Source organism: Paenibacillus sp. UNC217MF, from assembly GCF_000686865.1.
In the GTDB taxonomy this organism is placed as follows: Bacteria; Bacillota; Bacilli; order Paenibacillales; family Paenibacillaceae; genus Paenibacillus_B; species Paenibacillus_B suaedae.
Window position 1 is genome coordinate 173,014 of the sequence record NZ_JMLT01000010.1, and the last position, 57,671, is coordinate 230,684.

The following is a 57,671-nucleotide window of genomic DNA, read 5'->3' on the forward strand; positions in this document are numbered from 1 at the left end:
TGATGAGCTGAATTCATTCGTCGGCTGGGCGATTACTTGCTGTCATGGAGATGAAATGAAAGCACTTCGGGAGCAGTTATCCGTGATTCAGCATGAATTGTTCGATTGCGGAGCCGATACCGCTTATGCGGAGCAGAAGCAGGGGAAATTCATTTATAAAATTCGTCCAGAACAGGTGGAGCAGCTTGAGAAATGGATGGACGATCATGAGACAGCGAATGAGCCGATCACAAAGTTCATTTTGCCAGGAGGATCCGAGGCGGCAGCAGCCTTGCATATATGTCGAACTGTGTGTCGAAGAGCGGAGCGTCAGCTCGTTACGCTCTCGCATCAGGAGACCGTACATGTCGAAGTAATGAAATATGTGAATCGATTGTCAGACTATTTCTTTACAGTGGCGCGCCGGGCAAATGGTCTTGTTGGCGTTCAGGATCAGGAATATGTGAGAAGTGCTGACGTGTTCAGGAAGAAGGAGCAGCATGATTGAAGAAGAAGGGAAGCAAGAAGCGGACGACTTGTCTGGGGAGATTGCGGCTGAGCTGTCCTATGTAGTGCCTGAGAGTGAAGAAGGGATTCAACTTCGAACCGTTCTCCGTTCCAGATTGAATTTGTCGAGGCGTTTATTGAAGCGGCTGAAGACGTTGGAACAAGCGATTACGGTGAATGGCGGTACAGAATACAATGGCAGAATTCTTACGGTGCGCGACAAGCTTCGTGCGGGTGATCTGATCCGGGTGGAGATTGCAGAGGATCATGTGGATACAATCGAGCCAGAGCCAATCCCAATTCAGATTGTATACGAGGATGAGGATATTCTCGTGCTCAATAAGCAGGCAGGCATAGTGGTTCATCCAACCAAGGGATATCCGAATGGGACATTGGCTAATGGAGTTGTCCATCATTGGCGGATGCGTGGCGAGCGAACCCGCTTTCGACCAGCGAATCGACTCGACCAAGAGACCTCTGGGCTGCTTATTGTTGCGAAGCACGGCCACGCTCATCATCAATTATCGGATCAGATGCAGAAGAATGAGGTGTGGAAGCAGTATGAGGCATTTGTATTTGGGATTCCTCGTGAGGAGGAAGGGACGGTACATGCTCCAATCGATAGAGACAAGGAGCAGCCTCATCTTCGTGTCGTGACACCGGATGGATACGATTCCATCACGCATTATCGTGTGCTGGAGTCCTACCATGGACAAGCTGCAAGAGTAAGCTGCCGACTGGAGACGGGACGTACTCATCAAATCCGGGTGCATATGAAGCATATCGGAAGTCCGCTGCTGGGCGATAAGTTCTATGCTGATCCTGATCTGGTGAATACTCCGCTGCTTCAGGCTGCAGTGGAGCCATTAACGCGGCATGCACTTCATGCCTCTGAGCTGCGATTTACACACCCGATGAGTGGGGTTAAGCTTCACTTTAAGGCCGAGCTTCCTCAGGAACTAGTAGAACTGCGTGACCGGCTTGTTGACTGGAGCGAGTAATAATGAAATGATGTTATGAGAGGAGTTACATGACATATGAACGTTACTGTATATCAATATGCCAAATGCGGCACTTGCCGTAAAGCAGTGCAGTGGCTCAAGGGACAAGGCTATGATGTTGCACTGATCCCGATCGTAGAGGAGCCGCCAAGCAGCGAGGAATTGCGTGCACTAGTTGCCCAAAGCGGATTGGAGTTGAAGAAATTCTTCAATACGTCTGGCGAAGTATACAAGGCGATGCAGCTTAAGGACAAGCTGCCAACGATGAGCGAGCAGGAACAGTTGAATCTGTTGGCATCAAATGGCAAGCTGATCAAGCGTCCTATTGTTACAGATGGGTATCGAGCAACAGTCGGCTTCAAGGAAGAGATGTTTGCAGAAGCGTGGGGCACGGCCTCCAAGCATTAAGAAGGATTTGCAACAGTTGATCCTGACAAGCAGGACATAGGTACGATGCTGTTCAGATTAACAGGAACCGTGTTAATAGATCATGCAGGATGAGGAAGATGATGGTTGACATCACGTGAACGAACAAGTAAGATTCCTCATGGAAGTATTTAACTAGCGATGAAAGGGGAGGGTAATGGTGGAAGGCAGTCCGAGTCATTTGCGACAACTGATGTACACTCGTAGAGAGGATGTGTCCTATACAAGCGGCCCTCCCATGTCTTGCTGTGCCCTGAATCGTCTTGCATGCTGTATGCACGAGAAGAATCAGTAGGCTTATTTGACGTGTGAGGAATCGACTTGCTGGATGTAATCAAGCTCTCTCTTTGCGAGGGGGCTTTTTTTGTGTGTAGATGTTTTTTGTAGTAGATTGAATTTGAGTAAGTTGAATTTGGGTAAGAAGGTGATCGACATGATATTTTTGACATTGGAAATGATGATGAAGCTCGGTTTGGCGCTATTATTCGGTTTGCTGATTGGGCTTGACAGACAAATTAAGCAAAAACAGCTTGGTTTGAGACCGAGTATGGTCATATGTATTGCCAGCTGCCTGGTTACGATTGTGTCAATTGAGGCATTCGGGAAGTTCGGCGGCACTAACCATCCGAATATGGATCCAATGCGCTTGGCAGCTCAGATCATAAGCGGGGTCGGTTTTATTGGAGCGGGTGTTATCTTGCGAAGAAGCAATGAGGTTATTTCCGGTCTCACTTCTGCAGCGTTAATCTGGTCGGCGTCTGCTCTCGGTGTAGCGATTGGGGCTGGATTCTATTTGGAAGCAACTTGCGGTGCGGCGCTGCTGATTACGGCTGTCAATCTCATTCCGGGTTTAATTAAGATGATTGCCCCTGCCAAGTTGAACCGGCATGATGTGGCGTTGAAGATCGTCGTAGAATCGAACCACCGAATGACGGATCTCATAAAGAAGATTCAGCGCAAGGATCGAACGGATGCAGATGAGTTCCATATCCGCCACTTTAAACTCAAGGATCTGGATAAGGATCGCCAGCGAATTGACCTAGTGCTATCTGTGCCAAGTAATCAATACTTGACGGAAATCTATTATTCCATCAAGAAGATTGAGCATGTTGTGAGCGTAGAGATCGAGCAATTGTAAGTAGAGCGCAAGAAGATGGATTGCTGTCTTATCAAGAGGCGGATTTCTATCTTGATCATATGGAGAGGGAAGAGGCGGAGGACATTAAGCAATTGCTCGCTTACCCAGAAGGTACAGCAGGATCACTTATGACAACGGAGATCATCCGAATCCGTACGACAGATACAATTGCTGAGGTTCTTGATTGGATGCGCCGTTGCTTGACGAATGTGGAGACTATTTATTACAGTCGGTTAGTCGGGATCGTGACTTTTGATGATGTAATGTCTCATTTGTAGCATAAATAGAAAGAATGAGTATGGGTTCCTTGCTTGGCAGAATCCGTTATCTAGTGATTGTAGGAATTATGATATACTTGACGATAGGCATTGAAGCGAAAGGGGTAATCCATACCGATGGAAGTACAATTGAATGATAATAAGGAGCAGCGCTTACTGCTCGTTGATGGAATGGCGCTCTTATTTCGCGCCTATTTCGCTACTGCGTACGGCGGTTCTATTCGTCGAATGAAGGATGGAACACCAACGAATGCGGTGTATGGCTTTATGAGATATTTCTGGGATGCGGTAGAACGGTTCGAGCCGACTCATATTGCATGCTGCTGGGATCTCGGGAGCAAGACATTTCGCTCAGAACAGTTCACAGCGTACAAAGCAAATCGTCCCGATTGCCCAGAGGATCTGGTACCACAATTTCAACTCATTCGGGATGTAATGGATGGATTCGGCATCCCTAATATATCGGCTGAAGGATTCGAGGCAGATGACTGTATCGGAACCTTGTCGCGCTTATTCCGTGATGATATGCATGTCTTTGTCCTGACAGGCGACCACGATATGCTGCAGCTTGTTCATGAACGGACGACTGTGATCATCATGAAGAAGGGGCATGGCAATTATGCAGTCTATTCGCCATTGTCACTCATGGAGGAGCGTCAGCTGACTCCAGAGCAGGTGGTTGATGTGAAGGGGCTTATGGGAGATACTGCGGACAACTATCCAGGCGTGAAAGGGATAGGTGAGAAAACAGCACATAAGCTGATCCAGCAATATCAGAGCATTGAGGGAATATTGGAGAATTTGCCGGAGCTTGCGAAGGGTGTACGGACGAAGATTGAGTCCGACCTTGAGATGCTCCATTTGTCACGACAGCTTGCGCGCATCAACTGCGATGTGCCGGTAGAGTGCCAGATGGATGTCTGTGTATTTGCGCCAGAGCGCGAGTCCGTCAGTGCAATATTTGAGCGTCTAGAAATGAAAAGTATGATATCGTACGTCGGAATGTAACGAACATGGGCGGTAGAATGAAGGGGAGGAGCAGAAGCTCCTCCCTTTTTTGATCATAAGTGCTGTATGAAGGTTGGGTTCGTGAATCCAAGTCATCAGCTTAATCGGTGAAATGCGCCTCGCCTATGACCATGTACAGGAAGCCGCGAAGCTCTTCTCCCTCTTCCTCCGACAAGCGATAAAAGGATTCTAAATAGCCTTCTTCCTTGAGATCGTCCTGCCCGAGAATGGCGGTCAGCCCGCTCTGCAAGTCGGTAACGAGCTTCTTGCCGTAAAAACGGCCTGTAGATGTAATCGCCAAATCAAAGCGCCGATAGCTGTGCCCTACGAAGGTGACGAAGCGTGTTGTTGTCGTCTCTGTGCTGTCCGATAGAAAATCAAGATCATGATTGCTCATTGTTAGCCTCCCTTATCTGCTGCTCCAATAAGATGATATTATTATATAGTAGCGTCCAACATTTAGAAATAGAAATACAGGAATTGACACTGGAGAAGAGCATGCTATAATGGTAATAAATTCATAACTAGGACGAGGAAGCACCTCATTGCGATGCGTATATACGTACCGTGATGAGGTGCTTTCTTTTTTTGTCCGAAAGAAGTGAATAGAAGGTGCAGCAATCGGAGAGGTTGTATCATTATCAAGTCTATCGAATAGGGAGGGCGTAGTTGATGCAAATTGTATGGATGGCCAGGTTAGAGCGAATGGTGCTGGAGGATGGGGAGATGGTGTCTTCTCGTAAGCGGAAGAGGGGAGTAGATTCTTCTCATGATACCGCATATGGATTAGTTACGGCTGGAGTAGATGAGGGGAAGTGGATCCTACTCTGGGAACCAGATGGACAGCCTGCCGAAGTATGGTTCGAGGGGACGGTATGGGCTGAGATGCGGGCGGCTATGCGGCGTGGCATGGCGCGTTTGCTGCACGCTGGGTACCGTCTGACTATTGGGTTTGTGCCGGAGGCCGATATACACGAGCGCAGAATGAAGGAACGCAATGAATGGATTGCCTGCTATGCGGATTTATATGCCCGATCCGAGGTATATGAACAGCTTGCGAAGTGGCGTAGGGAGACGGCGAGCAAGCTGCGCCGGGCCCCTTATTGGATTGCGACGAATCGTATGCTGCGTATGGTCAGTGCCTTGCTTCCGCACACCTTGGAAGAGCTGAAGCAGCTTCCTGGATTCGGGGAAGCGAAGCTGGCATCCTATGGAGCCGACATCATTGCAATTGCGAAGGGGTTTGAGAGGACATCGACTTTCCCGCTGGATTGGATATCCTCCGTTGTATCCGAAGAGGAGTTCGCGAAGTGGGTCTATTCCGAATGGGAATCGAAGCAGAATCAAGAGCTCTCCAAGCTGACAGACCGCCGTGTATTGCTGGAAGGCTTGCAGCAGCAGTTATCGATTGCGCAATTGATAGAGCTTCTTCAGGTAGATCGGCGTGAACTCATTATGCGCATTGAGACGGTAGAACGTGAAGGCTATAATGTGTGCATGCTGGTTGAATCGGAGCTTCAATCTATGCCGGAAGAGCAGCGGGCAACGATAGAGCTGGCATTCGATGAACTGGGCGATGAATACTTGAAGCCAATCTATGTGAAGGCATTTGGAGAATCGGCATTGGACGAATCCTATGCCGAGGTACAAGCGAACTATGAGCAGATTCGATTGCTGCGGCTTCTGCATCGAAGCAGAGCGAGAAGCAGCAGCGTTGCACAAGCAGCAAGCTGACGAATGCCACATATTCGAAGGACGTATGCCCGAGCTCGTTAATGAATTTATTCTGCTGTTTAGGCTAGTTTAGGGGCGTCGTGCTATTTTGTTTGGAAAGCAGCGAAAAACAATTCGCAGTGGTTGGCTTCGTTTTTCGTCATCGGCGAACAAGGTGAGCAAATGGGGATAATCGGGAATACGGTAATGCAAAGAAAACAAAGCGGGGGTGTCCAAGGTCATTATCAAATGACTTTAGAACACCCCCCGCTGATTATTAAATCCAGTCTTTCTTGCGGAATAAGTAGAACATAAAGATACCAAGCGCAAGCATGAATCCGATCATATACAAGGAGCCGTACTCCCAGTCCATAATTGGAATATATCCGAAGTTCATGCCGTAGATCCCTGTTATTAAGGTTAGCGGCATGAATATAGTTGTAATCGCTGTGAACACTCTCATAATATCGTTTGCGCGATTCGCAATGCTAAGCTGATAAGACTCACGTAAGTTGCCCATGAGGTCGCGGAACGTTTCGAATGTCTCCGATACTTTGACGGCATTCTCGTAAATATCCTGGAAGTACTTCTGCAGGTCATCGCCGATCAGCCGCAATTCCTTACGATAGAGGACAAGCAGTACCTCTTTTTGAGGGCCAAGACCCTTCTTGAGCCACAGAATCTCACTTCGCAAGCTGATGATTTCATTGAGATGTTCTTTCTTCGTGCTCATAATGAGCTCTTCCTCAAGCTTGTCGATCTTCGCTTCAATTCGATCTCCTACTGTGAAGTAGTTGTCGACAACCAAGTCAATGAGCAGGTAGAGCATAAGGTCAGGCGTACTCGCTTGCTGCTCCCACAATACAGGCTTCACCATACGCAGCTCGTTAATCTTCTGCTTCGTTACGGTAATAATGAAATGTTTGCCGAGGAAAATGTTCAATGAGCGTAAAAAGATCTCTTCATCGTCAAAGCGAATGCTGTTGAACACGATAAAATAATGACCTTCATAAATTTCGATTTTGGGACGCTGCTCTTCTTCACTCATACAGTCCTCAACTGCCAAATCATGCATGTTGAATAATGGCTGCAGAACGACCAAATCCTCAATGTCAGCATCGATCCAGTAGAAGCCATTCTCTGGCGGTGTTAATGTGACATTGATATCTTCCTCAGTCGTGAAGACGCCCTCGTTGACCAGACGGATTTTCATTGCACTCACTCCTTGACGCTGTCGCCATTGCGACATGCGCATCGTCTAAATGTTACCAGACGACTCGAAACAAGGCTGGGCATGCGCAGTCCGTCGTTCGCGCACGTGATATAAGCCTAGGCACAATTAGTGAACTAGGTTCTCTGCAGAGGCACGAATCCCGACATTGGACTGCGAACTTGCCGCTGCCTGTCGAATCGTAATATTCGGTTGTACGTACGTACTACGGAACGACCTCGGGTCGCCATCCATCCGAACTCACCTCAGCTTGAATAATTGTACGTGACTTTATATATCATGCGTCCAGTGAAGGAACGATTGTTGCCTTCGATTCTAATAATTAAGTAAGGCTTCGACGCACCTTGTTAAGTATAACGCTCGTACTTCAACCTTTCAAGACAAAATCCATTGCCGGAATTCGTCAATAATGTATCGTATGCGAAGGGGGTGGAATCGTGATTTTTTGTTGTGTTCACCTCTTGACGAACAGCTTCTCTTTGCCGTACATTATTACCAAGGCCAAATCAAATGAATATTCATATAAGCAATCTTATCAAGAGTAGGTGGAGGGACAAGCCCGATGAAGCCCGGCAACCGGCGATGCGCAGTATGAAGCGCGACGCACGGTGCTAATTCTTGCAGGGACGATGGAAGTCGTTACTGACAGATGAGAGAGGCTCATGAGCATGTATAACATGACCTTTCTCGTAGTCGAGGAAGGTCTTTTTTGTATGTCTCTAGCCATTTGTGCCGTTTCAAGTCAGGCCTGTTTGCGGTTGCGGCCAATGTGATTTCATGTGCCGACACCATCCAATTACCATTTTCGAGGGGGAGAGCGTCAATGCCGATTAAAATTCCGGATCATTTGCCGGCCAAAGAAATTTTGACCCAGGAGAATATCTTCGTCATGGACGAAACGAGAGCCTATCATCAAGATATTCGTCCGCTGCGAATCATCATTCTCAACTTGATGCCGACGAAAGAGACTACGGAAACCCAACTCCTGCGTTTAGTGGGCAATACGCCGCTGCAAGTTGAGGTGACGCTCCTTCATCCAGCAAGCCATACATCAAAAAATACGTCCGCACAGCATCTATCTTCGTTCTACAAAACATTTGAAGATATTGAAGGAGAGCAGTTTGATGGCATGATCATTACGGGTGCTCCTGTCGAACAGATGAAGTTTGAAGATGTAGACTATTGGGATGAGTTGTGCCGCATTATGGAATGGTCTAAGGAGAATGTAACTTCCACGTTCCATATTTGCTGGGCATCACAAGCGGGACTCTATCATCACTATGGAATTGCGAAATATGCACTGGATCAGAAAATTTTCGGTGTATACGAGCATGTGCTAACTAAGGAAAATGTGAATCTGACACGCGGCTTCGACGAGATGTTTCTTGTACCGCAATCCCGTCATACGGAATTTCGGAGAGAGGATGTCGCGAAGATTGCCGAGTTAGAAATATTAGCGGAGTCGGAAGAAGCAGGAGTGTATTTGGTAGCGACACATGATGGGAAGCAAATTTTCGTGACCGGTCATTCGGAATACGATCCCTGTACACTGAAGTGGGAGTATGACCGCGATATTGCAAAGGGGATGGAGATGGACATTCCGATAAATTATTTCCCGAATAACGATCCTTCCCGCAAGCCTTACTCCACTTGGCGCGCGCATGCCAGCCTCCTCTTCTCAAATTGGCTGAACTACTACGTATATCAAGAAACACCTTACGAATTGGGCAAAGCCGTACCGCGCAAGGAAGGGGCTCATCAACTATGATCGAACGCAACGAAGAGAACTACCGCATCGAAAGTCGATTAGCTCAAATTGGATCGGTTCATGAACCAAAAACAGGAGCTATTAATTATCCGATTTACCAAGCAACTGCATTCAGGCATCCGAAGCTTGGACAGAGCACTGGGTTTGATTATATTCGGACGAAGAGCCCGACTCGTACTGTTCTAGAGGAAGCGGCGGCTGCTTTGGAATGTGGGGATGCCGGATTTGCCTGTAGTTCTGGGATGGCTGCATTACAGACATTGTTCGCGATGTTCAGTCAAGGCGATCATCTGATTGTTTCCCTCGATTTGTACGGTGGCACTTATCGTCTGCTGGAGCGGATTATGTCTCGTTTCGGCGTGACGGCCTCTTATGTAGATACGAATGATTTTGATGCGCTTGAGTCTGTAAGAACACCGCAGACGAAGGCTGTCTTTATAGAGACGCCTACGAACCCCTTGATGATGATAACGGATATCGAGAAGGTAGCGGCGTGGGCGAAGGCTCATGGAATTCTCACTATCGTTGATAATACGCTGCTAACGCCATTTTTCCAACGCCCGATTGAACTTGGGGCAGATATGGTAGTCCACAGCGCAACGAAGTACTTGGGCGGACATAATGATGTGCTTGCTGGTCTGATCGTAACGAAAGGGGAGCAGTTATCGGAAGAAATCGCCTTCCTGCATAATTCGATCGGAGCTGTCCTGAGCCCATCGGACTCCTATCAATTGATGCGAGGCATGAAGACACTTGCCCTTCGTATGGAGCGGCATCAGTACAACGCAACCCGCATTGCCGAATGGCTGCTAGAGCATCCCGCCATCGACAATGTGTATTATCCTGCACTCGAGCAGCATCCGGGATATGAGATTCAACAGCGCCAATCGTCGGGCAACACAGGCATCTTCTCCTTCCGCTTGAAGAATGCAGCTTATGTAGAGCCGATCCTGCGCCACTTGAAATTGATCGCCTTCGCGGAGAGCTTGGGTGGGGTAGAGTCGCTGATGACTTATCCGGCGGTTCAGACCCATGCGGATATTCCGCAGGAGATTCGGGATCAGATTGGTGTAGACGATCGCTTGCTAAGATTCTCGGTTGGAATTGAACATGTTGATGACCTAATCGCTGACTTGGAGCAAGCGATAGAAGCGGCTAGAGTAGAAGTGGAGGGATAACGGAGATGAGTGAGCAGAATTCGAATCAAGCATCAGACGGTCAGTTAGGCAAGCAATCACGTCGGTTTGCGACGAAGCTGATCCATTTTGGCGGTGAGATCGATGCCGGTACGGGAGCTTCCAGTGTCCCGATTTACCAAGCTACGACATTCCATCATGAGGACATTTACAATCCGCCTCAGTACGATTACTCTCGCTCTGGCAATCCAACACGTGAGGCATTGGAGCAATATATTGCTCTGCTCGAGGGCGGAACGAATGGATTTGCCTTCGCATCAGGGATGGCAGCGATCTCATCGACATTCTTGCTGTTATCGGCAGGAGATCATGTTATCGTAACGGAAGATGTGTATGGTGGAACGTACCGTCTCCTGACCTCCATCTTAAACCGGTTGAACATTGAGTCTACTTTAGTGGATATGACCGACATTGAGCAGGTGAAGACTGCGCTTCGTCCAAATACGAAGGCTGTCTATATGGAGACACCGTCCAACCCGACGCTCAAAATTACGGATATTGCAGAAGTGACCGCATGGGCCAAGGAAAAGGGTCTGCTCACCATGCTGGATAATACGTTCATGACCCCTTATCATCAGCGTCCAATTGAGCTTGGTGTTGATCTAGTCTTACATAGTGCCACCAAGTTCTTGGGCGGACACAGTGATGTGCTCGCAGGTCTGGCAGTTACAGCCAACGAGAGTCTTGGACGCCGTGTGAAGCAATTGCAGAATGGCCTTGGCGCTGTGCTTGGGGTTCAGGACAGCTGGCTGCTGATGAGAGGCATGAAGACATTGGAAGCTCGGATGAATCAGAGTGAGCAGAGCGCCCGCCGCCTTGCACTGTGGCTGAGTGAACGGTCAGACATTGCTGACGTCTATTACCCTGGTCTAGCCGATCATCCTGGCCGTGAGGTGCATGAGAAGCAATCACTGGGATACGGAGCAGTGGTATCATTCGATGTGGGTTCTGGCGAACGGGCGAAGCAAGTGCTGAACAACGTGACAATCCCGCTTGTGGCAGTCAGCCTTGGCGCTGTTGAGAGCATCTTGTCTTATCCTGCCATGATGTCTCACGCAGCAATGCCGCATGAAGTTCGTCTGCAGCGTGGAATTACGGATGGATTGCTCCGCTTCTCTGTTGGGCTTGAACATGTCGAGGATTTGATTGCGGATTTGGATCAGGCGTTATCCAAATAACCGATTCTATCCAGCACCCTTCTCTTGGAAGGGTGCTGTTTTTTATGGGCGATGTATGTTACGATTATTTAGTGAAGCTGCTTCTTGAGCGATACAATGCACAACTAGATGATGAAGCAGCATGTGCAATAATCCGTACAATTAAACCCCGCCGTGAGCGGGGTCTACTTCGCTTTATATACGAGAGTGTAAGGCAACATATGAGAGGGGAAGTGACTGTGACGATGTCACCGATAGACCGCATTTTGGACAAAGCGCTTCGTGGTGAACGATTGAATACAGACGATTGCGTGACCTTGTTCGAATCTGATCAGATCGAGAAAATGGGGGCAGCTGCCGACCAAATTATGAAGAAATGGCATCCAGATCCGATTGCTACATTTGTAATTGGGCGCAATGTCAATTATACAAATATTTGTGATACGTACTGCAGATTCTGTGCCTTCTACCGTGCTCCGGGTTCGAAGGAAGGTTACGTGCTTCCTGATGAAGTCATCTTCCAGAAGATTCAGGAAACGATCGATGTAGACGGAACTGAGATTCTGATGCAGGGCGGAACAAACCCAGAGCTTCCATTCAGCTATTATACGAATCTGCTTCGCGAAATTAAGAAACGGTTCCCAAGTATTACAATGCACTCCTTCTCTCCTGCGGAGATTATGAAGATGAAGGAAGTCTCGAATGGACTATCTCTAGAAGAGGTAATCCGTCAAATTCATGAAGCGGGTCTTGACTCGCTGCCGGGCGGCGGCGCTGAAATTTTGGACGACCGTACTCGCCGGAAGATCAGTCGCTTGAAGGGTTCATGGCGTGATTGGATGGACGTCATGCAAACTGCCCATAAGGTCGGCATGAATACAACGGGCACGATGGTTATCGGCTTCGGCGAGCTGCTGGAAGAGCGTGCACTTCACTTGGAGCGCATTCGTACAGCACAAGATGAATGCATGCAGAACGGCCATCCTTCCAAGGGCTTCCTTGCGTTCATTCCATGGACATTCCAACCGGACAACACGAACATGAAGGCAGAGCGCGTATCGCCTGAAGAGTATTTGAAGACACTCGCGATCAGCCGCTTGTTCCTAGATAATATTCCGAACTTCCAAGCTTCATGGGTAACGATGGGGCCGGAAATTGGCAAGAAGACGCTAAGCTTCGGCTGCAATGACTTCGGCAGCACGATGATTGAGGAGAATGTCGTATCGGCTGCTGGTGCTACACATAAAGTAAACATCGGGAGCACGCTGCAGCTTATCCGCGAAGCGGGCAAGATTCCTGCGCAGCGTGATACGAAATATAATATTTTGCGTGTGTTCGACGATGAACATGCAACGGTTGCCAAAGATTTTGTTATGCAGAATTAGGCGTCAATTGAAAATGAAGCAGTACACCTGCTGGACTTTCCGTGAGGATAGCCAGCAGGTGTTTTTTTATTTTTGGCAATAATGCCAGAAGGAATGCGAGCGTCCTCTGTTTTCCAGATTCGTCTTCGTATATCTCCATTCATGACCCCATATACTTAAGAAGGAACAGAAAGGAGTGGGCTCATGGAGTTGTTCACGATCTCGTTGCCGCTGCGATCCGAATGTGACGCAGTAACGCTGACTGATTTGCTGCAGCAGGAGCTGAGCGATTTACATAAACAGCCGAATGGCGTTGAATTCCAGCAATGGTCTGAAGGGCAGACGGCTTGGATTACATGCCGGGGCATCTTGCCAGGTTTTCAACTGTCTACACAAGGACAAGATGTATGGAATAGAGCGGCCAAGGCAGTTGCTGAATTTATTCTGTCCCAAAAAGAAAGGCTGCTTCTTGCTTCCTTAATTGCAAAGGATTCGAAATACAGTGAAGAGGAACGCCGTAAAATTGAGGAATACTGCCAGCAGCTGCTCAACGGTGGAGATGAAACCGGTTCTAGTGAGTCCAGACGCAGACGCAAAGGGAAGCTTACACGTGCACTGCGGCGATATTTAGAAGATCATACAGCCCTTAATGTTGAAGGGTTCATTCAGTTCCGCTTGCGGCACTATTTAACAGAGCTTCGTGAAGTGGTTGACTATGCGATTGATGAATATGTACTTGAACGGCAGTATCAAGAGTTCATCGGTCTATTGAAATACTTCGTGTTCATTCAGGAGACGAAGATCCCGCTTGCGCACTTAATGCACAAGGGCGGTCATGAATTTACGCTCCTAGATGAGGATCTTCAGCCGCTTGAGCCGAAGCATGTGATGAATGGCATGGTTGTGGAGATGATTGATTATGATATGGAGATGGAGGATATGATTGTGAGCACACTCATCAACGTATCCCCGCAAAATATTATCATTCACACGCGCGAGCCAGAATCTCAGGTGATTAAGACGATTCAGCAAATCTTCGAATCGAGGGTGCATGTATGTGTATTGTGTAGTTCTTGTCATGCTGTGCTTGGTGGAGATGGCTGGCCTCACGAGACTCTTGTACGTAACAACGTGCAGGACGGTTCGATGCTGCGGCCATAGCATTTCATGATTCAGGAATCGAAGCTTGACCACCCTGCGAAGATCGCATATAATATGCGGTATTGAGTAATCAATAGCATACGATATGCGATGACAAAGACATGAATAACGGACGAAACCGTTCAGAGAGAGGGATCGAGGCTGCAAGTCCCTTCGGCAACGCTGTTTATTTACCACTTTAGAGCTTTGGATGGGAACAACGAGCTTATCTCGGTTAGTATCATCCAACGAATCATTCCCGTTACCGAATGCTCAAGGACTGATCTGAAGAAAGCCTACGACAGAGCATTGCGGCATATGATGCTGTAATTGTAATCGCGTAAGCATCATCAGCAGTTGAATGAGGGTGGAACCACGGGTTACTAATTGTCTATAACACTCGTCCCTTTACAGGGCGGGTGTTTTTTATTTTTTCAGACAAATTCAATAGGCTGTGTTGTGTACGGTGAAGATGGGAAGAACGTGTAATTGTTTGTTTCCTAGCCGGCATAAAGAAGATTGACAGCAGATTGAATGATGCCATATGAACTGGGAGGAATCGCAAATGTCTAACGTAAAAGTAACATTTCCAGACGGTGCTGTTCGTGAATATGAGCAAGGCACTACAATCGAAGATGTAGCGGGTTCAATTAGCAGCGGCTTGAAAAAGGCTGCACTAGCGGGGAAACTGGATGGCAAGGTTGTTGACCTGTATACGCCGATTCAAGAAGATGCCAAGATTGAAATTGTAACGGCAGACTCAGAAGACGGGCTTGAAGTGCTTCGCCATAGTTCAGCTCACTTGACAGCGCAAGCAATCAAGCGCTTGTACAAGGATGCGAACGTGAAGCTTGGTATCGGTCCAGTTATCGAAGACGGCTACTACTATGATATTGACCTTGATATTTCCTTGACTCCTGAGGATCTGCCGAAGATCGAGAAGGAAATGCAGCGTATCGTGAACGAGAATCTGCCAATTCAGCGCCGTGAAGTATCTCGTGAAGAAGCTATTCGTATCTTTACAGAAATCGGTGATGAATTGAAGCTGGAGCTTATCAACGACTTGCCTGAAGATTCTGTGATCACTATTTATGACCAAGGTGAATTCTTTGACTTGTGCCGTGGACCTCACGTTCCATCTACAGGCAAGTTGAAGGTATTCAAGCTCTTGAACTTGGCGGGCGCTTACTGGCGCGGCAACTCGAACAACAAGATGCTGCAGCGTATTTATGGTACAGCATTTGCAAAGAAAGCACAGCTTGATGAATATTTGCACTTCTTGGAAGAAGCGAAGAAGCGCGATCACCGTAAATTAGGTAAAGAGCTCAAGATCTTCTCCTTCTCCCAAAAAGTTGGACAAGGCTTGCCGCTCTGGCTGCCAAATGGTGCGACATTACGCCGTACGATGGAGCGCTACATCGTGGATATCGAAGAACGCTTGGGATACAGCCATGTGTATACACCGGTGCTTGCGAATGTGGAATTGTACAAAACATCCGGCCATTGGGAACACTACCAAGAGGATATGTTCCCAACCATGGTTATGGATAACGAAGAGCTTGTTCTGCGTCCAATGAACTGCCCGCACCATATGATGGTGTACAAGTCTGACATGCGCAGCTATCGTGAATTGCCAATTCGTATCGCCGAGTTGGGAACCATGCACCGCTATGAGATGTCCGGGGCGCTCACTGGCTTGCACCGTGTTCGTGCTATGACATTGAACGATGCGCATATCTTCTGCCGTCCGGATCAGATCAAGGAAGAATTCGCGCGTGTTATTAATTTGATTCGCCGCGTATATGACGATTTCGGAATTAAGGATTATCGCTTCCGCTTGTCTTATCGCGATCCGCAGGATACAGAGAAGTACTTCCCAGACGACCATATGTGGGAAATGTCTCAACGCATGCTGCGTGAGGTTGTTGAAGAATTGGGTCTTCCATTCTACGAAGCAGAAGGCGAAGCTGCATTCTACGGACCGAAGCTAGATGTACAAATTAAAACAGCGCTTGGCAAGGAAGAGACACTGTCGACTGCACAGCTGGACTTCTTGCTTCCTGAACGCTTCGAGCTGGAATATGTCGGCGATGACGGACAGAAGCATCGTCCTGTCGTTATCCACCGTGGTATCATCAGTACGATGGAGCGCATGACTGCATTCTTGCTGGAGAACTTCGCAGGAGCGCTTCCGCTCTGGCTCTCTCCGGTTCAAGCGAAGGTCATTCCAGTATCGCCGAACTACGAAGAGTATGCGAAGGAAGTAACGGAATCTCTGCGTGATGCAGGTATCCGTGCTGAAGCAGATGTGCGCAACGAGAAGCTTGGCTACAAGATTCGCGAGGCACAGCTGGAGAAAACACCTTACATGCTCGTCGTCGGTGAAAATGAGAAGAACAATGGTGCTGTATCCGTGCGTAAGCGTGGAGAAGGAGACCTTGGCATGAAGCCGGTAGCAGAAGTGGTTGCACTGCTGCAAGAGGAAATCCGTACGCGCCATATTGCGCAGGCTGCTCCACAAGAAGATTCACAGAAATAAAGGGCGAGCTAAGAGCACCCTTGTCATAGAGAAGCTCTCGTCTTAGACGGGTGCTTCTTTTTTTTTGATTCGCGGCATTCATTAATAAAGTTCCTTAAAATCTTACGTGACAATATTGTAAGCTCCGCATAAGGTTAATCGCACGATATCATTTGTATCTTGCTCTATAATTGAATATATCATCATGGGATGAAACACAAACGGAAAGAAGTGATTGGACGAATGAAACTCACAGGAAGACAATTGCTACATACGACAATAGCATGTGCAATGGCATTTACCCTGCTTGCAGCTCCGCTAACATCTGGTGGCACAGCTTATGCACAGGAGGTCGCGGCGGATCAAGTCAAGACGATTAGCACAGCAGGATTGCAGTCTCAACAACAAGCAACTTCACATATCCAATACAATATCCAAGCGAAGCTGAATACGGACGACATGACCATTACAGGCAAGCAGACGGTGAAATACCGCAATACGTCTGAGGACAAGCTGAATGATGTTGTATTCCGTCTGTTCGCAGATGCCAATCGTTCGAAGGATACGCAATCGAGCATGTTCGTGCGAGCAAATGGGGAGATTGCGAAGGAATACCCAGATAAGAAACCGGAGGATTTCCTTGGCGGTATTGATATCATTCGTGTAAAGGATGCTTCGACCGGTGCGATCCTAGCTACCACAAATGAGAAGCAGGCGCTTACGGTTCAGTTGGCAAAAGCGTTGGGCAAGGATGAAGAAGTAACGTTAGAGCTTGAATATAAAACGAAAATTCCATTTGGTTCACAGCGCTTGTCCTACTATAAGGACATCATTAATGGGGCGCATTGGTTCCCGGTTATGTCTGTGTACGATGAAGCAGCACATAAGTGGAATAAGACCCCATATAGTAAGACATTCGAGACGGATTACTATGAGGTTGCCGACTATACAGTTGCAATGGATGTTCCAGACAAGCTGCAAATCGCGATGCCTGGACAAATGTCGGAGAAGTCTGGTGAAGCTGGCCGCAAAATCGTAACGACGAAATCGGACAAGACGCGCGAGCTCGTGTTCTTCTCCAGTGAGAAGTTCCATAAGGCCAGCAAAACCAAGAATGGCTTAACGATTGAATATGTATATTACAACGACAACAATGATCCAGCGAAGACAGCGGTTATCAATAAATATATTGATGAGGCATTTAAAGTAATTGAATTCTTTGGCGATAAGTTTGGTAAATATGAGTACACAGATTTCCGGATCGTGGAATCCCATGTAGAAGGGGTTGCCGTTGAGTTTGCACGCCTTATCCAAATGGGACGGGTAAGTCCAAATGCTGTTCCTGAAAAGGATTCTGTCTTTGTCCACGAGATTGCACATCAATGGTTCCATTCCATCATCGGCAACGATTCTGAGACCGAGTCGTTCTTGGATGAAGGGTTTGCTGATTTTTCCAAGTTGTATTACTATGATGCCCAGGGCGATAAGATGAATGGATTTGATAGTGCTCGCATCGATACGTTCTCATTGGATCGGGCTATCAATTCCCCGAATGACAAGGCTGGAGATTCCCCGGATGCGCTGTATTATAAAAAAGGTCGCCTTGCGATCTATGAATTGTACCGTACTGTTGGTCAAGAGAAGTTCGATGCCTTTATGAAGGACTATTTCAATCGCTATGCGTATCGAAACGCAACCGTAGCGGGATTGCTTCAAACGATTGAGGATCAGTTTGGCAAGTCTGTTCGTGATCGAATGGATGATAACTTAAACAAGCCTAATTATGAGCTCAAGCCGGAATACCAGATGACGGAAACTGAAATGGCGGAGTATATGCAATTGTCGCTTGTGGGGATATATGATGGGATCGATCAGTCCTATCCTAAGTTGCCGAAAGAGACAATGTACAAGGTGCTTAACAAGGCGATGCATGGAGAACCGCTAGCGATCATATACAGTAGTCCTGTAAGCGCAGAAGCGAAAAAGCAGCAAGAGCAATTTTTCGAGAATATTTCCAATGTGTTGAACATGGGCGGCGTTAAGCCTGTGATCTTGAGTGAGAAGCAGGCTGTGAAAAAACAGTTGGAGACTTCTCTGGCAAAGAGCAATGTCATTGTAATCGGCAATCCGAAGTCCAATTCATTTATCCAAGCATTGAAGCCAGCGATTATTGCAAAGGCTGAACAAGCGGGCTTCCCTTGGAAGGAAGTAATGAACACAAAAGGGCTGCTGGGTGGCTACGGAATTATGCATCCGTACAATAAAGATCGTCTAGTGGTGCATTATTTCTGGACAGATGATCATATGACGCAGAAGTCAGCAGAGCAGTTGTTAGCGGGAATTGGCATGCAGAGCTTGTCGGTTACGAGCAATTTCCAACAGCATATTGTGAAAAAGGTCGACGGCTCTATTTATAAAGATAAGCATGTTGAAAATCCGATTGCCAAGTTTTTTGAACAAGCCGAGTAATCAACAGTAAGGAATAGCATATTGGATTAATCAATCCAAGACAAATGAAGCAAGAATGTAAGACTTGGGCTGCAGAATAATTCTGCAGTCTTTTTTTATTTATCACAATCTTCATGAATATTGTGTTAGGTTATATTACATTCAATTTGTATAACTTGACGCATTTTATGCATTTTATAACATAACCCATTGATTTGCACAATTTACCTTTATATAATTCCTCTAATAACAAGATTTTGTGTAATAAAATCTAACATAAAAATAGCGAGGAGTGTAGAGAAAATGAGGATGAACAGAGACAAGAGCCTTAATCGGAGTAGGAGCAGACGTTTTGCTTCGGCGACGGGTGTGCTTGGTGCTGGATTTGCATGTTTTAGCCTATTTCCGGATGCTGTCAGTGCCGCGGGGGAGGCTTCTGTGCAATCACTGGAATCTGGTCTGAACGCACTGTGGGTAATGCTGTCGGCTATACTGGTGCTGCTTATGCAAGCGGGATTCATTCTGCTGGAAGTAGGGTCTGCACGAATGAAGAACGCAGGTCATATTGCCGCAAAAACGGTCATTACGGTTGGGCTTGGCTCTCTTGTATTTTGGGCAGTCGGCTATGGCTTGATTTTTGGTATGAATGGCAATTCGTTTATTGGTTGGGGTGATTTCTTCTTTACTCCAGCTTCCTCTACAGGGTTACCACCTTCCGTATTTTTTACCTTCCAATTAGCCTTTGCTGCTGTGTCACTCTCGATTGTGTGGGGTGGATTTGCCGAGCGCGCGCGATTGTCCGCTTACATTTGGTTTTCGATTCTGTTCACGGCATTGATTTACCCAGTGGTTGCTCACTGGATATGGGGAGGTGGCTGGCTTGCGATGCATGGGAAGCAGGATTTTGCCGGTTCTACGGTTGTGCATTTAACAGGGGCTATGGCTGCGCTGGCTGCGACATTGCTTTTGAAGCCGCGCATGAACAAATACGATTCAGACGGTTCGTCCAAGAAATTAAAAGGTCATAACCAAGTATATATAACGCTCGGTGTGCTTCTGCTGTGGGTGGGGTGGTTCGGTTTTAATGCAGGAAGTACGTTGTCGATCGGTGATGGATTTTTTGGATATGTAGCCATGAACACACAGCTTGGAGCTGCAGCGGGGGCTGTTGCGGCGCTTGCTATTAGTTGGCTGCGCAGCGGCAAGGCAGATGTGCCTACCCTCTTGAATGGAATGCTGGCGGGCTTGGTTGCGATCACAGCTTCGTGTGCATTCGTGGAGCCTTGGGCGGCCATCGTAATTGGTTTGGCGGCTGGTATTCTAGTGTACTACAGTGCGCTCTGGTTCGATCGTCTGCGAGTTGATGACCCAATCTCAGCCTTGTCGGTACATGGGGTAGCAGGGGTATGGGGCACGCTGTCCAATGGGATATTCGCCACTTCAGCATTGGCGGAGAAGGTTGGTGTAGGCCAAGGAGGCTGGCTGGATACAGGCAGTCTGCATCAGTTATGGGTGCAAGCCTATGGGATTCTAGCGGCGGGCGGATTTGCATTTGTCTCTTCTTACGTGCTGTTGTATGCAGGGAAACGGTTGTTTGGCTTGCGTGTCAATGCGGAGCAAGAGCGTATCGGCTTGGATTTAAGTGAACATGGCGAGTATGGATATCCTGAACATTTTGAACATGTTGATCAAGATATGCAAGAATCGCTCAGAACGGAGTCAGATGAGGAAAGCGCGAAGCAGTATTCCGCAGGATTGAATGAAAGAATCTCTTGATCTAAAGGGGGCTATCCTTACGACAGGTGTTTGCCCACAAAAAACAGCGACCAGGCTCATTTTGAGAACCCGGTCGCTAATCCTGCTGTGTTCAGCGTTCTTTCTGCTTCTATTTCGTTGCTTTTTCACCTTTGGAAGCATTATTGCGCAAATGTAGATAAACCGTATGTTTTGTGATTTTCAGCGCGTTTGACACAAGGGTGACCGCATCCCTTAGGTTGAATACGCCTCGTTCATGCAGCAGTCCGATAATATGCTTGTTCCGGTTCGCATAAGAGATGTCTGGAGAAGCATCGACTTCTTCGATCGTTCGCTCAATCGTTTCTTGAATCATATCCTCCACGGATGAAGCAAAATGCTCGGACTGCCCCCTTGCTTCCATATCCGGTTGCGGCAGGAAGGTTTGCAGCACATCAGCAAAAGATTCGTCAATATTCATGTTGATGCAAAGCAGGCCGATAATCTTGCCGCTATCACCCCGAATCGCGATCGTGCTGGACTTCATCTGACGATTATTCTTGCTTCTTGTAAAATAGCTGAGCGACTGCTTCCCATTAGATTGTTCAATTTCTTGCAGCATTTGCAAAGCAATATTGGTAATAGGCGCTCCCAGTTCCCTGCCTGTATGATGCCCATTTGCGATTTTGACAACCGAATGCTGATAATCTTCCAAACTATGAAGAACAATTTCAGAAGCAGGCCCCAAATAGTTGGCTAATCCCTCTACTACTGCATCGTATGATTCCAAAATTAAATGATCTCGCTCTGTAAATCTTGTATTCATTGCATCAAGTCCTTCCCTAGACAACCCGAATTTGACTAGAAGATTTCTTTGTCATTCGAGAAATTTTATATTGCTTGATACAACACAATAATGAAGCTCTGACAATCTTACAATCAAAAATAGTTGATGGAATAAAATGAAGTTGATTATATCAACAATTAGTAATGATAAATTACTATTATCATAACGCGAACTTCAACCGCAATCAATCCCTGATTCATCTTTACTTTCCAAAATCATCCGTTAGACATTCACTATGAGTTGTAGCTAAGTTACGAAATTAAATAGGGAGACGTGCCGCACTTATAAGATAGTAAAGCGTTTTCCTTTTCCATTCTGTTTCCGTATTTCTTGAATTATTAGTCATAGCAAACTGCTTAACAAAGGTAAATTGCGGCAATTCCAGAGAATATGTATAAAAGAATTGTGTAAATATAGAAAAGTTGATACAATCAAATTGAAGTTGATAGACTCAATTATTTTTGAGTTTATTAACTAATAATCATTCATTCATTTAAAATGTATTTCAATCTTGTCGCAGTATAAATGTACTTTTAATGTTTTGTAAGCGGTTACTACACTTTGTACCCATGAAGGAGGAGCGTCACGTATGGACATCGTAATCGGTACAGCCCTACTATTGCTTGTATTGTCCCTTTTCTCCCTTTTCAGCTTCAAAGCACCTAACGGCATGAAGGCAATGGGAGCCCTAGCAAATGCGGCAGTTGCCAGTTTTTTGGTAGAAGCATTTCAAAGTTATGTAGGTGGCGATTTGTTTGGCTTCAGTCTTGCCAAGGAGGTTGGGCTCGCTTCCGGCAGTATGGGCGGTGTGGCCGCAGCTGCATTGGTAGCGCTTGCAATGGGCGTTTCCCCTGTCTATGCTCTGCTGCTTGGGGCAGCTTGTGCGGGAACAGGATTGCTGCCTGGTTTCATTGCCGGTTATCTCGTATCATTCCTTGTCAAACTGATTGAAAAGAAAGTCCCGGATGGACTTGATCTCATCGTCTGCATCATTGTTGCTGCACCGCTCGTTAGATTTGTAGCAAACATAGCAACACCAGTAGTCAATGCGACACTGCTTAATATTGGCGGCATCATTACGACGGCGGCTAATGATAATCCAATCGTGATGGGTATCGTGCTTGGTGGAGTCATAACCGTCGTGGCAACCGCACCGCTCAGCTCGATGGCGCTTACTGCCATGCTGGGACTTACGGGCTTGCCGATGGCCATCGGAGCCTTGTCCGTCATGGGATCATCCTTTATGAACTTCGTCTTTTTCCATCGTATGAAGTTCGGTGACCGCAAAGACACAATTGCGGTGGCGATTGAACCATTAACGCAAGCAGACATCATATCAGCCAATCCGATTCCGGTGTATGTAACCAACTTTCTAGGAGGGGCGATGGCTGGGGTCGTCGTGGCATTGTTCAATCTGACGAATAATGCGACAGGTACGGCAACCCCAATTGCGGGACTCATGGTCATGTACGGCTTCAACGACCCGCTTACGGTAACGATTGCGGCAGCCCTTTGTGCCCTTTGCGGCATCACGGCTGGTCTCATCGGGTCGAGAATCTTCAAAAACTACAAGATTCGCACAGTCGCCGAGATTCGCGGCACTGCGCCGGCTCCTAAGCCTGCAGCCACGGCGGGCGCTGAAGTAGCGTAAACCAGAACAAGATATAACGAAGTTAGTAGCATCAATCATTCATCAATTCTGTGTAAGAGGAGGATTGTTATGCCGTTCACATCTGTATTTGATATTATCGGCCCTATTATGATCGGTCCATCCAGTTCGCATACGGCAGGAGCCAATCGAATTGGACGTGCAGCCCGCAATCTGTTCGGACGGCTGCCAGAATCCGTCACGGTTACCTTATACGGTTCATTTGCGAAAACATACAAAGGGCATGGGACAGATATGGCAATCGTAAGCGGAGTTCTGGACTTTGACACGTCAGACGAGCGAATTCCGAATGCCCTCAGCATCGCAGAAGAGCAGGGTGTTCGCATTACTTTCGTGACATCAGAGGAGGAGAGTGAGCATCCGAATACGGCACGCCTCACGTTGCGGGACAAGGTCGGAGCGATCGAAGTCGTCGGTGTGTCAATCGGTGGAGGCAGCATAGAAATCCGCGAAGTCAAGCAATTGGATCCGAACCCAGCTGGCAGAATCCCGGCCATGCTTGTCTTGCATGAGGACAAGCATGGTGCCGTGGCGAATGTAACCTCGCTGCTTGCACAGCATCATATTAACATCGGATATATGGAAGTGTCCCGTTCAGGTAAAGGCGAGAGCGCCTTGATGGCCATCGAGCTTGACCAAGCGGTTGATGTGACAGTGATCAATCGCATGCATACGCTCCCCCATATTAAAGAAGTATGGCAAGTGCAAACCTATCAGCGTATGGGCGCGGAAGGAGGACAATCATGTTCCATAGCGTAGCCGAGCTTGTCCGATTGGCCGAAGAAAAGCAGTGTAAAATATCCCGCGTCATGCTGGAGAGAGAAGTAGCGCTTCGGCAGGTGTTGTTCCAGGGGTTTTGTTCGCCGTCAAGGAGAAGCTGAACCCTATGCGGGAGCAAATGCTTGAATTTCTATTTACGGCAGGCGCATTTGGATTTGTTATTGCGAACAATGCCTTCATCGCGGGCGCGGCGGGCGGCTGCCAAGCGGAGGTTGGGTCCGCAACGGGAATGGCTGCTGCGGCAGTCGTGGAAATGGCAGGCGGAACACCACAGCAATCGGCAGAAGCGATGGCGATTGCACTCAAAAATATGCTGGGATTAGTATGCGACCCGGTAGCAGGACTTGTAGAAGTCCCTTGCGTGAAGCGGAACGGAGTCGGTGCTTCGTCGGCGGTCGTTGCCGCGGATATGGCTTTAGCTGGCATCAAAAGCAGAATACCGGCCGATGAGGTGATTATGGCCATGTATGAAGTTGGACGTTCCATGCCAAGCTCCTTCCGCGAAACTGCCGAAGGCGGTCTGGCCAACACGCCGACCGGCCGCAAGCTGGAACATCTCGTGCTGGGCCAATAACGCGAACGTCAAAGTTCCTCTGGACGCTTGTTTGGCTAATATGCCATGAGATGAAATTCAACGTTACGTTCATGTAAGGCAAAGGCAGGCAATCGCCTGCCTTTTTTCTGTCTTCGCATTTTAGTCTCAGTTCCCCTATCTTTGCATATCGCTTAAGATTGCTTCCGACTTTCATTCAGAATTTGTTCAGCGCCATTGAGTAGGATAGGAAGGAAGTCGTTCGTGTGGGTAAACTTCCCAAACAGACGGCTCAAATTTATTTACGGAAAGGAGAGGGAACGATTTGAGGAGGACACTAAGAAGGGCGCAGGCGTCAATATGGGCGCTGCTGCTCATCTTGAACATAGTGCTCCTGCCTGTTTCGGCGCATGCGAACGCAGATGGTAACGACTCACAAGGAATTCAATTGCGATTAAGCAGCAGTAAGGACACTGTGCTCACAGGAGCAACCTTTACCTACACAATTGATTACAGTCTATCGAGCACGACAGAGGACTATTCTAATGCGGAAATTGTGCTTCCCTTGCCTGAGGGCATCGTATTCGAGGAAGTGCAGGGATCTGAACATGTCGTAAGCAAACATGAGAATGTGGGCGGCGTGGACAAGGTGACGTTTACATTCAAAAATCCTACCCCATCCGGCGCGACGGGAAAACTGCAGGTGAAGGCACATTTCCCTAACCACACAACGCCTGACGGGACTTCCGGAACGGCAACGGCAACATTCATCCACCATTCCGGAAGCTTGCAGGTAGAATCGAACCCTGTAACAGTTACAGGGAAGGCATCTGCGGAATGGATACTTACGAAGGAGCGAATCGTACCTGTTGAAGGTGTGAAGCCGCAGCCAGGAACGGAAGTTGTCTACGAAATTACGCTGAAGGACAACAAGAATCCGGCAGACAAAGACGGCAATCTCAACATTGACCATGTTGTGATTACCGACGTTCTGCCGCCTGAAGCCGAATTCTCCAAGGCAGCCCCCACGCCTGATTCCATACAGGGTCAGACCCTGACATGGAAGATTGATGCGAAGGAGCTCAATAAGGAGAAAATAACGGACCGTTCCAAAAGCATACTCGTTACGGTTTTGTATCCTAAAGATAAGGTGATTGATCCGAGCACCGGCAACACGAAAGCGGTGGTGAATACGGCCAAAGCATCTTATCAGCCTTTGGGAGATGCGGCCAAGGAACTGACTGCGAAGGCTGAACACGACTTTATCAAGCAGCCTGGCGGAGGAATATGGATTTACAAGCAAATCTGGAGCGGTCAGGAGAAGGAATTGTCGGAAGGCCAGGAAGTCAGCTTTTATATTGGCGGAGTAGGGAATGCTGCCAATGTCCCTCTAGATAAAGCCGTCATGACAGATATGACACCGAAGGGCATGAAATTGCAGTATATCCGTATTCCAGCCTTTGACGGTGCAGATAAAGATGAGTACGAAATTCAGTACACGTCGAAAAGCACGCCTGATGAGAGCGACTGGAAACTATGGAAGGAATTAAATTTTAAGACACAACACAAGCTGTTGGCAGCAGATCTGAACGCTGACATTCAAGGCATTCGCCTTGTTTTGGGAGATGTACCCGTTGCATTCCGTTCGCATGATGTTTTAGAACTTCGTTACCAATTAACTTCTTATGATAGTGTCAAACATGATGATTATAAGTATGGCGATTTCCCTCGATTGACAGAAAAGTACCCGAACGATGACTTTACTTATCTGGACAAAAATAACGGCCTTCCTACGAACGAAGAAGCCAAGCAGCACCCGAAGCAGTGGAAACAAACGATTAACTATGCAAGCATGGAATACAGCTTCAATGGTGAGAAGACCGAGTATTTGACGGGGGTTAAGGTATTGGCGGTGGATAAGCGTCCGCTGCTGGAAGTGGATAAATCGGTTGTGAGTGGAAAAAGTACTTCCCCAGGAGGTACGGTAACTTATAGGATCGTTGTAACCAATGCCAGTCCGATTGATGTTCCGTTTCGCGACCCGGTTGTAACGGATCTGCTGCCGGAAGAATTGGAATATGTGCCGGACAGCTTGAAGCTGGGGCCACTTAACGGCAAGCAGGTGCCTGCCCCTACGTTCTCAGAAGCCAAGAAGGATCAGCAAGAGCGTACGCCGATTACATGGGCGTGGGGTACAGAAGGCAGCAACTCCTTGACGCTGCAGAAGGGCGAAGCGCTCACCTTTACCTTCGAAGCGAGAGTGAAGCCGGATACCCCGACGGGCGAAGTTTACAATGAAGTTGAGGTCACATCAGAACGGCACAACTATATTAACGGGTTGACCAACTTCAAGAACCAGCGCTATAAGCAAGAGAACGGCAAGTGGTATGTATACAACGGAGATAAAATTGATGTGAACGGCATCGATAGCTTGATCTCCGAAAAATGGGTTCAAGGGGATTTGGATAACGGGCAATGGTCTAAGTATCCAAATATCGGAAATGTTGCGCCAGGCGGAGAACTTAAGTATAAGATCTCTGTAACGAACCGGGGATCAATTGGCGTCAAAAACCTTTTGATCGTAGATGCCCTTCCGCATATCGGTGATCACGGGGTCATCGACAAATCGCCGCGAGGCAGCAAGTGGACCCCGATTCTGAAGGAGCCGATATCGCCTCCGAACGGTGTAACGGTATATTACAGCGTCGATGAAGAGATATCGATGACAGGCGGCAACTGGGATAAAGAGCCTCCGCAAGATATATCGAAGGTGCGAGCCTTAAAGTTCGAATTCGCTGGTGATGTCATACTGGCTCCTGGCCAATCCAAGGAATTGACATGGACAATGCGCGCGCCTGTTGACACGCCTGCAAGCGATGATCAGATCGCATGGAATTCCTTCGGATACACCGCGACTCCGGTCATTAGCGATAAGGCTATGCTCCCGGCAGAGCCGCTCAAGGTCGGCATTAAGATAAAGGGCGATCCAAAGGGAGAGATTGGGGATTACGTCTGGTACGATGAAAATGGCAATGGGATTCAGGATGAAGCACCGGATCATGGTGTTAACGGCGTTCGCGTCGACCTGCATCGCGAGAGTGACGGCAAGGTAATACAAAGCACTGTAACTGGCAATAATCACGAAAGTCAGCCAGGATACTATCTGTTTACTGGCTTGGATGCGGGCAAATACTACGTTACGTTCCACTTGCCGGAAGGCTATGATGCATTTACGGTGAAAGATGCAATAACGAATCCAGGGAAGAACTCCAAGGCTAATGTGGAAGGCAGAACAGACATCATTACACTGGAGCAGGGCGGCAAAAACCATAACATTGACGCAGGCCTAATTAAGAAGGATATTCCATCTAATCCTGGCAAGGGAGCCATCGGCAAATATGTATGGATCGACACGAACGGCAATGGGATTCAAGATGAGAATGGTACTGGATTAAATGGGGTTGTGGTCGAATTATATAACCACAATAATGAGAAGCTGACTACGACTGTTACTCATTCCGTGTATTACAGCTCGGTGACAAATTCGGTCTATGATCCGACTGTCACGGGATCGGTCTACGATCCTGCCGTGACCGATTACGTGTATCAGTCTGGTTACTACTTATTTAATGATTTGGATCTCAGTACTTATAAGATTCGATTCATTGCCCCAGAGGGGTATTCGTTCACGAAACGGTATCAGGGAGATGATCGCGCACTCGATTCTGATGCGGATCTGAATGGCTGGTCAGACAACATCGTACTTACGGCGGAACGACCACGGGATCTAACGATTGATGCGGGACTTATTATAAGAACGGTCAATCCAGATCCGGAACCGGGAACGGGCGGATCTACTAATCCTGGAGGTGGCGGTTCTACCAATCCTGGAACGCCTGTAGAGCCAGGCAAACCGGGCGATCAGGAACGGCCGACGATTCCAGGTACAATCGTAGAAACCAAACCTGGGAATCCAGATGGCGATACGAATCCCGAACCAGGCGAAGCGACAGAGCCGGATAGCGATACGAAGCCAGATAAGGGTCAAGGTACTGATAAAGAGCCAGTTGAAGGAACGAATGAGGATGAAGCGGACGGTACCGATTTGGGTGGGAAGCAGGACGTTGATCGGCAGCCGAACCGCCCGAACGTCTTGCCTCAGACTGGTGAGCAAGCGCCGATTGAACCAATCATCGGTATGTTCTTGTGCGTCGCCGCTATCATAATGTGGAGATTAAGCAAAAGAGGGGCAGCAGATCGTTAACGAATCAGCCGTCGAGGAGTAAAGCTCCTTGACGGCTTTTGTTTGTGCATTGACGGACAAGCATTCGTACAAATTTTCAAAATAATGCGATAAAAAAAGTTGCTTTGTATTCAAATTTGAATATAATGAGTTTATGATCTTGTTATTCAAATTTGAATATAGAGGTGGTAAGGGTGGGTTCTTCTTCTCGTGCTCGCATAACGGTTATTGGTCTTCTGCTCGGGCTGTTGATTGTGTCGCTGGATCAGACGATACTATCGACAGCCGTGCCGACGATTGTTGCGAAGCTTGGCGGCTTCGAACAGTATGTATGGTTGTTCTCGGCTTATCTGATTGCAAGCGTGGCGTGTATGCCGTTGTTCGGCAAGCTATCTGATATGTACGGACGCAAGCGATTCTTTGCGCTCGGGATCATCGTATTCATGGTAGGCTCGGCACTATGTGGAATGGCAGGTTCGATGCAGGAATTAATTTGGTATCGTGCGATTCAGGGTATTGGCGGCGGTGCGCTTATGCCCGTTGTATTTACGATTCTGTTCGATATTTTCCCAGAGGGAAAACGAGCTAAGATGACAGGAATGTTCGGGGCAGTATTTGGTCTATCCAGTGTGTTTGGGCCCATGGCTGGAGCTTTTTTCTCCGACCACCTGCACTGGCGCTGGATCTTCTACGTGAATCTTCCATTAGGATTGATTGCGCTTCTACTTGTTATGCTTGGCTATCAGGAGACACTAAGCTTCAATAAGCGGCAGATTGATTGGCTGGGAACATTCACGCTGGTTGCTGCAATATTGTGCTTCATGTTCGGATTGGAGATGGGGGGCAAGGATTATGCATGGTCTTCCCCGACGATCATCTCGCTTTTTGCAGGGGCACTCCTTATGTTTGTTCTATTTATCATTGTTGAGATGAAGGTGGCAGAGCCAGTCGTTCCGCTTGGTTTGTTCAAGAGTAAGCTGTTTACCGCGAGCATGGGGGCAGGGATGCTAATTGGAATGCTGTTGATGGCAGGAGCGACCTTCATTCCGTTATTCATTCAAGGAGTTGTGGGCGGATCCGCGACGAATGCTAGTACAGTGCTGACGCCGATGATGCTGGCACTCGTCTGCAGCACCGTTGCGGCAGGATTTCTGCTGAGGAAGATGTCTTTCCGCAACATTATGCTCCTATCGGGAACATTGCTGCTGCTGTCTGTTGTGCTTTTATCACAGGTAACGCCTGACACCTCCATGTCTACGATGGTTGTATATATGATCATGATGGGCTTGGGGATAGGTGCTTCCTTCCCCGTTACCTCGATCGCGGCACAGCATAAGGTGGATTATCAGCAGCGGGGCACAGTCAATTCGCTAGTGCGGTTCTTTCAAACACTTGGCAATACGCTCGGAATCAGTATATTAGGGAGTATTCAGACCTCTTATTTACGTGATTGCTTCGGCGGTGTGCTGACTGATCCAAAGCTTGTGGAGCAGCTTGGCAATCCGCAGGTTCTGCTGCAGGATCAAGTGCGTTCATCCATTCCGGAACCAATTTTGAAACAGTTGACCAGTGTGCTGTCTGATTCCATTGCCCATGTTTATGCATGGTCCATTCCGCTCGCGGTGCTTTCCCTTTTGTTCATTTTGCTTATGGGACGTGTTACAATGATGTCTAAACACTCTCATGGGAGTGCGGCAGCCGCAGAGCAAGGTGGAGAACCTGCGTGATTGCGAATGGCTGTCGTTTCATGAAGGAAGAGGTGGAACACATGTCGATGAAGCTGGCCATACTTGGTTTGCTTATGGAGCAAGATCGCCATCCTTATGAGATGAGTCAGGCTATGAAAGAACGCGAAATGCATAATTATATGAAAATTCAATACGGGTCGCTGTATTATGCCATTGACCAGTTAAACAAAGGCGAATTTATAGAAAAGGCTGAATTCGTTAGCGGTGGTTCTCGCCCGGATAAGACGATTTATCGCATTACGGAAAAAGGAAAGCGTGAGCTTGAAGAACTGCTAGTTGAAGAAATGAAAAAGCAGCCTCATTTGAATCATCCCTTTTATGCGGCGCTGTCCTTTGTGAAGTATGCGGATCAGGCAATAGTTATGGAGATTATTCAGAATCGCATTTCTTATTATGAGCAGGAAGCAGAACGAATGTGGGCCCTGTATGAAGAGCATATTTCATATGCTCCTCGTTCCGTTCTGCATATGCTGTACGGAGGCTATAAATATACAATAACGGAACTAAATTGGTTGAAAAGCCTTCACGAGGATGCGCTGGCTGGCAAATTAGGCAGTAAAGGCGAACCTCTGCCGGTACTGAAGCTGCATTAGTGGCAGGTGTCGAAAGAACGTCCCGTTACTCTTTCTCATAATAGTCACTTCTAGCATATTTAGACTTTTTTTGCGACAAGCTGTTATGATAGCGGTTCTACCAGAGACTGGAGCAGAACATGCTCTCCCCCTTGGTTCTGTCTTTAAAAGCTGGGAAATACGTCTGATGGCTCGTTGGCAACCGCCATTTCCATCTTTCTAAACCTTTTAGTGCTTTTTATGAATTGCTTAATACACTCTCCTTATCAATGGTAAGGAGGGTGTTTTTTTATGATCATCAAAACGAGAGAACTATCTACATGTTGCGGAACAATCTCAGCAGCGGGTTTGAGGTTTCTCGAGTCTTCTCCATGTCCTATAGAAAAGGTACATCGCAAATACCGATTGTTTGAAATCAGATTCCATTTCATAGTATTTATACTATAATTAGCATAATGGATGGAGTAGCGGCTTGTAAGGACATGCAGCATCGAAGAAACTGCTCTTGAAGTCGAGAATATGGTCATTCAACTACAAGGGAACAATCTATCATCTTATCGTTCTCGTAAATATCGAGGAGCTGAAATAGTACGGAAACTAAGCTATTAGTAGGATGTCCTTCCGGATATTCTGAACAGAGAAATGTCTATGCAACTGATTCTATAATGGAGAACGGTGGACGAAGATTATAAGCGCCCGTAAGTGAAGGTTGGTGATATTATGAGCATATTTTGGAAAATGGGAACCAGAAATTTCATAGCCCAGATACGGCAAACGCTACTCACCGTATTCATAGGGTCTATCGGTGTCGTTCTGATTTTTTCTTGTTATTTTGTCATTTCTTCTATTACATATAGTAAATCACAATGGGAAGAAAAACACTTTGGCGCCATTGGTACAGAGATTTATTCGCGTGTTGGACTTGATTTGACCGAGGCTCAGATTAAAGATGTTCAAACGAAGCTTCAAACCAGAAATATTGCCAGTCTTCCCTATGTGTCTCGGGTCGTTTCTGTGCACAGCGGGAATAATGATGAAGTTAAGGAAGATAGCATCGTTGCATTAGGATTTGATTTTCAACATGCTCGGGAATTAGAGCCGAAGCAACCATTGTGGTCTACGGATCCCCTGTCAGCAGAAGAAGCGATTGTATCGGTTCCGCTAGCACGGCAGTTGGGACTTGGTGTCGGTGAAACAATGGTAATCTCGTTTGCTGAGAAAGAAGTGCCTGTAACGATTCGGGATATAGCAGAGGAACGCGGATTAACAGGTTTTCGCGGAACAGTGCGGGCACAAGGGACAGTTATTCTCTCGAATACGCTTGCGCATCAGATATTCGGCGTTCCAGAAGCAAGCGCACACAGTATCTTACTGGCGACGGACAAGATGTATTCATCATTACCAGGCAATTCCTTCTTTACGGATCTTACGGAGAGAGCAATCAAAAAAGAAGCGCTATCTCATATGTCGATGGTCCAGAGTATTTTCACGCCTCCATTTTTGTTTTTTGTCGCGGTTTCTTTGTTCGCTGGAATTTTGCTGTTGGCGCAGTTGTTTAATATTCTGAAAGAAAGGCGCAAATATTATCTTGGCGTGCTCCGATCGCTTGGACTCAGTAACCGCAACTGCTTTGTCATCTACTTGAGTGAGTGTGCGTTACTGTGTGCGGTCATTACCATCTTAGGAGTTGTGCTCGGGAATGTACTCGGTTTCGGATTACTGTCTGTGAATGTATTTTATATCGAACAATTGCTGGAACGGTATTCCGCTTACGCCTATCCAATCCAACCCCACATTAATGTGACGGCAACATGCTGGATCGCGATGACCATGTTTATTGTTTTCTTACTCCTCGCTTGTTTTGTCGGGCGTTTCATTAAGCGCACATCCATTCTGCACCTAATGGGCAAGGAGGATAATCGTGTGAATCTAGCACAGAAGCGTCTACTCAAAATCTTAGGTTGTCTCCTTGTCACAGTGGCATTCATTTATTTCAATTATTTCGCCACAGAGGGGCTTTCAGATGACGATAGGCTTAGTGCAAAAGTATTCGGTTCGATTATAAGTTGGCTTGTTGGAATTATAACGACTGCTTATCTGATGTTTCTTATTGTACCTTGGATGAAACGGGCATCCTCTGTCTTGCCGCATCGATGGTTGGATCGATTGGCTGTTACGTTAGGCACACAGTACCCGCATATGAGGTTTAGTCGTTCATTTGGCATCGTTTTGTTGTTTACGGTATTATCCTGCTGTTTGATTGTGATGATAAGTTTCGCTTCCAATGTTGAAGATTATGCCGCTCAGAACAAGAGAGATTCTTTTATGGCTACCGATGCCTATATGTCTTATGCCGATGAGCGGGAAAAAGAGAAGCTGAAACCCAATATGAATGAAGTACAAGAAATCGTGCAAGGTGCTGCCTACATGGATGCGTACAGAATCCTAGTTTCATCCTCCGACAATGCAGTTGATCTTACAGAAGTAACACCCCCTACGAATGGTAACAAATGGGCATATTCGCAAGTTGTGTGGGGAAAATGGCTAGGGGAGGGCTACCAATTACCGCTTGCCTCCCGTGCGCCGCAATTTAAGAGTGATGCGGAGGTTTTTCAGGCCATGAGCGATCAAGCGTCTGTCGTTCTCGTGGATGATAAATTGGAAGGAACGTACCGAGTAGGCGATCAGATTCCGCTTCGTTTATTGAAAGGTGGAGCCAAAGAAGAGAACCTGATTGGAGAGGAAGTGGTCACGGTAGCGGGAACGTTCGCCATTGGTGATGATAACCGCTTCATGGGCAGGGTATTTATAGTGGCTGACGAACTTTACAATAAATATAGTACAAACGGCGCTTATAAGTGGCCTGGAGAGCCCAAAGGCTATGCGCTGTTACAGTTGACTGATACAGATGTGACGGCGGCAGATTCCATAAAGACACTGAAATATCATTTTACCAAAACAGCTGGTGTTACGGTGAGTACACCAGGTGAGGATCAGGCAATCATTACGACGATTGTGAAAGCGGAATTCACGCTGTTCTCTTACATTATGTCATTCATGATGCTTATGGCCTTGCTCGGCATGTATGTGATTCAGATTCGCTCAGTACAGGAGCGGGTTCCCCATTTGGTTATGTTATGGCAGATGGGGGTCAGTCACAAGTCGTTGAAACAGATTTTTATCGTAGAGGGTTGTCTGATTGGGATCGTTGGGTTAATTAGCGGAATTGTGGTCGGAAGGCTCGGTTCGGAGATGCTGATGCGTTTGGCGTGGATGGGGGTTAGGTTTTCATTCCCTTATCTGAACGTGACCGGTCTCGTCATCGGATTGCTGATCTTCATCTGGTTGTTCAACCGATTCAGCACAGCCGGATTAAGACATATACAGATCAGTCGGACAGAGTAATCGGTGAGGAGGTTCTAGAACATGATTGTAGCCAAAGCTGTTTGCAAGAACTACGGCATGGAAGCGGCTCCACAAACAGTCGCACTTTCAAGGGTGGATTTACACATCCATAGGGGCGAGATGGTGAGCATTATGGGGCCGTCCGGTTGTGGCAAGTCCACGTTGCTTTATACGCTGTCAGGTATTGAGCCAGCTGACAGTGGCGAGATTTGGTTCGACAAGCAAGCATTACACCAAATGAGCGAAAAAGAGGTCTCCGCGCTCAGATTGACGTCGATGGGTTTTGTCTATCAGCAATACAATCTGATTCCTGTGTTGAATGTCGTGGATAACGTAGCCTTGCCGCTTATCAGTCAGGGCGCTCAGAGGTCAATTGCCCACAAAGCTGCCAAGGTGGCACTTGAAGATGTCATGCTAACAGATAAGTTGAAGGCCATGCCGCATGAACTGTCCGGAGGACAAGCCCAGCGGGTTGCAATTGCCCGCGCTATAGTCCATAATCCTCGCGTTATCTGGGCCGATGAGCCTACTGGAGCTTTGGATACGGTAACATCGGAGGCGATCGTAACTTTGCTGCGCAAGATAAATGCAGACAAGCAAGTGACTATCGTTATCGTCACGCATGACCCGGTAGTTGCATCAGCCACAGATCGTGTAATCCGTATGAAAGACGGAAGACTAACGGAAGCGCAATATGCTTGACACTTTTTTGTTGAATATGAATAAAAGCGAAATGAGCAGGACATCCTTCCCACTAAGGGAGGGGTAACCATATGTTTACAATATCGACTACAAGTTCGGAACGGAAGGGAAACATGACATCGAGATCGGATAAGCGCGCTATCGTATTCACAAGGTTGTCGTTAGGTATTGCTGGAGCGGTGCTGTATGTAGCAGCGGGTATGCTTATAGCTCCAATGACTGTTCAAGCGTGGTCAACAGAAGCGGGTGCATATCAACAAGGGACGTTAACACAAGCATCGTTGTCCACTCATGCTTCCTCACAGGTGCAGCAAACAAAGAAATTGACCTGGACCTTGAACGCCGCATCTGAAACACTGCCGCTCGTGTATGTGCAGCCTTTGCCGACGGTAAAAGGGCAGAAGGTGAAGGAAGAGCAGGAACGTCCACATGTTGCGGTTGCAGCGGCCAAACTGACATTCACAGCTGCTGAGCTTGCTCCTCAGCAGGAGCGCATCATTCGATCGGTAAAGGTAGTTGCTACTGGCTATACGGCAGGAGCTGAATCAACTGGCAAGGAGCCGGGGCATCCAGAGTACGGGATTACTTATTCCGGTGTTAAAGTGCGTCGAGACTATGTGTCCACGATCGCAGCGGATTTATCCGTATTTCCATTAGGAAGCATCCTCTATATTCCGGGATATGGATATGGGATTGTAACGGATATTGGTGCCAAAATTAAGGGTAAGAAGCTTGATCTATTCTTCCATACAACGAAGCAAGTATACGGACAGTGGGGCAAGAAAGAAGTGGAAGTCAAGCTTATTAAACGCGGTAATGGTAAAGTATCGGAACAAATGCTGGACGATTTGAATGCAGCTGTCTTTAAAAATAAAGGGATTCCGGAATCCATGCTCTAATTGGGGCTTTGTTTCATGATGAGCGCTAGGGGTGTGCATTCGAATAATCGAGTGCTGCGCTAAGCATAATATCTCCTGTAGGAACGCAAGTTTCTGAATATGAACCGCCGAAACGCGGAGATGCAGGAGGTGAATGGAAATGCCGAAGAACAACAAAGCGAACCGCATGCAACCTGCTAACGCGAAGTACACTTCTGGTGAGTTTGCAGCCCAAAGCAACGCTGCTGACATTGAGTTTGGCCAAGAGGTTGCTCCTACAGCAGGTGCTGTAAAAGGAACAGAAAAAGGCATCGTGCAAAAAGTGCAGGAAGCTGATCAACAACAATAATACACCAAGATGCGGTGGCGAGTTATAGACTTAGCCAGGCATCGTAACGAATGGCTGCCCCTTGCTTGGGCAGCCATTTTCATTTCATTGCGGAAGTGAAAAATGCGATAGTAATTCATTTCCAGTTCCTCGGTCCCGAGACTGAGACGAACTTCCTTCCTCCGTCGCTGGTAGATGGACATGATTTCTCTTACAATTACTACATAAAGAATGAAATGACTGTAGAGAAATGGAGGGAACCGTATGAATAATCAGCGTGGCAGATGGTCGGGAGGGTTGTTTCTAATCGCGATCGGCGCTTTCTTCATGCTTAACCAGCTTGGTTATATTGATATGGATCTTGGGGAATTGATACGCACATTCTGGCCGGTAATCCTCATCTTAACGGGATTCAATGCGCTTATACAGGGGGCGTTCTGGGGGCTTATCCTTCTCGCCATCGGTGGCTACTTCCAGTTATCGAATTTAGGAGTTCTGACGGTGGATATTGGTTCAGCTATGAGGATGCTCGTTCCATTTATCCTCATTATGGTCGGTGTAGGGATGTTGATTCGCCCACGAAAAAATCGGCATAGAGATAAGTATCGTGATCGTAAGCGTTGGGACGAAGGGTACTGGCATGAACATGGTGGACAACATGATCGACCGTACAGTGAACCGCGTCCATTAGATGATGACTTTGATCAGACCTTTAATAAGCATTTTAATAAAGACGGTGTATCCGATGTTCCTCCGCCTTCGGGATATGATGAGACTGGTTCGGCAGTAGGCGGGGATAGCGACAGACGCTATAAAGAACCGTTTGGACGCAATCAAAGCCAATCATCTGATTATGATCCATTTTCGTATAAGGGATCAGTACCACCGCCACCACCGCCGCCGCCTCCGCCAATGGGCTCGGGATCGAAGTTCGACACGGTGAACAAGTCAGGCTTTATCGGTGATATTCATTTAGGCTCTGATTATTGGGAATTGAAGCCGATGAACATCTCGCATTTCATTGGTGACACGGTAATCGACTTGACGAAGGCGCAAGTGTCGTATGGCGAGACGAAGATCAATGTTTCTTCTTTTATAGGAGATGTGAAAGTATATGTTCCGAATGATATGGATCTTGGTGTAGTGGTGAGTTCAAGCTCCTTCCTTGGCGATGTGAGAGTGTTCAATCAGGAGAAGGAAGGGTTCATGAACAATCTGCAAGTGGAGACTCCCTATTATTATGAAGCAGGCAAGAAAGTGAAAATCTCCGTTAGTACCTTCATAGGAGATGTAAAGGTCATGAAAGTGGGGTAGTGCAATCATGGTGTCACGATGGTTTCGCAGCACGAAGAGTGTCAAGTGGGAGCTGCTTCTCACCTTTGTGATTTCAGGCTGCATTATCATGAGTGTGTTCTGGATTGGCTTCGTCTATGGAGGTTCCTGGTATAGTGGGATGAACTGGTGGCTGTTCGGTATTGTGACGGTCATCATCGTATCGGTCATTATGGGTTATGTCGCAGGCGTGCGCCTTCAGCGCCGCCTGGACGTGCTTCACGATAGTATGATGCAGGTGATGAAGGGCAATTGGTCAGAGCGGATTCCGCTTGGCGATGAAGAGTCATTTGCTCGCTTGTATGAAGACTTCAATACGATGGTAAGCGGGATGGAACAGAAGCTTCGTATCTTGCAGAAGATGTCCGAGCAGCAAGTGATGGATCGGGAGCGGGAATGCGAAGCTGTTGTATTGGAGGAACGAAGACGTCTAGCAAGAGATTTGCATGATACGGTTAGTCAGCAGTTATTTGCACTTCATATGGCTTCCTCTTCCTTGACGAAGGTCATGGATATGGATATGGATCGGGCGAAGAAGGTGGTTGGCCATCTTGTTGAGATGTCCCATACCGCACAGCGCCAAATGCGCGGCTTAATTGCACAGCTTCGGCCGCTTGAGCTTGACGGCAAGACATTGCAAGAAGCGTTGGGCCGCTGGTTCCCTGACTATTGTCGACAGAATGGCTTGCAAGGTAAGATTGACATTGAACTAAATTGCGAATTGTCGGAAGCCAAAGAGCATCAGTGCTTCTTAATGATTCAGGAAGCCATGGCCAATGTAGTCAAGCACGCGAAGGCAACGAAGGTTACCTTGACTCTGCAGGAGACGCCGAATCAGATTATTCTTGCTGTGGCAGATGATGGTCAAGGGTTCGATCTTCAGAGTGCGTCATTCAAGGCAGGGAGCTATGGACTGACGACGATGCGAGAACGGGTGGATAAGCTTGGCGGTCACATGGATCTCATAAGCCGTCCGGGAGCGGGAACGACGATACGCGTACATATCCCTCGATTTGAAGAAATACAAGAGCAGACAAATGACGGAGGTCATTCTAATACAGAAATGTGTGAGTAACGGAGAACGGACGGGAGGCGAATCGGTTGGGGGATAAGACATCGGTATTTCTTGTGGACGATCATGAAATGGTGCGGCTAGGTCTTCAAACTTACTTAATGCTCGATCCGGAGATTGAAGTTATTGGTGAGGCTAGTGGTGGTAGAGAAGCGATTGCTGCCATACAAGCGATGGCTAGTCGGAATGAGCCATTGCCTGATTTAATCCTTATGGACTTGATGATGCCTGACTTGAACGGGGTAGAGACAACAAGAGAGCTTATCGCACAGTTTCCGAATTTGCGAATCGTCATGCTGACCAGCTTCATGGAAGATGAGCAGGTTGTCGAAGCGATTCAGGCGGGGGCAGTCAGTTATGTGCTCAAGACGGTGTCGGCTGAAGAACTGGTATATGCGATTCGTGGCGCGCTGCAGGGCAGACCGGTCATGAGCGGAGAAGTATCGCAGGCATTGACCCGTGGTCTGCGCAAGCGTGCAGCTCAGCCGGATGACGAGGGATTGACGGAGCGGGAGAAGGAAGTGCTGCTGCTTATTGCTGATGGCAAGACGAACAAGGATATTGCAGATGAGCTCCATATCAGCATCAAGACGGTTAAGACACATGTATCGAATCTTCTAATGAAATGTGAGCTGCAGGATCGTACACAGCTTGCGGTGTTCGCTCATCGTAAAGGGTGGGTTAAAAACGAATAATTTCGTCTATCCTGTAAATAGACGTAGTTGTGAACGTGATACTTCAGTTGCCTAGGCATATAATATTCTAGGTCTAGACACTAACAGATTTGAACTGTGCTGTTTATTGCGTCGACAGGAATTGCAGAACAGGCCGAAGGGCCTGTTTTTTTGTCGAACTTTTGTATTATCATCTTTTATGGTGTTTTATATTGTTTTTAAGCTAGGATTAAGGTTTATCGTCCATTATATAAACATATCATTACGATACTTCATTTGAACGAGTACATTAGGAGGTAGGCAAAATGGACGAACAAAAACGCAATTTATTTCGTGCATCCGACAAGGATTCTCATACATCAGCATCAGACGACAGCGCTGCTAGACAAGAGCGCGATGGCAGCCTGAATGAGGAACAGGAACTGGGCAAGCAAAATGAACGTTACTATTACGCCTACGGCCCTTATCAATCTGTAAAACAAGAAGAACCTTCGAGAACCACAACATCGACAGATCCAACTGGACGTATGAATGATGTGCAGGTAACGCCGCCCAATCCGGTTAAGCCGCTTCCGTTCTCCAGCGCTACGCAGCAGGGAGGGGCTCAAGCGAGTGGATATATGACTCCGAATATGCGTGGTGACGGAGGAGGCCAATCTGCTCCGCCACAAGGTGATTGGAACTTCAAGGATTCGAAGCGCAAGAGAGGGACTTCCTTCAAGGCAATATTTGCTTCCTTCATGGCAGGGGCGCTCGTCATTTCGGCGCTTATGATTACGGCTGACAAGGTGAACCTGTTTACGGGCGGAACGGCGCTTGCTGGCGAGGGGGCTGGAAGCAGTGCGGCAGGTGCGAATGCGGTGCAAACCAATGGGCCTGGAACTACACTGCCGAACGGCTCGAACAGTGTAGCGGATGTGTTTAAGAAAGCTAGTCCTGCGGTCGTGAAGATCGAGACATTCGCAACGACAAGAGGGCAAAGCGGTGGTGGCAGCAATCCGTGGATGGATGACCCGTTCTTCCGCCAATTCTTCGGAGACGGCTATGGGAATGACAATTCCCGCCAGGATGTGAAGCCGAAGCTGCAGCCTCTTGGAATCGGTACAGGGTTCATTTTTGATAAAGACGGTTATATATTGACGAATCAGCACGTGATTGAAGGTGCGGAGGCGATTCAGGTACAGGTGGAAGGAAACAAGGAGCCGATTAAGGCAGAACTGCTTGGACATAGCAAAGACTTGGATTTGGCTGTACTGAAGATTGAAAGCAAGGGAGATCTTCCTACTGTTAGCCTTGGCAATTCTGATGCAACTCAAATCGGAGACTGGCTTGTTGCAATCGGCAACCCGTCTGGATTCGATCATACGGTTACTGTTGGTGTACTTAGTGCACGCGAACGCAAAATCAATGTTGACGATAACGGCAGCGCTCGTGAATACCAACACTTGCTTCAGACAGATGCATCGATCAACCCTGGTAACTCTGGCGGTCCGTTGTTGAACATGCAGGGCGAAGTTATCGGCATGAATGTAGCGGTAAGTCGCCAGGCGCAAGGAATTGGATTCGCGATTCCATCGAATGTGATGAGTAAGGTTGTCGAGGATTTGAAGAATAAACGCGAGATTGCGAAGGAGCCTCTGCCGTTTATCGGTGCAACACTCATTACGATGACAGATGATATTGCAGACCGATTAGGTATGAATCTAATTAAGGGGTCTCTCGTGAGCGAAGTGTTGTTCGGCACCCCTTCTTATGAGGCAGATTTGCGCGCTTATGATATCATTACCGGTATGGATGGGACTAAATATACAACCAAGGAAGAGCTAATTGAACAGATTAGCAAGAAGAAGGTTGGCGATACCGTTAAGCTTCAAGTCGTACGCAACGGCAAGTCGATTGATGTAAGTGTGAAGATTGGCGATAAGAACAAATTCACGAAACAATTGCAGCAATAAGGGGAAGGGAGTGCGTCACGACATGAGCAATGGCACTTGAAGGACGCATCCCCCCCTAAGTATACAGATAGGAAGCACAGAATGGCTTATGCGATTTCTGGCTTCCTTTTCGCTTTATTGGCAGAATAACAAATGATTTGCATATTTGATGGAAATCGGAAAAAGGGGATGAGTATGATGCGATCAACGATACTGGTAATTGATGATGATGAGAAAATTACCTCCATGCTTCGAAGGGGGTTGGTGTTCGAAGGGTACGAGGTACGTACGGCTTCGAATGGATCGGAAGGGCTGCGGGACATGATGCTGCATGAACCAGATATGGTCATATTAGACGTCATGATGCCCGAAGTTGATGGATGGGAAGTATGCCGCCGCATGCGTGAAGGGGGCAGCAGTGTGCCTGTGCTCATGCTGACGGCTAAGGATGAAGTGCAGGATCGCGTGAAGGGGCTTGATAACGGGGCGGATGATTACTTGGTCAAGCCGTTTGCACTTGAGGAGCTGCTTGCACGTGTTCGTGCCCTGTTGCGGCGTCGCAGTGATAGTGAAGGGGGATCGCATCGCCTAACATTCGAGGATATTGTGCTGGACTTACATACACGTGAAGTACAGCGGGACGGCAAGGCGATCGAGCTTACTGCCAAGGAATTTGAACTGCTCCATCTATTCATGCAGAACCCGAAGCGGGTACTGCCGCGCGATATGATTATGGAGAAGATATGGGGATATGATTACAGCGGTGAATCCAATGTGTTGGAAGTATATATTGCCATGCTTCGTCAGAAGACAGAGGAGCATGGAGGCAAACGCATCATATTAACGATCCGTGGGACGGGCTATGTATTGAGAGGGGACAGTTAGATCGATGTCAATTCGATTGCGGCTTACAGTCTGGTATTCGGCTTTGCTTGCCTTTACCTTATTTTTGTTCGGGATTGCGATTTATACATTTGTCGACTACAACATCTATAAAGATATTAAGACCCGCATTTCCAACCAGATGGATCAATTGTATATCCTCCCATCTATCGATTGGGAACGTTCCCAGCTGAATTGGGATGTCCAGCAGTCTAATCGGTTAAATAATGAGGAAGTGTTTTTTCAGACGATTAACTTCAGTTCAGGCAAGCTAATTCGTTCGGATAACTTGAAGTCCCTCAATCTGAAGCTGCCGGTTCCGTCGAATCCAAGCCAAATTAAAGCAGGCATACGGAAGGTTGAGGTGCAATCATTTCAATTTCTCGTGTATGAGAAGCTGCTAAAGCTGGAGAACAATGATACGATCATCGGAGCTGTACAGGTCGCTGCCTTTACCGGACATGAGGCTCGATTTATGCGTGAACTAAGGAGTATTCTCGTTGTTGCTTCCATGGTTACCGTTGTACTGGCGTTCTCACTAGGGCTCTTCTTGGCGCAGAAATCATTACGTCCGATTGAGAACATTATTAAAGCGACAGACCGGGTTCAGAAGGGGGCGGATCTCAGTGTAAGAATTCCGCGTGTCGGGCCGCCGGATGATGAGGTTGGTCAATTGACTGACCGTATTAACAGCATGCTTGGGCGAATGGAAGCCTTCTATAATGAGCTTGACGAGGCATACCGGGCACAGCGGAGATTCGTATCTGATGCATCGCATGAACTGCGCACTCCGCTGACTACGATTCGGGGAAATGTTGATCTGCTGGAGAAGATGTGGCTGCAAGAAAGCGGGACACTGGCGTTAACAGAAGTAGACAAGCAGCAAATGTCTATGGAGGCGTTAAGCGACATAGCGGATGAATCGCGTCGAATGAGCAGGCTCATCAATGATATGCTGTCACTGGCTCGGGCGGATGCCGGTTATGTGATGGAGAAGTCGATGATTGAATTGAAGTCGCTCGTTGAGGAAGTTGTGCGCAGAGCGCAATTCTTGCCGCGCAAGGCCGAATGGATTCTAGGAGATATAGCAGCAATCGAACAGAAAGTGGTATACGGCAACAAAGATTATTTGCAGCAGATGCTGTTCATCTTCATCGAGAATGCATTCAAATACACGGATGGCGGGTTTGTGCGTCTGGATGCGATTATTCAGGACGAGCAAATTGGCTTGAAGGTGCAAGATACGGGAATGGGCATGAATCAGAAGGAAGTTCCGTATATCTTTGAGCGATTCTATCGTGCTGACGTATCTCGCGGCGTTACTTCCGGAACGGGACTCGGTCTGTCGATCGCGAAATGGATCATTGATGAGCACCGCGGTTCTGTAGAAGTAGTCACGAAGCCAAATGAGGGGACGACATTCATCATTTGGCTGCCGCTTGCTTCGGTCGACGAATGCGAGGAAGTTCCGGTATAATGAAATTGCCGGATGCTAGTGGTGCGGTTTCATTGCAGCTCTTATAGCAGACGAAGCGATTGGAAGGGAAGCAGGTGTACTTGTGGAAGTAATGAAAATAACACCGCGCGGTTATTGCTATGGTGTTGTTGATGCAATGGTCATTGCACAGCAAACCGCACGCAATCTGGATTTGCCGCGGCCTATCTATATATTGGGCATGATTGTGCACAACAGTCATGTGACGAACGCATTCGAGGATGAGGGCATCATTACGCTTGATGGCCCGAACCGGATGGAAATCCTGGATCAAGTAGAGTCGGGGACGATTATCTTCACGGCGCATGGTGTATCGCCAGAGGTTCGCCGCAAGGCGCGTGAGAAGGGGCTTACGACTGTCGATGCTACTTGCCCGGATGTAACGCGTACGCATGATCTCATTCGCGAGAAGACGGCGGAAGGTTACGAGGTTATTTACATCGGGAAGAAAGGACATCCGGAGCCTGAAGGGGCAATCGGTGTCGCGCCGGACAGCGTTCATTTGATTGAGCGGGAAGAAGAAGTTCAGTCGCTTCAATTGGCGACAGACAAGATCATTATTACGAACCAGACGACGATGAGCCAATGGGACATTAAGCATATTATGAATCGATTGGTTGAGAAATTCCCATCAGCCGAAATCCATAACGAAATTTGCATGGCGACACAGGTTCGTCAAGCGGCAGTGGCGGAGCAAGCGGGAGAATGTGATCTCGTTATCGTTGTCGGCGACCCGCGCAGCAATAACTCGAACCGTCTTGCTCAGGTGTCAGAGGAGATTGCGGGTACGACGGCGTACCGTATTGGAGACTTGTCTGAGCTGGATGTGGAATGGCTGCGTGGCGTTAAGAAGGTTGGGGTAACCTCCGGCGCTTCGACGCCGACGCCAATTACGAAGGAAGTCATTGCGTTCTTGGAGCAGTTCGACGAGGCGGATCCAGAGACATGGGAGAAGACGCGGACGGTAAATATGAAGAAGCTGCTTCCTCCTGTTCGAACGAAGTCGAAATCGTGAAGAAGCGGGCTTCGGTCCAAAGTAATGTAACTTCATTTCATGAAGTGCTGCATGTGCAATATGTATAGGAAAATGTGAGTGGCTCCTTCAAAGGAACTTAAATGCTAAGTTCCTTTGGGGAGTTTTTTTATTTTTTCCATGAAATCATTGGAAGCCTGTCACAAAATGGAACGGTAAGATTGTTATACATATGTGAATACATACTCATAATTGTACGAAGAAGGAGAATCATCCAATGAAAACAACGATGAAATTAGTAATTGCTACATTAAGCGGCATCCTGATGTTCGGTTCTATGAGCTTCACAGTTCAGGCGGATCCATCCCAGACAGCGAGTGACACTGCGGCTGCCACATCGACTGATCAGGAGCTAACATTAGAAGAACAGAATAAGATATATGAAAAGGAAGTAAGAAGAATAGGTCAAGAGGCTAAAAATCCGGGTGACGTATATGTTGCTTTTATTAGCAATAAAAAATTGATGTCCGGAATGGAATTCCTTTATATAGTCAATCCGCTTACGTTCAAAACATATGAGGAATATATAAAAAAGGCCGCTACGTATCAAGGGCCGGTATTGCAGAAGCCAACCAACCTGCCTAAGGGGTATAAGTTAGTCAAAGCGGAAATCGAGTATCTGAAAAGTAAGGAGTTCGAAGCAGAAGTAAAAAAAGAAGCCGCCATTGAGGGACAAGGAAAATTACTTTATGCGAAGAAATATGATTGGAAGGTACCGGGCGAAATCAAGCTTGAGTTTGTGAATGGGAAGAACACGTTTCTGTTTGAAATGAACACGATCGACCCGAAAACAGCGAAAAAGCAAACAGGTTATGTCTATGAACCTGCTAGCGAAAAGGCAAAATACAATTTCCTGTCTTGGAGGGTGAAAGACAAAGCAATTACTATTCAAACGAATACGGATATGTCCAAAGAAGATCTAATCAAGCTTTCGAAAACGATGGTACTTGAGAAAAAATAATCAGATAAGCAGGGTTTCGTAATCGGACGAAGTATATCGAGTAACCCCCGGGGAAGCTGTGAAGGATTAGCAGTTTTTCAGGGGGTTGTTTTTTGTTTTTCAGGGATTTTTTGATAATGATGTCACGAAAGGCATGGTGAGAGTTGTTATATAAGATAAGGCGTCAAAAGATTAACTAGAGAGGGGCACTTTGATATGAAAATGACAATGAAACTTGCAATCGCAACGCTAAGCGGCTTCCTATTATTTGGTTCGATGAATCTCGCAGCAGAGGCAGCGTCTTCTCGTTCGATAAGCGATATAACGTTGAAAACGGCAGCGGCTAAACCAAAGACCATGACTGAAGGCGAAAAGCTGGAGAAAGCAGAGAGGGAGAGAATCAACAAATTACTTGAAAAAAATCCGGAAGATACCTATATCTTATATGTCAGTAATGAATTGACGAAAGTTAAAGGCAAAGCAGAGGTCGACATGTTGGGCAACAGCATGCCGAAATTTAGCAAGTATGAGGACTATCTAAAGAAGGCAGCCAGTTTGAAGGAAGCAACGCTGCAAAAACCTGCTAACTTGCCTAAGGGATATGTCTTCTCCGCGGCAGAGATTGTAGGTCCATATACCGCTGATTTTGCTGCAGAATTGAAAGCAGAAGCAAAAAAATTAAACAAACAGATTTACTCTAAAAAACTGAATTGGACAACTACAAATGAAACCAAATTAGAATTCAAAAATGGAGACAATTTTATCAAAATAAGCAGCCGTAAGCCTGATGCGGTGGATAAGAAAAATTATAGTCAAGAGTATACCTATACAAGCGCGGAAAAAATGAAAAAAGATAATCCATATGTAGGCGAGAAATATCTAGTAAATTCGTTGGTTTGGATCCAACACGGCAAGCTGCTTTCCGTTCATACGAATCCAAAGAATCCAATGACGATGGAAGAGATGATCAAGTTGGCGAAAACGATGGTCAAAAAGTAAGAATCGCCATGTTATTGATGCGAAACGTAAGATAGCCGATATTGAACACCCTCGGGGAAGACGTAGATCAGCATGTCTAACCTGGGGGTATTTGCGGTTCTTTAATTAAAAGTTATGTCACAAACCAGATGGTTGAAATTGTTGTATAAGATGAGATGTTAAAAAGAATAACTAGAGAGGGGCAATTAGAAATGAAAATGACGATGAAACTAGCAGTTGCAACGATAAGCGGCGTTTTATTATTCTGTTCGATGAATCTCGCGGCAGAGGCAGCGTCTTCTCGTGTGGTAAGAGATGTAACGTTGAAGACGGCAGCAGCTGAACCAAAGGCTATGAGTGAAGGCGAGAAGCTAGAGAAGGCAGAACAGGAGAGAATCGACAAATTACTTGAGAAAAATCCAGATGATACATATATCATATATGTCAGCAAAGAATTAAAGAAAAATAAAAACGAACAAGAAGTTTATTTTATGGGAAATTTTAATCCAAGATTCGATACTTATGAAGCATACTACAAATTTGCATCAAAGTTGAAGGAGGCAGTACCACAGCGTCCTGCTGATTTACCAAAAGGCTATACCTTAGCTGAAGCGATAATTATTTCGCCGCTCGGACCTAAGGATTTAGTAGCAATGAAAGCCGAGGCCAAAAAGCTGGGTAAACAGATACATTCCAAAAAGATCAATTGGACAAAAAGTGACTTCATTGTGTTAACGTACACAAATGGTAAAAATGAAATCAAATTAAGCAGTGGGGCTGTTAAAGAGAAAGATAAGAAAGAAAAAAATTATGTATATAAATCCGCAAAGGACATCGAAAAGGAAAATCCCAATCTTGCTCCAGCAATAAAAAAAATAACTTACAAAAATCAGATTTCCTGGAATGAGAGTGGGAAGGGCTTTTGGATTTCAACGAATCCCGAAAATCCGTTGACGAAGGAAGACATGATCAAGTTGGCGAAAACGATGGTCAAAAAGTAAGAATCGTCATGTTATTGATGCGAAACGTAAGATAGTTCGATATTGAACACCCTCAGGGAAGACGTAGATCAGCATGTCTAACCTGGGGGTATTTGCAGTTCTTCGATTGAAAGTCATGTCACAAATAAAATGGTTGAAATTGTTATATAAATGGTAGATATTACATGTCAAACAGGAAAGGTGCGATTTTATATGAATACGAAGATGAAAATAGCAATTGCTTCACAATGCAGCATTCTATTGTTCGGATCCATGCACCTCATGTCAGGCACAGCGTCAGATCATGCTATAAGCGGCATCAGCTTGAAGGCGGCAGCAACGAAACCAACGACTGCAAATGAAGGCGAGAAGTTGGAGCAAGCCGAGAAGGCTAAACTTGACAAGCTGTTGGAAAAAAATCCGTGTGATATGTATCTGATATACAGCAGTTATCAGCCAAAGGGATTTGAGGTTTTTGGTTATGGCAATTTTAATCCGCGCTACGAGAAATACGAGGACTATGAGAAGTTGTTGCGTGTTATGAAAGAGCCGGCTCCGCAGAAGCCTGCTGATCTGTCGAAGAGCTATACGTACGACGGGGTAATTGTTGCTGCGCCTTATACAAATGAGTATGCGGCAGCCATGCAGGCTGAGGCGAAAAAGCTCGGCAAAAAGGTCTATTCAAAGAAGCTTGAGTGGAAGGATACGAATATGATCCAGTTGCGTTTCGTGAACGGCAAAGATTATATTCAGTTCTCTAGTTATCGGATTGAAGAGATGGAAAAGAGTCAAAACGGATATGTCTATATCGCTGCTGCGGATGTGAAAAAGAAAAATCCAAAACTTGATCCTAAATTTATTACTACCTCATTAAATTGGTATGAACAGGGTAAGGGGTTCTCGATTTCAACCAATGCAGAGAATCCGCTGACGAAGGAAGACCTGATCAAGCTGGCGACAACGATGGTGAAGAAATAGCTTGTGTCCAAGCCCATGCATTCCGAATAGGATACATGGGCTTTTATATGGTTAAAAACACAAAACGGGTTGACATTATAAAAGTACAATTATAGCATGAGTATAACTACATGCGTGGTCTTGAACGATTGAGTTTGGAGGTTTCATGAATGAATAAAGTACCGCCTATTACGGATGCTGAACTGGAGGTTATGCGCGTATTGTGGGCGCATCCCGATTGTCCTTCCATTGAGGTAGTCAATCAAATGACGGATTTGATGGAGTGGAGCCCGAATACGACTCGGACGCTCCTGAGCCGATTGGTTCAGAAAGAAGCAGCCGGTGCAAAGCTGGAGAAGGGGTCGAAACGAAACTATTTGTACTACCCGCTTATCAGCGAGCAGGAGTACCTGCGATCCGAAACCAAATCCTTCATGAAAAAGCTGTATGGCGGAGCTTTGAAGCCGATGGTGGCCAACTTTTTGCAGGATAAAAAGCTAAATGCACAGGAAATCGAGGATTTAAAATCGTTATTTGACGAGAACCGTGATGACGGTGGATCAAAAAAGAGCGATACCTAAATTCGAATTCATGCGCTACAACCCTTGGAGAAGACGGCGATACAGCCAGTCTTATTTCAAGGGATTTTTTATTTATTTGATAAAAAGTCGATTTGTGTCACAATTCTTGTTTTTAAGTTGTTCATATAGATGAGAAGAAAATTTCCATAATAGAGGTGCAAGGGAGAATTGGTTTATGAAAATGACGTCAAAACTAGCCATTGCAGCAATATGCGGGTTGCTTATGTTCAGCTATGTGAACAATGCCGCGGAGGCGGCGCCAGCCAAGAGTACAATTGACTATACCGTGAAAGGCCCTTCGGGAGAGCCGAAGGTCTTTGAAGATGAGTTGGCAAGACTGCACAAGCTGGTTGAGCAAAATCCGGGTGATGCTTATGCCGTATTTATCGACAATGAAAAAACGAAAAGCAAGGGGCAGGAAATTATCTTCACCGGATATGTCTCCCCTTCATTTGACACCTATGAGGATTATGTAATGAAGGCCACTGATTTGAAAGGAACCGTATTGATAGAGCCTGCAAATCTGCCAGAAGGGTATTCCTTTACGAAAGCAGAAGTACGGTGTCCATATAGTCCGCAATTTAAGAACGATTTGCGAGCAGAAGCCAAAAAGAAAGGTTTAGCGGTGTTGTCTAAGAAATATGAATGGACGGAAGCGGGGCAAGTTGTACTGAAATATATGAACGGTGAGGATACGTTGCTTTTGGAATATATTGCACTTGGTTCGAAAGCATCCCCTGCCCAGAAAGGGTATCATTATCAAACTGCTGAAGAGGCAAGACAAAGGTTGCAGCCAGAATATCGGGATAGCCCGCAGCAAAACACACTTCTATGGACGGAACAAGGCAAGCAATTTCGAATTATAACCAACGAAGGGAATACATTGACGCAGGAAGACTTAATCAAACTTGCGGAAACGATGATTGTCAGAAAATAATGTCACAGTTTAGGGGACTGATGTTGTTATATATATTGGATAACCCAAAAATGAAAAGGAGATGGGATTATGAGTACATATAAACAATCATTATTGAAGAAGATGATAGCAGTAACTTGTATGGCAGCTATATTGGGTACAGGTGCAGGAATGGCTGTCGTTGATTTGCCTACCGCAAGTGCAGCGGCATCCGGATCGAGTGTGTTACAGGAATGGGGAGACTCTGGGGCAAAGGCAGCCAGCAAAAAAGGCTTGACCACAGTGAAAAATGCGAAGGCAACAAAAGATGGAGTTACATTGATCGTGCCTGAGCTTATGTACGACGGTGCCCGCTTTGTCATGGTGTTGAAGGCCGAAGGCGGAGAGAATCCGCTATATGCTAGTAAGAGCTATCTGCTGAATGGACAGCCGCTTCAGGTGGACAAGCTGGCGATGATGGCAAGTTCAGTTCCTGTGGAAAATGGAAAAGAGAATAATATGTGCATGGTTGAGTTTACAAATGCCATCGATCCGAAAACGGGAGAGCCTATTCTTCCGAATGAGTTCGAGCTAACAATTAATGCGAAGTTTGAGGCAGCAGAGGTGTCCCTAGTCATTCCGGTGAAAAACATCTCCAAACGGGATATTAACATACAGCCGAATGCAAAGAAAAATACGCAGAAATTCAGTTACGAAGTAATGAATCTGCGAATGACCGACGCGACGACAATGCTGCAGATTCACAGCAAGGGAGAAATTCCAAGCAGCAGCACGAAGCGACCGAATAAGTATCATCAATCCAAAATGTATTACGAAATCGTAGACGATAAAGGCAACGAGTTAGTTCAGTTCAGACTGGGCACGTATGCGAAAAAGCCGGATAAAGAGTATAATGAAAAAATCATGTATGCTCCATCTGTTTCTGGGACTAAATTTATTACTGTAAAACCATTTACTCTTTTTGTCGATAAGAACGGGCTGCCTCTTGAGGATAAAAAACGAAACATGATAAAGGACTACCACAAAGCACTGGAAATGAAAATTCCGGTTACTTCATAAAAAGTCATAAAAAATAATAGGAAGGAACTTATCACGAAAAGCCCGAGAAAAAACCGCGTAAATCGCGGTTTTTTTTATTTTTTTACACGGCACTTATTGACAACATGAAAGCTGAGGGTTATATTTCACTTATTAAGTACTTAGTAAATTAAGTGTTAAACTAATGTCTATTACATCTTAAAAGGGTCAAGGAGGTTCGAAATTTATGGATGTCCGATTGGAAAATGACTTGGTGTTTTGGATTCATCATGTGGGAAAAGGAGACATCTCTCTGGTTGGAGGAAAGGGGGCGAATCTCGGGGAAATGATCCGGGCAGGATTTCCGATTCCGCGAGCTTTTAGTATATCGGCTTTGGCATATAAGCGTCAGATTGAGCAAACGATTATCGCAAGTAAGCTGGAAGAATTGGAAAGAGAACATAGCCATGATCCGGAATATCAAAGCCATTCTTCCAGAAAATTGTTTTTGGAAACACCAATGCTTCCAGAGATTGAGGAGCGCATTCGCGAATATTATCGCCAATTGGGCAACGAAGTCAGGGTGGCAGTGCGATCCTCGGCTACCGCTGAAGATTTACCTGAGGCGTCTTTTGCCGGACAACAAGAGACCTTTCTGGGTGTTCATGGAGAAGAGGCTTTGCTCCACTCCGTTCGGGAATGTTGGGCTTCCTTGTGGGGAGAAAGAGCTGTACATTACCGCAATCAACAGGGATTTACCCACAGCTCCGTTGCATTGAGTGTCGTTGTGCAAGAAATGGTGGACTCCGATGCTGCGGGCGTTCTGTTCACAGTCAATCCCTTGAATAGTTGCCACGATCAGATGTTAATTACGGCGAGCTTAGGTCTCGGTGAAGCTGTAGTGTCTGGAATTGTTACCCCAGATACCTATCGGATTGCGAAGGAAACCCTTGGAATCATTGATTGCGAAATTGGAAAAAAGGAAGAGATGGTAGTCCAACAGGAGCAGGGAAGTGTCGTCGTGCCGGTTCCACTCCAGTTACAGACGAGACCTTGTTTGTCGGATTCGATGGTTATTGATCTTAGTCGCATAGCCAAAAAAGTGGAGGAGCATTATGGTTCGCCGCAGGATATCGAGTGGGCCGTGAAACATGACCGAATTTACTTGCTTCAGTCCCGTCCTATAACAACATTGCACAGCTTGCAGCATGCAACAGATGGAGCGATCCGTCTTCCCGATGAAGACGAGCAGGTGTACGCTGGTTGGATTTATCTCGGACGAATTCCTCGTTTTGCTCGTAAGCGATTTTTACCCGTACTCGTTGACCATTTTCCTGAGCCGCTGCGTCCGCTAGATTTTGATAGTAGTCTTACTCCAGCTCTTGCCGGAGTAAGGAGGGCAGCAAAAGAATTAGGTATAGAAATGCCTGAAGATATTTCCTATCAGCATCCGACTGGACTAATTTTATTCAATCCGCCTGTTCCAGCCAACTTGCGAACGATAGCTGCTCTTCCGGTTGCCTGGTTGAAGCTGAAAGGCTGGATCAAGTATGACCCGTTGCAAGAGTGGCTGCAGGTAGACCAACCGTATTTGCGTTCCCTGCTTCCTGTTGAATCCGTCCATCTGGATTCCTCACCGCAAGATTTGGTTAGGGAGATTAAGAAATTGGAAGGGGTGATAAGTGAGCTTATGTATCGCCGTTTCCGAAAATATATGGCCGCTGGCGTCAGGGCCCAGAGCAATCTGGACAAGATGCTTCATCGTGCGAATGTAAAGCAAGTCTATTTAATGAAGCAAAAATTGCTGCAGGCTCTGGATTATAAAACGGCTGTTGCAAACCGGGACATGAAGGAGTTAGCTAGAGTTGCGGTTGCCAGTCCTGTTGTTTTGGACATATTGGAGAAGCAGCCGTTTGGCAGAATGTACGAGACTATTATGAATAGTGATGGCTGTAGGGCATTCAAGGAAGCGATTGGACGCTTCTTAAGCAAACACGGATGCCGATGTGCATCAGGAATGGAACCGCAGCCGAGCTATCCGTCATGGAGAGATGAGCCTGACAACGTCTTAAGCATGGTCCAAGCTCTGATTCAACATCCAGAGGGGCTGATTGATGATAAGAAGGAACGAACAGAAGAATATCATAATGCCCGTGCGGAAATCGTACGACGATTGAAAAAGCCGCAATGGATTGAAACATTCGAAAAGGCGCTGGATATGACTAGGGGATTTTGGGTCGCTCGCGAGGCTACGTTGGATATGTACGAAGAGATTGTTGCGATTCTACGCGACCGTATCAAGCGAGTTGCTGCGTGGCTCATAGCAGAAGAGAAAATACGGGATGAACGGGATCTGTATTTTGTTACGTTCAATGAATTGGAGAGGATGATTGCTGACAAACATGAAGCGAAAATGGCGGAACTCGCACTTCAGCGCCGAGAAGTATGGAACCGAATGAATAATTACAGAAATTCCGATGTCATCAATAAGTCAGAAATTGAAGAAAAAGTACTCTCTGGAGCCGGGGCAAGCCAAGGTGAAGCTCAAGGTGTCGTTAAGGTGATTCGAGGGCCTCAAGAGTTCCATAAACTGAAGCGGGGAGATATTCTCGTATGCGCGAATACGAATCCAGCTTGGACACCGCTTTTCTCTGTAGCTGCAGCTGTTGTAACGGATACAGGTGGCGTATTGTCACACTCGGCAATTGTAGCCAGAGAATATGGCATTCCTGCGGTCATGGCATGCGAAAATGCTACGAAATTCCTTTCTGATGGTGATCGGGTTATCGTGAACGGAACAACAGGCATGGTACAACTGTTGCGATGAAGGCGGGGGGGCGACATGAGGCATAACTTTACTATCATTTGTATGATTATTGGAACATTTGTGGTTCCGCTCAATTCATCCATGGTTGCATTAGCTCTGGAACCAATAGCAAACGAGTTCCAAGTGCCGCTTTCCCAAGGGGCATGGGTCGTCACGATATATCTAATAGGGATGGCTGTCTTTCAAATCTTCGGAGGACGATTCGTGGATCGATTCGGCAGCATGCCAATTCTTTTTAGCGGTACAGTCATGTTTGCGTTAGGAACAATAATATGTTGGCTTGCTCCGACCTTTATGGGCTTGTTAATAGGCAGACTCATCCAAGCGAGTGGGGGCGCTGCACTCGTGCCAGCTAGTTCTGTACGATTGCGTGAGATGACGCCGATTGAAAGACAAGGGAGAATGTTTGGATTGTTAGGGGCTGCAGCTGGGATAGGAGCTGCACTAGGACCGCCGCTAGGTGGCTTATTTATTCATTATTATAATTGGCGTTTCCAATTTACGGTTACATTAATACTGATGCTTTTTCCTATTACGTTAATAGCGAATAAGAACCTAATATGCCGATCTAGAAAGACGAAAAAGAAAATAAGGCAAACGAATGATTTTGTACTTCTTCGATTAGTAAGGGAGCTGTTTAAAATTCGCTCCTTTCGAGCTGCTGCTGCATCGGTATTCTTAAACAATTTCATGGTGTATCTGTTGCTGATGTGCGTGCCATTGCTTGTAAAAGAAAAGTGGTATTTTAATTATGCAGGAAGTGGAACGGTAATGCTTGTCTTCTCCGTCACTATGATCGCAGCTACAGCAGCAGGAGGTGCAATGAGCGATCGATTTGGAAAGCGCCCAGCCGTTCTCGCCGGATGTATACTCGCTGCCATTGCGGGTGGACTACTCTTGATAGCAAGCTCAAGCCAACTATTAGCACTGTTTATTGTTGGTGTCGGTTTGGCTGGGCTTAGCCTCGGAAGTGGAAATGCATCAATACAGGCAACGGCATTGGAGGCTGGAGAAGCACAAGGAGCAGGAATAGCGGCTGGAATTTATTATGTCATACGATACCTAGGTTCGATTGTATCTACGTTATGGCTATCCATAGCATCTATCGATGGGTCAGCAGTAAACTTCTCCTTGCTGTTGGCGGGGTTTATGGTCAGCGCCATCGCGGCAATACCTTGTGCTATTGGTATACCTATGAAAACAAGCGCTGCTTCGGAGAAAAATTGACATGTATAGATTGATTTGTTAGTTTGATAGTAAATCGGTCTAAAAGTTTCTAAAAGCTCAGCTAGACTTTTTGAACATGAAATATTCGTTAAATGGAGCTGCAAATGACAAAAATCACTCTTCGTCAACAAAAAGCACTTGAAACCAAGAACAAATTAATCGATTCTGCGTTAAGAGTTTTTTCTGAAAAGGGATATGACTCAAGCACGACCAAAGATATCGCTCGTGAAGCAGAGGTCACGGACGGATTAATCTATCATTATTTCAACTCCAAGGAAGAATTGCTCTGGGCAATTTTAGAGAAGCACACCATTAATCATGAATTGAAGAATACAGCAACTATGGATTCCTTGAAAAATCAACCATTAGATGTGATGCTCAATATGTATTTTGCAAATTTGATGGATATGCTGCATGACAAAAAAGAGCTAATTGTCATGTTTTTCGGAGAAGCGCAACGAAATCAAGAAGTACGGAATCGGCTTGTTATGACGATAGAAGAGGGAATACAGCCTTTGTATCAATTATTGAAACAGCATGTGAGTAAGGATGATGAATACCTCTTCTCTGCAATACGCAATGTCCAGATGACATTGGTCATGTACTTCTTATTATATGGTAGATTTCAAACCGAACCCATGGAGAGAACTCGTTATATTCATATAACTGTTCAGCAGTTCATGCAAGTGATTTCGCTATGAGAAGAGCCATATATGGTTGTGCTAATGTTTTAATAGCTGCCTCAATGAGAATGAGGATGCGAAGGAATCGTGCCTATTCAGCACGATTCTTTTTTATATATGACGAATTGTCAAAACTCCGATTGTGACAACTTACTCGAAAAATAGTTGCATCAAAAGGGTTGACGATACGGTAGTTGTTCTGTATAGTTTCTTTAACAGTTAAAAGCATAAAAGCTTATATGCGTTAAAGTGATAAAGTAAGTGTAAAAGTAAAACTACAATAAGAAGTGTCATTGATGAACGCATTTCTGCTTTAAGGGGTTAACTGGCACTGCGCATAGAAAGGGTGTACAATCATGATTGTTATTGTAAATAATGAGACATCTGAAGAACAGATCGCGAATATAGCCAGCATCATTGAAGGGCAAGGCAATCAAGTTCATATATCCCGTGGCACGGCTCATACGGTAATTGGGATAATTGGACATGCGGAGCCGAAGTTGGCAGAACATCTTAGACAAATGAAGGGCGTAGAGAACGTGGTTAAAATTACGAAATCATACAAACTGGCAAGTCGTGACTTCCATCCGGAAGATACGGTAATTGAAATACGCGGCGTGAAAATCGGCGGCGGCAATTTGGTAGTTATGGGAGGGCCGTGTGCGGTTGAATCACCTGCTCAAATCAATGAGATTGCACGGTTGGTGAAGGCAGCAGGCGGACAAGTTCTGCGCGGAGGAGCATTCAAGCCGCGTACGGGACCGTACAGCTTCCAAGGCATAGGCGTGGAAGGGCTAGAGATGATGAAGGAAGCGGGCGAGAAGCACGGACTTCTTACCATTACAGAAGTGATGACGCCTGAATATGTAGATATTTGTGCGGAGCATGCGGATATTTTGCAGGTAGGCACACGGAATATGCAGAACTTCGATCTGCTGCGCAAACTTGGAGAATGCGGCAAACCGGTGTTGCTCAAGCGCGGCTTCAGCGCAACTTATGACGAGTGGCTTAATGCTGCGGAATATATATTGGCAGGCGGCAATCCAAATGTCATGCTGTGTGAGCGTGGTATTCGCACATTCGAGACGTATACACGGAATACGTTTGATTTGACTGCAATTCCGGTTATGAAGCAGCTTAGCCACTTGCCGGTCATTGCCGATCCAAGCCATGCTACAGGACGCCGCGAGCTAGTTGAGACGATGTCAAAGGCTTCTGTAGCTGCTGGTGCGGACGGTCTTATTATTGAAATGCATACCGATCCAGACAATTCGATGACGGGCGATGGGGTGCAGTCCCTCTTCCCGGATCAATTCGCTGGCCTGCTGCGCGAGCTGGAGCAGCTTGCTCCACTGTGCGGCAAAACATTCGAGACGAAGAAGATGGATCCAGCCTTTTTTGATACGTGGGAAAAATAAAGGCGACGTAAGGCGTAAAGCGAGAGGTAAGAGGTAGACCTACATCATTGGGTTTGCCTCTTTTTTATATCCTTTCAAATATAAAACTATATACTTTTAAATCAAAATGTATATAATATTCTTAGAAGTGAGTTTAAAAAAAAGGAAGTTTTAGCATATGACATTAACAATGGGCTTTATCGGGTTTGGGAAGTCAGCCAACCGTTATCATTTGCCTTACGTGAATACGCGTAAGCATATAAAAGTAAAAACAATTTATGTCCGGCACGTTAACGAACAATTAGCGGCTCCATATCGCGAAAAGGGTGTTGCCTTCACCACTGATTTGGATGAACTATTGAACGACAAAGAAATTCAATTGGTGACGATCTGTACGCCAGCACACACGCACTACGAATTGGCGAAACGAGTTATA

The 57,671-nt window shown here is 46.5% G+C and carries 47 protein-coding genes, 1 pseudogene and 1 riboswitch (2 of these 49 only partly in view); of the genes and pseudogenes, 45 read left to right on the forward strand and 3 right to left on the reverse strand.

The window, feature by feature from the left end:
• The 6 genes from BP95_RS0108075 to BP95_RS0108105 form a co-directional block, all read left to right on the forward strand.
• Window positions 1–487: the 3' portion of a cob(I)yrinic acid a,c-diamide adenosyltransferase gene (locus tag BP95_RS0108075; RefSeq protein WP_028531858.1), read on the forward strand. The gene continues 98 nt to the left of window position 1, outside the view; 487 of the gene's 585 nt are visible here — the last part of the coding sequence; the start codon falls outside the window, past its left edge; it ends in the stop codon at window positions 485–487.
• Window positions 480–1,487, forward strand: a complete 1,008-nt coding sequence (locus tag BP95_RS0108080) for an RluA family pseudouridine synthase (protein WP_028531859.1) — start codon at window positions 480–482, stop codon at window positions 1,485–1,487. Before BP95_RS0108075 ends, BP95_RS0108080 begins: the two co-directional genes overlap by 8 nt.
• A gap of 36 nt (window positions 1,488–1,523) precedes the next feature.
• The gene (locus BP95_RS0108085) at window positions 1,524–1,895 is read left to right on the forward strand and encodes an arsenate reductase family protein (protein ID WP_021254581.1); all 372 of its coding nucleotides are present in this window, start codon (window positions 1,524–1,526) and stop codon (window positions 1,893–1,895) included.
• 451 nt (window positions 1,896–2,346) lie between these two features.
• Window positions 2,347–3,051 (forward strand): MgtC/SapB family protein, encoded by a 705-nt coding sequence (locus tag BP95_RS0108090; RefSeq protein WP_021254582.1) that lies wholly within the window; start codon window positions 2,347–2,349, stop codon window positions 3,049–3,051.
• A gap of 20 nt (window positions 3,052–3,071) precedes the next feature.
• A complete protein-coding gene (locus BP95_RS0108095) occupies window positions 3,072–3,329 on the forward strand; it encodes a CBS domain-containing protein (RefSeq protein ID WP_028531860.1) in 258 nt (85 codons plus the stop codon).
• Window positions 3,330–3,446: 117 nt separating this feature from the next.
• Window positions 3,447–4,337, forward strand: coding sequence for a 5'-3' exonuclease (locus tag BP95_RS0108105; protein WP_028531861.1), 891 nt, complete (start codon window positions 3,447–3,449; stop codon window positions 4,335–4,337).
• Between the two features lie 100 nt (window positions 4,338–4,437).
• On the opposite strand, the gene BP95_RS0108110 is transcribed toward BP95_RS0108105, so the two are convergent.
• Window positions 4,438–4,734, reverse strand: coding sequence for a DUF3055 domain-containing protein (locus BP95_RS0108110; RefSeq protein ID WP_021254585.1), 297 nt, complete (start codon window positions 4,732–4,734; stop codon window positions 4,438–4,440).
• A 275-nt stretch (window positions 4,735–5,009) separates the two neighbouring features.
• Here BP95_RS0108110 and BP95_RS0108115 point away from each other — a divergent pair, with 275 nt between their 5' ends.
• Window positions 5,010–6,071: an HRDC domain-containing protein gene (locus BP95_RS0108115; RefSeq protein ID WP_021254586.1), complete on the forward strand. Its 1,062-nt coding sequence runs from the start codon at window positions 5,010–5,012 to the stop codon at window positions 6,069–6,071.
• A gap of 256 nt (window positions 6,072–6,327) precedes the next feature.
• Here BP95_RS0108115 and corA read toward each other — a convergent pair whose 3' ends face one another.
• Window positions 6,328–7,263, reverse strand: a complete 936-nt coding sequence (corA, locus tag BP95_RS0108120; protein WP_021254587.1) for a magnesium/cobalt transporter CorA — start codon at window positions 7,261–7,263, stop codon at window positions 6,328–6,330.
• Window positions 7,264–7,810: 547 nt separating this feature from the next.
• A riboswitch (SAM riboswitch) is annotated at window positions 7,811–7,937 on the forward strand.
• Window positions 7,938–8,104: 167 nt separating this feature from the next.
• Here corA and metA point away from each other — a divergent pair.
• The 8 genes from metA (at window position 8,105) to BP95_RS0108165 (ending at window position 20,648) form a co-directional block, all read left to right on the forward strand.
• Window positions 8,105–9,049 (forward strand): homoserine O-acetyltransferase MetA, encoded by a 945-nt coding sequence (gene metA, locus BP95_RS0108125; RefSeq protein WP_021254588.1) that lies wholly within the window; start codon window positions 8,105–8,107, stop codon window positions 9,047–9,049.
• Window positions 9,046–10,227: an aminotransferase class I/II-fold pyridoxal phosphate-dependent enzyme gene (locus tag BP95_RS0108130; RefSeq protein WP_028531862.1), complete on the forward strand. Its 1,182-nt coding sequence runs from the start codon at window positions 9,046–9,048 to the stop codon at window positions 10,225–10,227. Before metA ends, BP95_RS0108130 begins: the two co-directional genes overlap by 4 nt.
• Before the next feature lie 5 nt (window positions 10,228–10,232).
• On the forward strand, window positions 10,233–11,423 hold the full coding sequence (locus BP95_RS0108135; RefSeq protein WP_021254590.1) for an aminotransferase class V-fold PLP-dependent enzyme: 1,191 nt from the start codon (window positions 10,233–10,235) through the stop codon (window positions 11,421–11,423).
• A 224-nt stretch (window positions 11,424–11,647) separates the two neighbouring features.
• Window positions 11,648–12,787, forward strand: coding sequence for a cyclic dehypoxanthinyl futalosine synthase (gene mqnC / locus BP95_RS0108140; RefSeq protein ID WP_028531863.1), 1,140 nt, complete (start codon window positions 11,648–11,650; stop codon window positions 12,785–12,787).
• A 183-nt stretch (window positions 12,788–12,970) separates the two neighbouring features.
• On the forward strand, window positions 12,971–13,927 hold the full coding sequence (ytxC, locus tag BP95_RS29875) for a putative sporulation protein YtxC (protein ID WP_021254019.1): 957 nt from the start codon (window positions 12,971–12,973) through the stop codon (window positions 13,925–13,927).
• Window positions 13,928–14,471: 544 nt separating this feature from the next.
• Window positions 14,472–16,445: a threonine--tRNA ligase gene (gene thrS / locus BP95_RS0108155; RefSeq protein ID WP_028531864.1), complete on the forward strand. Its 1,974-nt coding sequence runs from the start codon at window positions 14,472–14,474 to the stop codon at window positions 16,443–16,445.
• Window positions 16,446–16,667: 222 nt separating this feature from the next.
• On the forward strand, window positions 16,668–18,893 hold the full coding sequence (locus tag BP95_RS0108160) for a M1 family metallopeptidase (RefSeq protein ID WP_028531865.1): 2,226 nt from the start codon (window positions 16,668–16,670) through the stop codon (window positions 18,891–18,893).
• 282 nt (window positions 18,894–19,175) lie between these two features.
• A complete protein-coding gene (locus BP95_RS0108165; RefSeq protein ID WP_028531866.1) occupies window positions 19,176–20,648 on the forward strand; it encodes an ammonium transporter in 1,473 nt (490 codons plus the stop codon).
• Window positions 20,649–20,757: 109 nt separating this feature from the next.
• Here BP95_RS0108165 and BP95_RS0108170 read toward each other — a convergent pair whose 3' ends face one another.
• On the reverse strand, window positions 20,758–21,432 hold the full coding sequence (locus BP95_RS0108170) for a helix-turn-helix transcriptional regulator (RefSeq protein WP_028531867.1): 675 nt from the start codon (window positions 21,430–21,432) through the stop codon (window positions 20,758–20,760).
• A gap of 610 nt (window positions 21,433–22,042) precedes the next feature.
• On the opposite strand from BP95_RS0108170, the gene BP95_RS0108175 reads away from it, so the two are divergent.
• The 30 genes and pseudogenes from BP95_RS0108175 to BP95_RS0108320 all read left to right on the forward strand — a co-directional run.
• Window positions 22,043–23,104 (forward strand): PTS sugar transporter subunit IIC, encoded by a 1,062-nt coding sequence (locus BP95_RS0108175; RefSeq protein ID WP_028531868.1) that lies wholly within the window; start codon window positions 22,043–22,045, stop codon window positions 23,102–23,104.
• Window positions 23,105–23,173: 69 nt separating this feature from the next.
• A complete protein-coding gene (sdaAB, locus tag BP95_RS0108180) occupies window positions 23,174–23,881 on the forward strand; it encodes an L-serine ammonia-lyase, iron-sulfur-dependent subunit beta (RefSeq protein WP_028531869.1) in 708 nt (235 codons plus the stop codon).
• Entirely contained in the window at window positions 23,866–24,003 is a 138-nt protein-coding gene (locus tag BP95_RS32965; protein ID WP_155987214.1) for a hypothetical protein, read from the forward strand. The genes sdaAB and BP95_RS32965 overlap by 16 nt, the downstream gene beginning before the upstream one ends.
• Window positions 23,946–24,476: pseudogene (gene sdaAA, locus BP95_RS29880) on the forward strand (L-serine ammonia-lyase, iron-sulfur-dependent, subunit alpha); the annotation flags it as partial. The gene BP95_RS32965 and the pseudogene sdaAA, both read left to right, overlap by 58 nt.
• Before the next feature lie 283 nt (window positions 24,477–24,759).
• Entirely contained in the window at window positions 24,760–28,698 is a 3,939-nt protein-coding gene (locus BP95_RS0108190) for an SdrD B-like domain-containing protein (protein ID WP_028531870.1), read from the forward strand.
• Window positions 28,699–28,871: 173 nt separating this feature from the next.
• Entirely contained in the window at window positions 28,872–30,404 is a 1,533-nt protein-coding gene (locus BP95_RS0108195; protein ID WP_021254010.1) for an MDR family MFS transporter, read from the forward strand.
• Window positions 30,401–31,018 carry a PadR family transcriptional regulator gene (locus BP95_RS0108200; protein WP_021254009.1) on the forward strand — a complete coding sequence of 206 codons (618 nt, stop codon included), beginning with the start codon at window positions 30,401–30,403 and terminating at the stop codon, window positions 31,016–31,018. Before BP95_RS0108195 ends, BP95_RS0108200 begins: the two co-directional genes overlap by 4 nt.
• A 699-nt stretch (window positions 31,019–31,717) precedes the next feature.
• Window positions 31,718–34,402: an ABC transporter permease gene (locus tag BP95_RS0108205; RefSeq protein ID WP_021254008.1), complete on the forward strand. Its 2,685-nt coding sequence runs from the start codon at window positions 31,718–31,720 to the stop codon at window positions 34,400–34,402.
• A gap of 21 nt (window positions 34,403–34,423) precedes the next feature.
• Complete coding sequence (locus tag BP95_RS0108210) at window positions 34,424–35,104, forward strand: ABC transporter ATP-binding protein (RefSeq protein WP_021254007.1); 681 nt, start codon at window positions 34,424–34,426, stop codon at window positions 35,102–35,104.
• 71 nt (window positions 35,105–35,175) lie between these two features.
• Window positions 35,176–36,003, forward strand: a complete 828-nt coding sequence (locus BP95_RS0108215) for a 3D domain-containing protein (RefSeq protein ID WP_021254006.1) — start codon at window positions 35,176–35,178, stop codon at window positions 36,001–36,003.
• A gap of 139 nt (window positions 36,004–36,142) precedes the next feature.
• Entirely contained in the window at window positions 36,143–36,331 is a 189-nt protein-coding gene (locus BP95_RS0108220; RefSeq protein ID WP_021254005.1) for a hypothetical protein, read from the forward strand.
• A 243-nt stretch (window positions 36,332–36,574) separates the two neighbouring features.
• On the forward strand, window positions 36,575–37,624 hold the full coding sequence (gene liaF, locus BP95_RS0108230; RefSeq protein ID WP_021254003.1) for a cell wall-active antibiotics response protein LiaF: 1,050 nt from the start codon (window positions 36,575–36,577) through the stop codon (window positions 37,622–37,624).
• Between the two features lie 7 nt (window positions 37,625–37,631).
• Window positions 37,632–38,717 carry a HAMP domain-containing sensor histidine kinase gene (locus BP95_RS0108235; protein WP_021254002.1) on the forward strand — a complete coding sequence of 362 codons (1,086 nt, stop codon included), beginning with the start codon at window positions 37,632–37,634 and terminating at the stop codon, window positions 38,715–38,717.
• Window positions 38,718–38,743: 26 nt separating this feature from the next.
• Window positions 38,744–39,409 (forward strand): response regulator, encoded by a 666-nt coding sequence (locus BP95_RS0108240; RefSeq protein ID WP_021254001.1) that lies wholly within the window; start codon window positions 38,744–38,746, stop codon window positions 39,407–39,409.
• Window positions 39,410–39,693: 284 nt separating this feature from the next.
• Window positions 39,694–41,343, forward strand: coding sequence for a S1C family serine protease (locus BP95_RS0108245; protein ID WP_028531873.1), 1,650 nt, complete (start codon window positions 39,694–39,696; stop codon window positions 41,341–41,343).
• A 177-nt stretch (window positions 41,344–41,520) separates the two neighbouring features.
• Window positions 41,521–42,207 (forward strand): response regulator transcription factor, encoded by a 687-nt coding sequence (locus BP95_RS0108250; RefSeq protein WP_021261002.1) that lies wholly within the window; start codon window positions 41,521–41,523, stop codon window positions 42,205–42,207.
• A gap of 4 nt (window positions 42,208–42,211) precedes the next feature.
• The gene (locus tag BP95_RS0108255) at window positions 42,212–43,681 is read left to right on the forward strand and encodes a sensor histidine kinase (protein WP_028531874.1); all 1,470 of its coding nucleotides are present in this window, start codon (window positions 42,212–42,214) and stop codon (window positions 43,679–43,681) included.
• A gap of 82 nt (window positions 43,682–43,763) precedes the next feature.
• Entirely contained in the window at window positions 43,764–44,714 is a 951-nt protein-coding gene (locus tag BP95_RS0108260) for a 4-hydroxy-3-methylbut-2-enyl diphosphate reductase (protein ID WP_021253997.1), read from the forward strand.
• Window positions 44,715–44,949: 235 nt separating this feature from the next.
• Window positions 44,950–45,693, forward strand: coding sequence for a hypothetical protein (locus BP95_RS0108265; RefSeq protein WP_021253996.1), 744 nt, complete (start codon window positions 44,950–44,952; stop codon window positions 45,691–45,693).
• Between the two features lie 195 nt (window positions 45,694–45,888).
• Complete coding sequence (locus BP95_RS0108270; RefSeq protein ID WP_021253995.1) at window positions 45,889–46,671, forward strand: hypothetical protein; 783 nt, start codon at window positions 45,889–45,891, stop codon at window positions 46,669–46,671.
• A gap of 191 nt (window positions 46,672–46,862) precedes the next feature.
• On the forward strand, window positions 46,863–47,651 hold the full coding sequence (locus BP95_RS0108275) for a hypothetical protein (RefSeq protein WP_021253994.1): 789 nt from the start codon (window positions 46,863–46,865) through the stop codon (window positions 47,649–47,651).
• Window positions 47,652–47,843: 192 nt separating this feature from the next.
• A complete protein-coding gene (locus BP95_RS0108280) occupies window positions 47,844–48,608 on the forward strand; it encodes a hypothetical protein (RefSeq protein WP_028531875.1) in 765 nt (254 codons plus the stop codon).
• Window positions 48,609–48,757: 149 nt separating this feature from the next.
• Entirely contained in the window at window positions 48,758–49,168 is a 411-nt protein-coding gene (locus BP95_RS0108285) for a BlaI/MecI/CopY family transcriptional regulator (protein WP_021253992.1), read from the forward strand.
• Between the two features lie 175 nt (window positions 49,169–49,343).
• Window positions 49,344–50,105, forward strand: coding sequence for a hypothetical protein (locus BP95_RS29885; protein ID WP_021253991.1), 762 nt, complete (start codon window positions 49,344–49,346; stop codon window positions 50,103–50,105).
• Between the two features lie 69 nt (window positions 50,106–50,174).
• A complete protein-coding gene (locus tag BP95_RS0108295; protein ID WP_021253990.1) occupies window positions 50,175–51,143 on the forward strand; it encodes a DUF5643 domain-containing protein in 969 nt (322 codons plus the stop codon).
• Between the two features lie 205 nt (window positions 51,144–51,348).
• Entirely contained in the window at window positions 51,349–53,928 is a 2,580-nt protein-coding gene (locus BP95_RS0108300) for a PEP/pyruvate-binding domain-containing protein (protein ID WP_028531876.1), read from the forward strand.
• Window positions 53,929–53,943: 15 nt separating this feature from the next.
• Window positions 53,944–55,155, forward strand: coding sequence for an MFS transporter (locus BP95_RS31825; RefSeq protein WP_021253988.1), 1,212 nt, complete (start codon window positions 53,944–53,946; stop codon window positions 55,153–55,155).
• Window positions 55,156–55,259: 104 nt separating this feature from the next.
• On the forward strand, window positions 55,260–55,856 hold the full coding sequence (locus BP95_RS0108310; RefSeq protein ID WP_028531877.1) for a TetR/AcrR family transcriptional regulator: 597 nt from the start codon (window positions 55,260–55,262) through the stop codon (window positions 55,854–55,856).
• A 338-nt stretch (window positions 55,857–56,194) separates the two neighbouring features.
• Window positions 56,195–57,256: a 3-deoxy-7-phosphoheptulonate synthase gene (gene aroF / locus BP95_RS0108315; protein ID WP_028531878.1), complete on the forward strand. Its 1,062-nt coding sequence runs from the start codon at window positions 56,195–56,197 to the stop codon at window positions 57,254–57,256.
• A gap of 157 nt (window positions 57,257–57,413) precedes the next feature.
• Window positions 57,414–57,671: the 5' end (the start) of an oxidoreductase gene (locus BP95_RS0108320; RefSeq protein WP_028531879.1), read on the forward strand. Its footprint extends 804 nt past the window's final position; only the first 258 of its 1,062 coding nucleotides appear in the window; the start codon lies at window positions 57,414–57,416; its stop codon lies beyond the right edge, outside the window.

What these genes read in the sequence shown, in the direction of transcription:
- BP95_RS0108080 (WP_028531859.1), top strand. Translation starts at nt 480, where the DNA reads ATGATTGAAGAAGAAGGGAAGCAAGAAGCGGACGACTTGTCTGGGGAG.
- BP95_RS0108085 (WP_021254581.1), top strand. Translation starts at nt 1,524, where the DNA reads ATGAACGTTACTGTATATCAATATGCCAAATGCGGCACTTGCCGTAAA.
- BP95_RS0108090 (WP_021254582.1), top strand. Translation starts at nt 2,347, where the DNA reads ATGATATTTTTGACATTGGAAATGATGATGAAGCTCGGTTTGGCGCTA.
- BP95_RS0108105 (WP_028531861.1), top strand. Translation starts at nt 3,447, where the DNA reads ATGGAAGTACAATTGAATGATAATAAGGAGCAGCGCTTACTGCTCGTT.
- BP95_RS0108110 (WP_021254585.1), bottom strand. Translation starts at nt 4,734, where the DNA reads ATGAGCAATCATGATCTTGATTTTCTATCGGACAGCACAGAGACGACA.
- BP95_RS0108115 (WP_021254586.1), top strand. Translation starts at nt 5,010, where the DNA reads ATGCAAATTGTATGGATGGCCAGGTTAGAGCGAATGGTGCTGGAGGAT.
- corA (WP_021254587.1), bottom strand. Translation starts at nt 7,263, where the DNA reads ATGAAAATCCGTCTGGTCAACGAGGGCGTCTTCACGACTGAGGAAGAT.
- metA (WP_021254588.1), top strand. Translation starts at nt 8,105, where the DNA reads ATGCCGATTAAAATTCCGGATCATTTGCCGGCCAAAGAAATTTTGACC.
- BP95_RS0108130 (WP_028531862.1), top strand. Translation starts at nt 9,046, where the DNA reads ATGATCGAACGCAACGAAGAGAACTACCGCATCGAAAGTCGATTAGCT.
- BP95_RS0108135 (WP_021254590.1), top strand. Translation starts at nt 10,233, where the DNA reads ATGAGTGAGCAGAATTCGAATCAAGCATCAGACGGTCAGTTAGGCAAG.
- mqnC (WP_028531863.1), top strand. Translation starts at nt 11,648, where the DNA reads ATGTCACCGATAGACCGCATTTTGGACAAAGCGCTTCGTGGTGAACGA.
- ytxC (WP_021254019.1), top strand. Translation starts at nt 12,971, where the DNA reads ATGGAGTTGTTCACGATCTCGTTGCCGCTGCGATCCGAATGTGACGCA.
- thrS (WP_028531864.1), top strand. Translation starts at nt 14,472, where the DNA reads ATGTCTAACGTAAAAGTAACATTTCCAGACGGTGCTGTTCGTGAATAT.
- BP95_RS0108160 (WP_028531865.1), top strand. Translation starts at nt 16,668, where the DNA reads ATGAAACTCACAGGAAGACAATTGCTACATACGACAATAGCATGTGCA.
- BP95_RS0108165 (WP_028531866.1), top strand. Translation starts at nt 19,176, where the DNA reads ATGAGGATGAACAGAGACAAGAGCCTTAATCGGAGTAGGAGCAGACGT.
- BP95_RS0108170 (WP_028531867.1), bottom strand. Translation starts at nt 21,432, where the DNA reads ATGAATACAAGATTTACAGAGCGAGATCATTTAATTTTGGAATCATAC.
- BP95_RS0108175 (WP_028531868.1), top strand. Translation starts at nt 22,043, where the DNA reads ATGGACATCGTAATCGGTACAGCCCTACTATTGCTTGTATTGTCCCTT.
- sdaAB (WP_028531869.1), top strand. Translation starts at nt 23,174, where the DNA reads ATGCCGTTCACATCTGTATTTGATATTATCGGCCCTATTATGATCGGT.
- BP95_RS32965 (WP_155987214.1), top strand. Translation starts at nt 23,866, where the DNA reads ATGTTCCATAGCGTAGCCGAGCTTGTCCGATTGGCCGAAGAAAAGCAG.
- BP95_RS0108205 (WP_021254008.1), top strand. Translation starts at nt 31,718, where the DNA reads ATGAGCATATTTTGGAAAATGGGAACCAGAAATTTCATAGCCCAGATA.
- BP95_RS0108210 (WP_021254007.1), top strand. Translation starts at nt 34,424, where the DNA reads ATGATTGTAGCCAAAGCTGTTTGCAAGAACTACGGCATGGAAGCGGCT.
- BP95_RS0108215 (WP_021254006.1), top strand. Translation starts at nt 35,176, where the DNA reads ATGTTTACAATATCGACTACAAGTTCGGAACGGAAGGGAAACATGACA.
- BP95_RS0108220 (WP_021254005.1), top strand. Translation starts at nt 36,143, where the DNA reads ATGCCGAAGAACAACAAAGCGAACCGCATGCAACCTGCTAACGCGAAG.
- liaF (WP_021254003.1), top strand. Translation starts at nt 36,575, where the DNA reads ATGAATAATCAGCGTGGCAGATGGTCGGGAGGGTTGTTTCTAATCGCG.
- BP95_RS0108235 (WP_021254002.1), top strand. Translation starts at nt 37,632, where the DNA reads ATGGTGTCACGATGGTTTCGCAGCACGAAGAGTGTCAAGTGGGAGCTG.
- BP95_RS0108245 (WP_028531873.1), top strand. Translation starts at nt 39,694, where the DNA reads ATGGACGAACAAAAACGCAATTTATTTCGTGCATCCGACAAGGATTCT.
- BP95_RS0108250 (WP_021261002.1), top strand. Translation starts at nt 41,521, where the DNA reads ATGCGATCAACGATACTGGTAATTGATGATGATGAGAAAATTACCTCC.
- BP95_RS0108255 (WP_028531874.1), top strand. Translation starts at nt 42,212, where the DNA reads ATGTCAATTCGATTGCGGCTTACAGTCTGGTATTCGGCTTTGCTTGCC.
- BP95_RS0108265 (WP_021253996.1), top strand. Translation starts at nt 44,950, where the DNA reads ATGAAAACAACGATGAAATTAGTAATTGCTACATTAAGCGGCATCCTG.
- BP95_RS0108270 (WP_021253995.1), top strand. Translation starts at nt 45,889, where the DNA reads ATGAAAATGACAATGAAACTTGCAATCGCAACGCTAAGCGGCTTCCTA.
- BP95_RS0108275 (WP_021253994.1), top strand. Translation starts at nt 46,863, where the DNA reads ATGAAAATGACGATGAAACTAGCAGTTGCAACGATAAGCGGCGTTTTA.
- BP95_RS0108280 (WP_028531875.1), top strand. Translation starts at nt 47,844, where the DNA reads ATGAATACGAAGATGAAAATAGCAATTGCTTCACAATGCAGCATTCTA.
- BP95_RS0108285 (WP_021253992.1), top strand. Translation starts at nt 48,758, where the DNA reads ATGAATAAAGTACCGCCTATTACGGATGCTGAACTGGAGGTTATGCGC.
- BP95_RS29885 (WP_021253991.1), top strand. Translation starts at nt 49,344, where the DNA reads ATGAAAATGACGTCAAAACTAGCCATTGCAGCAATATGCGGGTTGCTT.
- BP95_RS0108295 (WP_021253990.1), top strand. Translation starts at nt 50,175, where the DNA reads ATGAGTACATATAAACAATCATTATTGAAGAAGATGATAGCAGTAACT.
- BP95_RS0108300 (WP_028531876.1), top strand. Translation starts at nt 51,349, where the DNA reads ATGGATGTCCGATTGGAAAATGACTTGGTGTTTTGGATTCATCATGTG.
- BP95_RS31825 (WP_021253988.1), top strand. Translation starts at nt 53,944, where the DNA reads ATGAGGCATAACTTTACTATCATTTGTATGATTATTGGAACATTTGTG.
- BP95_RS0108310 (WP_028531877.1), top strand. Translation starts at nt 55,260, where the DNA reads ATGACAAAAATCACTCTTCGTCAACAAAAAGCACTTGAAACCAAGAAC.
- aroF (WP_028531878.1), top strand. Translation starts at nt 56,195, where the DNA reads ATGATTGTTATTGTAAATAATGAGACATCTGAAGAACAGATCGCGAAT.